49 protein-coding genes are annotated in these 46,661 nt (G+C 34.5%); 28 read left to right on the top strand and 21 right to left on the bottom strand.

All coding sequences use genetic code 11. From position 1 onward, the window contains the following. The first annotated feature begins 588 nt into the window (after positions 1–588). The 25 genes from HMPREF9075_RS01880 (at position 589) to HMPREF9075_RS01760 (ending at position 29,315) form a co-directional block, all read left to right on the top strand. Complete coding sequence (locus tag HMPREF9075_RS01880; protein WP_232305037.1) at positions 589–1,050, top strand: hypothetical protein; 462 nt, start codon at positions 589–591, stop codon at positions 1,048–1,050. Continuing rightward, a complete protein-coding gene (locus tag HMPREF9075_RS01875; protein WP_034556522.1) occupies positions 980–2,506 on the top strand; it encodes a relaxase/mobilization nuclease domain-containing protein in 1,527 nt (508 codons plus the stop codon). Before HMPREF9075_RS01880 ends, HMPREF9075_RS01875 begins: the two co-directional genes overlap by 71 nt. Positions 2,507–2,510: 4 nt before the next feature. Beyond that, positions 2,511–3,146 (top strand): ParA family protein, encoded by a 636-nt coding sequence (locus HMPREF9075_RS01870; RefSeq protein WP_009751297.1) that lies wholly within the window; start codon positions 2,511–2,513, stop codon positions 3,144–3,146. Further along, positions 3,130–3,429: a hypothetical protein gene (locus tag HMPREF9075_RS01865; RefSeq protein WP_009751296.1), complete on the top strand. Its 300-nt coding sequence runs from the start codon at positions 3,130–3,132 to the stop codon at positions 3,427–3,429. The genes HMPREF9075_RS01870 and HMPREF9075_RS01865 overlap by 17 nt, the downstream gene beginning before the upstream one ends. Before the next feature lie 20 nt (positions 3,430–3,449). After that, positions 3,450–3,956, top strand: coding sequence for a hypothetical protein (locus tag HMPREF9075_RS01860; RefSeq protein ID WP_034556520.1), 507 nt, complete (start codon positions 3,450–3,452; stop codon positions 3,954–3,956). A gap of 18 nt (positions 3,957–3,974) precedes the next feature. Beyond that, positions 3,975–4,307, top strand: a complete 333-nt coding sequence (locus tag HMPREF9075_RS01855; RefSeq protein ID WP_009751294.1) for a DUF4134 domain-containing protein — start codon at positions 3,975–3,977, stop codon at positions 4,305–4,307. Between the two features lie 16 nt (positions 4,308–4,323). After that, positions 4,324–4,623 (top strand): hypothetical protein, encoded by a 300-nt coding sequence (locus tag HMPREF9075_RS01850; RefSeq protein WP_009751293.1) that lies wholly within the window; start codon positions 4,324–4,326, stop codon positions 4,621–4,623. Continuing rightward, on the top strand, positions 4,604–7,615 hold the full coding sequence (locus HMPREF9075_RS01845) for a TraG family conjugative transposon ATPase (protein WP_009751292.1): 3,012 nt from the start codon (positions 4,604–4,606) through the stop codon (positions 7,613–7,615). Before HMPREF9075_RS01850 ends, HMPREF9075_RS01845 begins: the two co-directional genes overlap by 20 nt. A gap of 15 nt (positions 7,616–7,630) precedes the next feature. Then, entirely contained in the window at positions 7,631–8,287 is a 657-nt protein-coding gene (locus HMPREF9075_RS01840; protein ID WP_009751291.1) for a hypothetical protein, read from the top strand. 10 nt (positions 8,288–8,297) lie between these two features. Next, on the top strand, positions 8,298–9,002 hold the full coding sequence (locus tag HMPREF9075_RS01835; RefSeq protein WP_009751290.1) for a hypothetical protein: 705 nt from the start codon (positions 8,298–8,300) through the stop codon (positions 9,000–9,002). Next, positions 8,999–9,661 carry a hypothetical protein gene (locus tag HMPREF9075_RS01830; protein WP_009751289.1) on the top strand — a complete coding sequence of 221 codons (663 nt, stop codon included), beginning with the start codon at positions 8,999–9,001 and terminating at the stop codon, positions 9,659–9,661. The genes HMPREF9075_RS01835 and HMPREF9075_RS01830 overlap by 4 nt, the downstream gene beginning before the upstream one ends. 8 nt (positions 9,662–9,669) lie before the next feature. After that, on the top strand, positions 9,670–10,545 hold the full coding sequence (locus HMPREF9075_RS01825) for a hypothetical protein (RefSeq protein WP_009751288.1): 876 nt from the start codon (positions 9,670–9,672) through the stop codon (positions 10,543–10,545). 10 nt (positions 10,546–10,555) lie between these two features. Continuing rightward, positions 10,556–11,854: a hypothetical protein gene (locus HMPREF9075_RS01820; RefSeq protein WP_157049194.1), complete on the top strand. Its 1,299-nt coding sequence runs from the start codon at positions 10,556–10,558 to the stop codon at positions 11,852–11,854. A 6-nt stretch (positions 11,855–11,860) separates the two neighbouring features. Beyond that, positions 11,861–12,472 (top strand): conjugative transposon protein TraK, encoded by a 612-nt coding sequence (gene traK, locus HMPREF9075_RS01815; protein WP_009751286.1) that lies wholly within the window; start codon positions 11,861–11,863, stop codon positions 12,470–12,472. A gap of 8 nt (positions 12,473–12,480) precedes the next feature. Continuing rightward, positions 12,481–12,948, top strand: a complete 468-nt coding sequence (locus HMPREF9075_RS01810; protein WP_009751285.1) for a hypothetical protein — start codon at positions 12,481–12,483, stop codon at positions 12,946–12,948. Then, positions 12,935–14,197: a conjugative transposon protein TraM gene (traM, locus tag HMPREF9075_RS01805; RefSeq protein ID WP_009751284.1), complete on the top strand. Its 1,263-nt coding sequence runs from the start codon at positions 12,935–12,937 to the stop codon at positions 14,195–14,197. The genes HMPREF9075_RS01810 and traM overlap by 14 nt, the downstream gene beginning before the upstream one ends. Beyond that, the gene (locus HMPREF9075_RS01800) at positions 14,187–15,089 is read left to right on the top strand and encodes a DUF4138 domain-containing protein (protein WP_009751283.1); all 903 of its coding nucleotides are present in this window, start codon (positions 14,187–14,189) and stop codon (positions 15,087–15,089) included. The genes traM and HMPREF9075_RS01800 overlap by 11 nt, the downstream gene beginning before the upstream one ends. A gap of 27 nt (positions 15,090–15,116) precedes the next feature. After that, positions 15,117–17,117, top strand: coding sequence for a type IV secretion system DNA-binding domain-containing protein (locus HMPREF9075_RS01795; protein ID WP_009751282.1), 2,001 nt, complete (start codon positions 15,117–15,119; stop codon positions 17,115–17,117). Further along, positions 17,117–17,926: a M23 family metallopeptidase gene (locus HMPREF9075_RS14045; RefSeq protein WP_009751281.1), complete on the top strand. Its 810-nt coding sequence runs from the start codon at positions 17,117–17,119 to the stop codon at positions 17,924–17,926. Before HMPREF9075_RS01795 ends, HMPREF9075_RS14045 begins: the two co-directional genes overlap by 1 nt. 163 nt (positions 17,927–18,089) lie before the next feature. After that, positions 18,090–20,240 (top strand): type IA DNA topoisomerase, encoded by a 2,151-nt coding sequence (locus tag HMPREF9075_RS01785; RefSeq protein ID WP_009751280.1) that lies wholly within the window; start codon positions 18,090–18,092, stop codon positions 20,238–20,240. Position 20,241: 1 nt separating this feature from the next. Further along, positions 20,242–20,553 (top strand): hypothetical protein, encoded by a 312-nt coding sequence (locus tag HMPREF9075_RS01780; protein WP_062079391.1) that lies wholly within the window; start codon positions 20,242–20,244, stop codon positions 20,551–20,553. Continuing rightward, positions 20,550–21,251, top strand: a complete 702-nt coding sequence (locus tag HMPREF9075_RS01775) for a hypothetical protein (protein WP_009751278.1) — start codon at positions 20,550–20,552, stop codon at positions 21,249–21,251. The genes HMPREF9075_RS01780 and HMPREF9075_RS01775 overlap by 4 nt, the downstream gene beginning before the upstream one ends. Positions 21,252–21,292: 41 nt before the next feature. Then, positions 21,293–22,612 (top strand): hypothetical protein, encoded by a 1,320-nt coding sequence (locus tag HMPREF9075_RS01770; protein ID WP_009751277.1) that lies wholly within the window; start codon positions 21,293–21,295, stop codon positions 22,610–22,612. A 17-nt stretch (positions 22,613–22,629) separates the two neighbouring features. Next, the gene (locus tag HMPREF9075_RS01765; RefSeq protein WP_009751276.1) at positions 22,630–23,307 is read left to right on the top strand and encodes a hypothetical protein; all 678 of its coding nucleotides are present in this window, start codon (positions 22,630–22,632) and stop codon (positions 23,305–23,307) included. 11 nt (positions 23,308–23,318) lie between these two features. After that, positions 23,319–29,315 (top strand): SNF2-related protein, encoded by a 5,997-nt coding sequence (locus HMPREF9075_RS01760; RefSeq protein ID WP_009751275.1) that lies wholly within the window; start codon positions 23,319–23,321, stop codon positions 29,313–29,315. 63 nt (positions 29,316–29,378) lie between these two features. Here HMPREF9075_RS01760 and HMPREF9075_RS01755 read toward each other — a convergent pair whose 3' ends face one another. The 19 genes from HMPREF9075_RS01755 to HMPREF9075_RS01665 form a co-directional block, all read right to left on the bottom strand. Next, positions 29,379–29,993: a hypothetical protein gene (locus tag HMPREF9075_RS01755; RefSeq protein ID WP_009751274.1), complete on the bottom strand. Its 615-nt coding sequence runs from the start codon at positions 29,991–29,993 to the stop codon at positions 29,379–29,381. Positions 29,994–30,090: 97 nt separating this feature from the next. Next, positions 30,091–31,314, bottom strand: a complete 1,224-nt coding sequence (locus HMPREF9075_RS01750; protein ID WP_009751273.1) for a hypothetical protein — start codon at positions 31,312–31,314, stop codon at positions 30,091–30,093. Between the two features lie 202 nt (positions 31,315–31,516). Further along, positions 31,517–31,954, bottom strand: a complete 438-nt coding sequence (locus tag HMPREF9075_RS01745; protein ID WP_009751272.1) for a hypothetical protein — start codon at positions 31,952–31,954, stop codon at positions 31,517–31,519. Then, entirely contained in the window at positions 31,944–32,192 is a 249-nt protein-coding gene (locus tag HMPREF9075_RS01740; protein ID WP_009751271.1) for a hypothetical protein, read from the bottom strand. The genes HMPREF9075_RS01745 and HMPREF9075_RS01740 overlap by 11 nt, the downstream gene beginning before the upstream one ends. After that, positions 32,182–32,709, bottom strand: coding sequence for a MazG-like family protein (locus HMPREF9075_RS12500; protein ID WP_009751270.1), 528 nt, complete (start codon positions 32,707–32,709; stop codon positions 32,182–32,184). Before HMPREF9075_RS12500 ends, HMPREF9075_RS01740 begins: the two co-directional genes overlap by 11 nt. A 28-nt stretch (positions 32,710–32,737) precedes the next feature. After that, complete coding sequence (locus tag HMPREF9075_RS01730; protein WP_009751269.1) at positions 32,738–33,037, bottom strand: hypothetical protein; 300 nt, start codon at positions 33,035–33,037, stop codon at positions 32,738–32,740. A gap of 30 nt (positions 33,038–33,067) precedes the next feature. Beyond that, positions 33,068–33,883 carry a phosphoadenosine phosphosulfate reductase gene (locus HMPREF9075_RS01725; protein ID WP_034556514.1) on the bottom strand — a complete coding sequence of 272 codons (816 nt, stop codon included), beginning with the start codon at positions 33,881–33,883 and terminating at the stop codon, positions 33,068–33,070. Beyond that, complete coding sequence (locus HMPREF9075_RS01720; RefSeq protein ID WP_009751267.1) at positions 33,846–34,346, bottom strand: hypothetical protein; 501 nt, start codon at positions 34,344–34,346, stop codon at positions 33,846–33,848. The genes HMPREF9075_RS01725 and HMPREF9075_RS01720 overlap by 38 nt, the downstream gene beginning before the upstream one ends. A gap of 24 nt (positions 34,347–34,370) precedes the next feature. Beyond that, positions 34,371–34,580, bottom strand: coding sequence for a hypothetical protein (locus tag HMPREF9075_RS01715; RefSeq protein WP_009751266.1), 210 nt, complete (start codon positions 34,578–34,580; stop codon positions 34,371–34,373). Positions 34,581–34,602: 22 nt separating this feature from the next. After that, complete coding sequence (locus HMPREF9075_RS01710) at positions 34,603–35,199, bottom strand: hypothetical protein (RefSeq protein ID WP_009751265.1); 597 nt, start codon at positions 35,197–35,199, stop codon at positions 34,603–34,605. Between the two features lie 13 nt (positions 35,200–35,212). Further along, positions 35,213–35,653, bottom strand: coding sequence for a hypothetical protein (locus HMPREF9075_RS01705; protein WP_009751264.1), 441 nt, complete (start codon positions 35,651–35,653; stop codon positions 35,213–35,215). Next, entirely contained in the window at positions 35,628–36,752 is a 1,125-nt protein-coding gene (locus tag HMPREF9075_RS01700; RefSeq protein ID WP_009751263.1) for a DNA cytosine methyltransferase, read from the bottom strand. The genes HMPREF9075_RS01705 and HMPREF9075_RS01700 overlap by 26 nt, the downstream gene beginning before the upstream one ends. Before the next feature lie 124 nt (positions 36,753–36,876). Further along, positions 36,877–38,199, bottom strand: coding sequence for a replicative DNA helicase (locus HMPREF9075_RS01695; protein ID WP_009751262.1), 1,323 nt, complete (start codon positions 38,197–38,199; stop codon positions 36,877–36,879). Continuing rightward, positions 38,192–38,947, bottom strand: coding sequence for a hypothetical protein (locus tag HMPREF9075_RS01690; RefSeq protein WP_009751261.1), 756 nt, complete (start codon positions 38,945–38,947; stop codon positions 38,192–38,194). The genes HMPREF9075_RS01695 and HMPREF9075_RS01690 overlap by 8 nt, the downstream gene beginning before the upstream one ends. Next, the gene (locus HMPREF9075_RS01685) at positions 38,934–39,242 is read right to left on the bottom strand and encodes a DUF3853 family protein (protein ID WP_009751260.1); all 309 of its coding nucleotides are present in this window, start codon (positions 39,240–39,242) and stop codon (positions 38,934–38,936) included. Before HMPREF9075_RS01685 ends, HMPREF9075_RS01690 begins: the two co-directional genes overlap by 14 nt. Positions 39,243–39,249: 7 nt before the next feature. Beyond that, positions 39,250–39,501, bottom strand: a complete 252-nt coding sequence (locus tag HMPREF9075_RS01680) for a hypothetical protein (RefSeq protein ID WP_009751259.1) — start codon at positions 39,499–39,501, stop codon at positions 39,250–39,252. 8 nt (positions 39,502–39,509) lie between these two features. Next, positions 39,510–40,076, bottom strand: a complete 567-nt coding sequence (locus HMPREF9075_RS01675) for an antA/AntB antirepressor family protein (protein ID WP_009751258.1) — start codon at positions 40,074–40,076, stop codon at positions 39,510–39,512. Positions 40,077–40,082: 6 nt separating this feature from the next. Then, a complete protein-coding gene (locus tag HMPREF9075_RS01670) occupies positions 40,083–40,325 on the bottom strand; it encodes a hypothetical protein (protein ID WP_009751257.1) in 243 nt (80 codons plus the stop codon). Then, positions 40,322–40,585, bottom strand: coding sequence for a hypothetical protein (locus HMPREF9075_RS01665; RefSeq protein ID WP_009751256.1), 264 nt, complete (start codon positions 40,583–40,585; stop codon positions 40,322–40,324). The genes HMPREF9075_RS01670 and HMPREF9075_RS01665 overlap by 4 nt, the downstream gene beginning before the upstream one ends. A 160-nt stretch (positions 40,586–40,745) precedes the next feature. Here HMPREF9075_RS01665 and HMPREF9075_RS01660 point away from each other — a divergent pair, with 160 nt between their 5' ends. The 3 genes from HMPREF9075_RS01660 to HMPREF9075_RS01650 all read left to right on the top strand — a co-directional run bounded on the left by HMPREF9075_RS01660 (position 40,746) and on the right by HMPREF9075_RS01650 (position 43,677). Then, the gene (locus HMPREF9075_RS01660; RefSeq protein WP_009751255.1) at positions 40,746–41,156 is read left to right on the top strand and encodes a hypothetical protein; all 411 of its coding nucleotides are present in this window, start codon (positions 40,746–40,748) and stop codon (positions 41,154–41,156) included. After that, a complete protein-coding gene (locus tag HMPREF9075_RS01655) occupies positions 41,153–41,737 on the top strand; it encodes a hypothetical protein (RefSeq protein WP_009751254.1) in 585 nt (194 codons plus the stop codon). The genes HMPREF9075_RS01660 and HMPREF9075_RS01655 overlap by 4 nt, the downstream gene beginning before the upstream one ends. Before the next feature lie 440 nt (positions 41,738–42,177). Next, positions 42,178–43,677: an NAD(P)/FAD-dependent oxidoreductase gene (locus tag HMPREF9075_RS01650; protein WP_009751253.1), complete on the top strand. Its 1,500-nt coding sequence runs from the start codon at positions 42,178–42,180 to the stop codon at positions 43,675–43,677. Here the strand turns inward: HMPREF9075_RS01650 and HMPREF9075_RS01645 are convergent. Next, positions 43,641–45,701, bottom strand: a complete 2,061-nt coding sequence (locus HMPREF9075_RS01645; protein WP_009751252.1) for a M13 family metallopeptidase — start codon at positions 45,699–45,701, stop codon at positions 43,641–43,643. The genes HMPREF9075_RS01650 and HMPREF9075_RS01645 overlap by 37 nt on opposite strands. 261 nt (positions 45,702–45,962) lie before the next feature. Further along, positions 45,963–46,541: a flavin reductase family protein gene (locus HMPREF9075_RS01640; RefSeq protein WP_009751251.1), complete on the bottom strand. Its 579-nt coding sequence runs from the start codon at positions 46,539–46,541 to the stop codon at positions 45,963–45,965. Between the last annotated feature and the right edge of the window lie 120 nt (positions 46,542–46,661).

The raw sequence follows: 46,661 nt of genomic DNA, 5'->3' as shown, positions 1-46,661 counted from the left end.
CACAAGGGGGGTGCGGAAAATACACCTACCCTATTTTTTAATAATAATTTGATAATCAAGTAATTAAAAATAAAATCTAATTTTTAAGCTCTTTTCTTCCTAATTATATATTATTATATATATAAATAAAAATAAGCACACACATTTTTTTCTTTCTGCATTTTTACCCAATCTGAGAGTATGATTTACCTTATTTTTAGTAACTATTTGTAAATTTGTTTTTAGGGGCAAGATGTGCCTTTGTATATACACAGTTTTTGCAAAACGGTATACAAAGGCGCATCTTGCTTTTTAGTCTTCTATCTCAAAAACTTGCCTGCGGCTGTATTTTTGTGAAAGAAAACTAAAAAGGGGAAAAAACTTCGGAACTCGTTTTTTCTTTCTATAGGAAATTTAGTTTTAGTTTTTGAGTTCCCAAAAGAACTCAAAAAAGCAAATAGGCTGATAAAAAACAGAAAAAAAGCACTGTACTATATCGTTCAAATTTGTTCAATATAGTACACTACTTTCAAATATGCTTTACTATATCGTTCAAATATGTTCAGTATAATAAACCCCTATTGCACAGCAAAAAAAACCTTTTTTACTTTGCCTCGAAAAACAGATAAAACCTTGAAAGAAAACTACTCTACACATAAGAACAAACATATTATTCTCCGAGTGAGTGAATCCCAAAAACAACACTGGAAAAAACTATGTGCAGAAAGAAAGATTACCCTTACTGATTTGCTAACAAGTGCTGTCGAGGGTAAGATGAGTTCTCAGGAACAACGCGAGGTTTTAAAGTTCATTGAAAAACAGGATAATATCTTTGCTAAGATTGAAAACAATATCAACCAGTTTGCCTATTTAGCTAATGCCAAAAAAGAAGTCTACCGAGATGAACTGATAGCCTTCACAGAACGTTTAGACCAGATTGTTAAACTTAAAGCAGAGCAAAACAAAATCTTTATACAGATTTATAAACTCATAGCTGCCAATGATAGTCAAAATACTAAACTCAGCAAGCAAAGACTTTCACGGGGTGAAGTACAACGACAAGAAGATTAACAACGAAAAGGGCGAGCTGATGCTAATGAAAAACTTTCCGTCTTTCATCAATGCCCAAAGCTCACAAGAGGAGGTTCGTAATTATCTTAAAAGTATTTCACAAAGCAACCGAAGCAAAAAACCTCAGTTTCACACTGTCATTTCTACTAAATATCAGGAACACTCTAAAGAGCAGCTTACAGCTATAGCCGATGAGTTTATGAAAAATATGGGATATGAAAGTCAGCCTTATATAGTGGTTTTTCATAAGGATACCGAAAATAACCACGTGCATATTGTCTCCTCAAGGGTAGATAAAGAGACGGGTAAAAAGATTAATGATAGCTTTGAGAAACTTAAATCACAGCAAGCATTAACATTAGCTATTGAAAAAGTTTTAGGTGTCAACCGTATTGCTAAACTAGATAAACTACTACAGTATCGCTTTAGCAACTTACAGCAGCTTGATAAATTATTAGAACGACACGGTTTTAAACTTTCACAAAGTGAACAGAATTCTAATCAATTACAAATACTACATAACGGAGTAGTACAAAAAACTTTATTAGCAGACCAACTACCAATGCAGGATAAACCTAAAGCTGATAAGCGAGCTCAACAGATAAAGTCCTTTATTGAAAAGTATCAACAGATGTACAGCAATAAAGTTTTTAAAGTAGTAGATGATAGAGCTGAAAAAGGGCTATATCCCAAAGAACATCAAGGAGTACCTAAGATAGAATTTACTAGTGAGCTCCAAGAAAAATTAAAAAATATATTTGGAATAGATATAATATTCCATCATAAAGATGATAAATTACCTTTTGGATATACACTTATTGATAATAAAACACAGCAAGTGTATAAAGGTAGCGAAATTATGAAGCTCAAAGAAGCTTTTGAATTAACCAATAGTAATATTGATAAAAAGAGCTTTGAACGATTAAAGGATTATAATTTAAGTTCTTACAAAGAAAAGCAAATCTTATCACAGCATTTGAATAAAAAAGGAGTACAAGCTGAACCTTTTATGTTCTTTGAAAATAAGCGACTTAAAAACAATAAATCCGATTTTCAACAGATTAAAGCAGATGTAATCCAACATCTTAAGGCTCTTAAAAACGACAGCTTTGTAGTCTTAGAAAAAGATAAAAATGGTGATTACTATGCTATTCATCAACGATTTCATCAAATACATAGCTTACAAAGCCTTATAGGTAGTGAAGCCTACCAAAATTTTATAAGCCAACAAGAGAAATCAACTAATGAAGCAAAAGTTATAACTATTAATGATAATACCTCTGGAACAGGAAGCGATACTGACATCAATCACAGAGAAAGGGTAAATGTTTCAGAGGTTTTAAAAGTCGCTTTAAAAAGCACTGAACATGCTCTTAAAACGCTATTAAGCTCTGGGGCCCCCGTAGGGCGAGATAATACCGAAAACGAACTGAAAAAACGCCGTAAAAAAAGATAATAAAATGATCATCACATTTGCAACCCAAAAAGGAGGGGTAGGTAAAACAACTTTAGCAGTTGCTTTTGCTAACTACCTAACAATAACAAAGAAAGAAAAGGTAAAAGTTTTTGATTTTGATTATCAAAAATCCTTTTACCAAAAATGGGAAGAAGATAAATTCTTACAATTTCCTGAACTCTATGAAGTAGAAATTATAGATGGAGAGCAAAATACCATTGACGGACAAGATATTGCCGATATGAAGCAAAGCGAAACATACTATATATTTGACCTAGCAGGTACATTAGACGGAAGATATATGGAGTTACTTATCTATAGCGACTTTATAGTTATACCTTTTGAATATTCTGATGTATCAACTAAATCTACAATGGTATTTATCAATTTATTAGGAATGATAGAAAGCCAAGCTAATAGAGTGTTTTTACGTTCTAAATACGACAAAGGCTATACATACAAAAACCAACCAGCAATGGACGAAGAAATAAGTCAATACGGATACCTATTACCAACTCCTGTGTATAAACGCAATGATTTACAAAGTATCAATACCCGTAGGCTCTCTTACGAGCAACGCTCAGCCGTAAAGCAAACATTTGAAGAACTAATACAATACATCAATGACAACAACATCTAAAGCTAATAACAAACCTATTAAACTACCTTTTGAAATTCAATTGAATAGAAAGTACAACGAAATAAATGCTGATTATTTTGTCAGTGATTGGACAGAACACCAGGACGAAAGAAGAGAGCGAACTATAAGTATGTGTAATGACCTACATATTGAGCTCGGAAAATTTAGCACCTTTGAAATTAAACTTGATGAAATTATAGATTTAGGATTGCGTTACGCACTTTCTAAACGCGAATTTCGTAGTATGATAGCTAAAGTTATCATTTCAAAAGGTATTGTTTAAATATATAAATCAGAACAAAAATGGTAACACGTTTCTTTATCATAACATTTTTTGTCTATGTAATTTATTACTTGGCAATGTTAATTTATGATGTGTATTTGCGAAAAGAAAAATCAGTGCCAGATGAAGAAGATAAACAAGAGTTTTCTTTGGCAGAAATGGCAGATAATACTATTACTAATGTTGATTTTGACGAAGTAGAACAAATGACTACTAGCTCAAAGATAGAAGTAAATGAAAATGACATTTTTTCTTCTGCAACTGATAGTGAAAATACAGATGAGCCTTCATCTGAAAATTTAGAAGCTTTAAAGAGAAAATTTGAGGAAGAAGAACACTTAGATGATAATGAGGGAGGGCAAACAGAAGTATTCACTCCTATCAATAAGGAAGAAATCTTAAAAAGAGATAATGAACGTTTTAAAAATTTACTGAGCTTAGCTGAAACTAATGTACAAGTGATATTTAATGAAAGTGAAAATGGAGGGTATAAAACTTTTAAAGCTCAGCCTAAAACTAATGTGTAATTTTAATTTTTTTTCAATATGATTAATATTAATACTAATCGACCGTTAGTAACAAGAAAACGGCTACTACTCTTGTTACTATTAACATTGTTTGTAGCCAACACCGATATGTATGCGCAAGGTGCAAGTGCTATCACACAAGCCACGAATACAATCAAAAGCTATTGGACTCCTTTAAAGACACTTATTTGGATGATTGGTGCCATAGTAGGACTCATAGGTGGTTTACGTATCTACAATAAGTGGACTAATGGAGACCAAGATATCAACAAAGAAATTCTTGGTTGGGGTGGGGCTTGTTTATTCCTCATTTTAGTACCTGTGTTTGTAGGAGCATTCTTTGGTTTATAAACTAATTACCTAACCTATGGAATTTTACCTGTACAAGGGGCTTAAAAAACCCCTTGTCCTTTTTGGACTGAAAGATAAGTATATTTATCAAGCTTTAGCTTGTGCAGCATTTGGTATTATTTGTTTAGCAGCTTTACCAAGCCTTATAGGATGGATAGGCTTTCTTATAGGAGCTGCCATTGCAGGTGGAGGAGTGTGGTACATTTTCTATCGTCAAGATAATGTAGGGCTCTATACTAAACAGAAAAACAATGAGGAATTACATATTTTTCCTAAACGCTTTAAAGTAAAAAGAAATGAAAACAAAAACGTTTAATTTTCCCTTTATTGGTTATGATTACGGGCAAGAACACGGATGGAAGTTCGATTGCCTTATAGGGCAGTATGGCAATCCTGTAATAGGTATTCGCATCAAAAATATTGTAGAACAATATTCTGCCGACCCCGATCGTTACGAGCAGTTTCATACCGTTTTAAACCAAGTCATTGCTATTATAGGTGAAAATCACATCGTACAGAAGACTGATATTTTTGCTAAAAAGATATATGTAGCCGAAAAAGAAAATACCTATCTGCAACAAAAATACTCTGAACATTTTAGTGGGCGTACTTACAAAACTATTGATACCGTCTTGTTATTTACGGACTTGCTTGATAACAAAAAAAGTAAATATAAGTTTTCTGAAAAAAACTATAAAGAGCTTCGTGATAAATGTGAAAAAGTATTTATGCTTTTAGAGCAAAATGAATGTACTCCTGAATGGTTGTTAGAAAAAGATTTTGAGTATTACATTGGGGGAATGCTCACTATGCAATTTTCCTCTATGCCTATATTTGACAATATTAAGTCTACTAATGAGTATTTACGTATCGGTAACTCTTTTGTAAAGACTATTAGCTTTGTCGATGTAGAGAATATAGAGTTACCTTCTCAAATAGGTACCTATACAGCAATGGGAGGAAATGGTACTGTATCTGATTTAGCTGTAGATAATTTTTCATTCTTAAATGAGTTAGAAAACTATCAAAGTATTGTTTATAACCAAGTTATTGCAATACCACCCCAAGTACAACGCCAACGAGAGCTTGAAAAGAAAAAGAAAAAACACGAAGGGGTGGCTAAAAGTGCTCCTTCTAATGCTATAGTAGCCGAAGAAATAGACACTCTATTACAAAACATAGCTGTAGATGGACAATTGATAGTAGACGCCCATTTTTCTTTAGTAATAGCTTGTGAAACTTTAGAAAAAATGGAAAAAACACAATCTACTATTGAAAACAAACTATTTACTAAAGGTATCATTATATCTAAAAATGCCTACAACCAAATGGAACTTTTTCGTGCTGCTATTATAGGTAATGCTGTAGAACTTAAAGATTATGATTTATTCACCACTACTAGCGAAGCAGGCTTGTGTTTTTTTTTTAAAGAGAGTTACCCCGTAAGTGAGAAGTCTAATTTCTATTTGCGTTTTGCAGATCGTCAAGGGGTTCCTTTAAAAGTAGATACTGCTGACTTACCTTATCAAACAGGACGTATAAATAACCGTAATAAGTTTGTTTTAGGTCCCTCCGGAAGTGGTAAATCATTCCTGATGAATAATATTGTAGAACAATACCTCACTTATAATTACGATGTAGTAATTGTTGATACAGGCGACTCCTATTCGGGAACTTGCTCTTACAAAGGAGGACGATACATACAATATACTGAAGAAAAACCAATCACTATGAACCCCTTTGCGGTAAGTAAAGAAGAGTTTAATATTGAAAAAACTGAATTTCTTACCAATCTTATATTCCTAATATGGCAAGGAGCGGATGCAACAGTGTCCCCTACACAAAAATCTGTTTTAGATAATGCCCTCCTTGCCTATTACCAACAACACTTTGAAGGACATACAGACTGGCATAAAGATAAAAATGATGAAGATTTATTGCTTTATCTAAATAAGTATAATGTATATGACGAAGATTTAAATTACGATGAAGAACAGACTTATTATGATGTATTAGGGCTTCCTTACAATGCTACTACTGATGAAATAAAAAAACGAGCACGTAAATTAATACAAGAATACCATCCCGATAAAAATCGTAATAAACAAGATTATAATCCTGAAAACTATTTTAAAATATATGAAGCTTATGATACACTTGCCGATGAGGAAAGGCGCAAAGCTTATAATGAAAGTGCCGCACTTATTATGGTACGCAACGAAAGAGAAGTAGCTATTATAGAAGAAGACGAATTAGGTAATGGTGATAGCCATAGAAGGCAGATTATTAAACAAATAAAAAAGATTGAAGATGATTTTAATGTACCTGCATTATCCTTTAATTCCTTTTATGAGTTTTGCGAAAAGTTCCTACCCGTGTATCTAAACAATCGACATCATAAAATCACAGAAGAAGAGTTTAATCTTCGCACATTTTTATTTGTGTTAAAAGACTTTTATAAAGGTGGGCGTTATGGTACTACACTCAATCAAAATGCAGATAACTCATTGTTTTATGAGCCTTTTATTGTTTTTGAGATTGATAATGTTAAGGATAACCCTAAACTATTCCCTATTGTTACCCTTATTATTATGGATACATTCATTCAGAAAATGAGATTAAGGAGTGATAGGCGCAAAGCACTAATTATTGAGGAAGCTTGGAAAGCAATCGCTTCTAAGTTAATGGGAGGATACATTTTGTATTTGTACAAAACAGTACGTAAGTTTTGGGGCGAAGCGGTAGTAGTTACCCAAGAGTTAGATGATATAATTGGTAATGCCGTAGTTAAAGACTCTATCATCAATAATTCAGATACTTTTATTCTGCTAGACCAAACCAAGTTTAAAGATAATTTTGACCGGATAGCAGCTTTGCTATCTCTTAACAAAGTAGAACAAAATAAGATATTTACTATCAATAATTTAGATAATAAAACAGGCAGAGGGCGCTTCAAAGAGTTTTATCTAAAACGTGGCCCACGAGGCGAAGTTTATGGTAATGAGGTATCAATGGAGCAGTATCTTACTTATACCACCGAAAAACCCGAAAAGTCAGCTATATTACACTATGTAAATGCTTTAGGTTCTTATGATAAAGCCTTAGATGCTTTTGTAGCTGATGTAAAAAAATATAAGGAAAAAACAGACGCTATATTCACACTGGTAAACCTTTATAAAAAACCATTAGACGACAAAATTGTAAAATTCTTTAAGGACTTTAAAAAAGAAAATCCTAAAGACACTTTAAAGAAATTTGACTTATACGTGAAAGAGCAAGACAAACCTCTTGCGGAAATAATTCCATAAAAAAAACCATATACTATGAAAAATAAAATATTACTCTCAACCCTTGCAATATTACCTTTTACAACTATAGCTCAAAATGTTTATGTTGATGCTGCTACATCACTTACACTAGAAATTTACGCTAATAGTATAGAAAAAGGACAAGAAAAAATTGAAAAAGAGCAAAATAAGCTACAAAAAGCTCAAGCTTTTATTGCTACTCAGTTAGCTGCTGCTAACAAAATTCAAGATAAAATATATCACGGGCTCTCTGAAGTATCTGGCACACTCCAAAATGGTATGCAAATTAAGCGAATAATTGAAGAAACAAAAGAATGCTTAGAATACCATAAAGAGGTAAATGATATGATACGTAAACACCCCCAATATGCTCCTTTTGCCCATAAAGCAATAAAAGGAGCTTATGAGCAAGCTTTACAATTAGGAGCTGAAATAGCAAGTGTAAAAACAGGAGGAAAAGAACATTTAGCTACTGCAGGAGATAGGTATATGTTACTAAGTAGTATAGAAAGTAAAGTTATAGGACTAAAACTATGGCTTCTTTCTATAAAATTAGCAATGGAAAATGTAATCAGAATAGGTGTTATCAGAGCATTAAACCCTTTTCAAAGTTATATAGATACTGATAAGGATATTATACAAAATATTTTAGAGAGATATAAAAACTTCTAATTTCAAAACAATGAGAAAATATAGTTATATCATAGGAATTTTTCTTTTAGCTTGTGGTGTCTCTTCATTTGGGGGTAAAAAAAAACCTGAGCCAAAAACCGAATACGTTCAAAAAAAAGGAACTTCTATAAATAACATAAGTCAAGAAGTTAAAGCTACAATGGACGAACACGAGCGGCAAAAGCGAATGAATAATAAACAATCTGCCAATACCACTTCCGAAGCTGTAAATAACAAACAATGGAAAAAACTAAAAGAAACAACTACTAAAATACAAGACCGCCTACGAATAGTCGACTTTGCTCTACAAGCTATACCTACAGGCTATGTAGTGGGGACTAAGTCTAAAGAAATAAAGGAGACCCAACAGCGCATTTTGCAAGAGCTACAAACTACCCCTCAAGCTATTAAAAAAGTATTAAGTAGCCAAATTCAATTTGCAGACGACCTACAAATGGTTATGCGTTACCTTACAGGGCTTGTAGTGTCTTATGGGGCTATTAACCAAATGGAACGTAAAGAACGGCAAATACTACTCAATTATGCACTTGATGAGGTAAATAGACTAGCTAATGAATCATTTTATACTCTTATGCTTATCTACGATTACAAAGCACGTTTAGAATACCGAAAAAATATGTTTAAATACTATATAGAACGAGATAAGAACTTAGTAGAAGACTTGATGAAAAATATAAAATCACTTAACCTATGAGAATATTTGTTTTATTAATTATTTTTCTTTCTGCAGTACAGATAAAGGCACAAGATATCGCTGTAGCTATTAATCCTACATTAATGGCACAACTAGCTATAAATCAGTACGTAAGGGAGAGGGCAGTGGATAATGTTAAAGATATGTACGAAAAACAAAATGATTGGTATAAAAAAGCTGAAACTAAAATGGCTCAAGTTGTTTTAGTACACGAGCAAATATACCAAGCTTTATATAATATCAATTCATTATTTAAAAATGCCAAACAATTGGAGCAAATACATAGAGATTTAAACATTTGCAAAATTAATACATATAAAGCTGTAAGCTTAGGAATTAAAAAAACACCGTATTCCGTTTGGATGAAAAAATACTTTTTATATGACTTATCTTTAAGAATTAATGAGCTTAGAAAGATATTCAGTGATGCTTTAAATAAAAAACTACTTATGGATGCTTACGATAGGGAGATGTTATTAGATAATGTCAATTTTAAAATACAAATGATTAATATGTCAGCTTTAAATATTATAAACATTATTAAATACAATGAAAGTCGTGCATATATATACTCTATTCCAATCTTTGGCGACTATATAGAGCAAGATAAAATGATTGTAGAACAAATTATGCAACAATATGATAACCTTTATAAATAAATTTGCTTATGAAACTATATATACTTTGTTTTTTCATCTTTTTTACTGCTACTACCTTAGCACAAATAAAATATGTTACTATACTCAAGGATGAAGGCTTAAATTATCAAGAAAAACGAATGGTAACAGGGGTTGGATGGCGTGCAGAAGATTTTAAACCAGAACCTAATTACATTAAAATTTTTGGCTGGAAAGCCAACATTAGTACGCAGCACGCTGCTGTATGGGGTGATATTTTAGGAATGGACTTAGGTACATTGTCCGGCGATATACGAAGAAATCAAAGGTATAAAAATGGACGTGATATTCGCCCTTTAGGTCCCTACGGACAAGAGACACAACGACACGCTAAATTACTTCTTATGAAAAAAGAAGCCGAGTTAGCTAAAAAACATATAGATAGTATTTATAGCCGCAGTATGGCTGATTTAGCTCATTATACCTCACTTACAGCTAAGGCAGACCCTATGTATTTATTGTATTACAAACGTATGCTTACACCATTGGCTAACTTTCCTGATAACCCTCAAAGCTATCAAGATTGGGGCTTTAAAAATCCTAAAGCCTTTGCTAATGCAAAAGCGACAGGGCAAATAAAATCTTTAGAAAAAAAATTATATACAATAAAAACTATATATGAAAAAGCATTAAAGTTAGATATGCCTCGTGGTAAAAGGTTCTTAATGTATCATAAGGCTATGATAGGTTGGAAAGAATTTTTGACAATGTTAGAAATTTATGATAAAAGTAATAATATTTTGATTGAAGGTAATAGAAAACGACAAGAAGCCCAACGTGCTTTAGACGGGTTAAATAAATACAATGACGATGTACAGATAATGCAAGAAATACTACAAGAATATAAAAACAAATATGGTTTATAAAATTACAGCTATGAATAAGACACTTTTATTTACACTACTTTTGGCTTTGACCTCTTTATTTAGCTATGGTCAGCTTCCCCCTTATAAACCTGGGAATCCTCCTATGATTGGACCTCAGTTGCCTCCTCCAAATCTACAACAGGGTGCACAAATGGTTAAATACCAAAAAGGAAGTGGAGCTTTTGAAGAATGGTTTATGGAGGTATTTGTAAACTTAGAAAAAGATGTTGAAAATATGGCATTTCAGGGGGGACGCTTAGGTTTGGCTATAGGAGTTCTCGGAGGGCTTATCTATTTTTCTGTAATAGGTTTTAGAATGCTCAGCGGTAGTGCCGAATGGGATGTAGAGCCTATGATTAGACCTACTATTATTCTCATAATACTTACTAATTGGTATCCCTTCACTCAATTGATAGAAGCTCCTTTTAATAAGCTCTCCGAAATGCCCGCAAATTATTTCAAACAAATTGAAAAAGATGCTGAAGCTAAAAGAGAATTACGTTATACTAAACAAATGCAGGTATTAGACGCTACTATTAAATACAAAACTCAAAATCAAAATACATTAGTTAAACTCACTAAAAATTTGCCAGGCCCTATAGGTACAATAGCTAGTGCCGTAGAAATTACAGATATGCTTCTTCCTATCCAAGAAACAATAGAGCGTCTTAACTATAGAGAGCAAAAATTATTTGGCGAAACAATCGAACTTATATCGCTATTTATCCTTAGAGTTTGTGTGTATTTAATTTTCTTTATCCAAAAGATTTGGACTTATATGCTTATCGTACTAGGCCCTGTTGCTGTAGGTATGTCTCTTTTCCCTGGTTTTGAAAGTTCTTTCAATAATTGGATTGCCAAGTTTATAAATATAAACCTATATACTTTTATAGCATATACCATTATTAATTTAGGACAGAAAATTATAATGGCAGGCTATGAAATGGATATAAAGCGGCTTTCAGCCATAGTAGACGCTCAAGGAAATGTACTCAATTATGGGCTGTTAGAAAATTATCTTACTTATAGTGGTATGCTCAACTCAGTAATTTTTCCTTGTGTAGGCTATGTAGTAACAGGTATAGCTGTACTAATGACACCCACTATTGCCGATGCCATTGTATCTGCTGGAGGAGCGGGGGTAATGACTAAAGGGAAACAAGCCGCTGCCAAAATAGGAGGTGCTGGAAAAGAAGTGACTACCAAAGTAGCTCCAAAAGTAGCTACTACAGCAGCTTCAGCTGGTGTAGGAGCAGTTTCAACAGCTATTGGAGCAGGTAAATCTGCTATAAACAAACTCGTAAAATAAAGTAATATGATAGTAAAAAACATAGAAAAACGTATCAAAATCAATAAAAATATAGCTATAGCCACTGTTATATTTGCTATGGTTATCGTCATCGTAGGTTTTACTTACTCCTACAAAATAGTGCAAGACTCCCGTCGCTCTATTTATATACTCGATAATGGCATACCTGTATTGGTAAAACAAACGGATGAACTATTAAACCGCCCTGTAGAGTATAAGGCGCAAATAGACCTTTTTCACAAATTATTCTTTACTCTTATGCCCGATGATGAGTATATAAAAAAGAATGTAGATAAGTCTCTGTATCTGATTGATGATACAGCTAAAAGAGAACGTGAAAATCTACTCGAAAAAGGATTTTACAACCAAATAATATCATCAAATGCTACCGTATCTATACAAACTGACTCTATTAACCTCGATCTTAATACTAAAAAGTTTGTCTATTATGGTACCCAAATGATTAACCGTAAAACAAGCCTTATTATACGAAAACTCATTACACAAGGATATTTTAAAGACATAGCACGTACTCCTAATAATGCACACGGAGTACTACTTGAAAACTGGAATATTGTTGATAATAGTGAGGTAGCCGTAAAACAAAAATTCAATTAATATTAAATATGGAAACAACAAAAAATACAACAGAAGAAACAGTTGTAACAGAAGAAATAGTACAGAATACAGAAGTAGTTGTCCCCCCCGATAACCCCAAAAAAGCTCTCAAAGAGAAACTAAAACAGAGCTTTAAAAACTCTGCTGCAGGCAAGTGGATGTATGCTAACCCTAAGAAGTTCTATTTTTATGCAGCTGCATTTATTCTCCTATCGCTTATTATCAACTCTTTTTTAGCTTATTACAATTATGATAGTAAGTCTAAATCGAATACAAACATACCTGTAATGTATCAAAATAGTGAGCAATACATAAACCAAGACCAAAATAGACGTGAACAATTAGACAATATCCGAAAGGAAATAGAGACTTTTCGGCAAAAGCGAAACGCAGGCATAGCTTTCACACAAGCCGATAGCCTACGCATTGAATACTTGTATAACCAATATCAAACACTCGAAAATGCAAAAAAATAAAGTCAATTTTAAGCAGCCTAAGTACATTATACCTCTTATTGCACTACCCTTTGTACTCTTTATGGGATACCAAATAGTGAGTATTTTTGATGATGATGGAAAACAAACACAAGAACAAAAAGATCTCAATACTTCTATGGGTAATATCGAGTCTGATGTACTTTCTAAAAATGATGCCTATGACCAGCTGTTTGAAAGCACCTCCGATAACCGCTCTATGATTCAAAGTTTCGATAAAGAGAACGACAGCCTCTTTAATTATACCGATAACCTTGATGATAAACAAAAACGTTATCTAGACTCATTGGAGTATGCCCAACACCAAAACCTTGGTAAAAATAATGATAGAAATATCTATGAACAAAAAAACTATTACAATCCCAATGAAGCTAAACAACAGCAACAAAGGCAACAGCAATTATTGCAACAAGAGCAAGACGATGATAGAGACTATCAGCGCTCTAAAGAAATAATGCGTATGCTCAATGAAACACAACAACCACAGCAAGACACTGCTCCCAAACAAAAAGAAGACGATAAAGAGAATTACGATCCAGTAAAAACCTTGCGTCAGCAAATGTTTTTCTTAGACTCACTCGAAAAAGCCAAAGACCCCGAAGCGCAGCGTCAAATGGCAGCCTCCGAACGTATAAGAGCTAACAAAGAAAAACGAGAAAAGTTCCTAAATCGCAGCCTACAAGTTACAAAAGCTAATAACCTTGGTAACTTCAATCACATAGCTAAAGAGCAAGAAAACAACACTATTAAAGCCGTGATTGATGAGAATATAAAAGGATTCTTAGGCAGCCGCATACGTATACGCTTGTTAGATAATATCTATGTAGGTAAAGGAAAAAATAAAAAGTTAGTACCAAAAGGCACCTTCCTATATGCTGAAATAGCAGGCTTTTCGCAGCAGCGCGTCTATTTAGGTATTGTCTCTGTTTTAACTAAAAACGAAATACTACCTATCAACCTATCTATATTCGATACCGATGGAGGTAAAGGTCTCTATGTACCCTCAAGTACCTTCCGTGAAATGACACGCGAATTAGGAGCAAACTCAGTACAAGGCGTAAATGTAGAATCAGGACAAGGCTTCTTTACAAGTTTAGCCTCCAACCTATTCCGCTCCACATCCGAAGCCGTAGCCGCTATTATTCGAAAGAATAAAGTCAAACTAAAATACAACTCATATATCTTTTTAATAAACGAAGAAGAACTAAAAAACAATAACGATGAACAATAAAACCATATCCCAACTAACAGCCGCTTTGCTCACTTGTCTTTCTTTTCTGCAATTACAAGCGCAAACACTTATTCATAAAACCGAAGTAGATGACCTACCCATCATATTTATGGGTAAAGAAGTCAATATACATATTGTGTCACCCGAACCCATCCAGTTTGTCGACCTATCTACCAACGACCTCGTAGGCGACTTGCCTGCCGAAAACATAGCAAGAATAAAAATACAACAAGAAAACCCCGATGAAGAAACTACCGAAACCGACCAAACCAATGCAACCCAAAAAAAAGAGTTGCGTTCAGGAAACGATGTCGGTATTATTACAGTAGTAGGGCAATCATTCATAGCACAGTACCGCGTTATCTATCAAGAGGAGCAGCACACGTGGCTTATATCACACTTACACATAAAACCCGATGATATGCAACCCTTAGAATACCCCAAATATAAGTATTCTAATTACGAACTAAAACGCTTCGCCCTAGATATTCAAGCAAAGAAAATTAAAAAACCAATACGAAAAAAAGAAGATTTAAAGCTCAAAATGCAACTTAATAATGTATATGTAATGGATGATTATATCTTCTTAGATATTAGTATTGAAAACCTTACTAACTTATCTTGCAATATAGATACCATTAAATTTAGTATTGAAGACAAGAAAATATACAAAGCTACCAATAATCAAAGTATACTACTTACACCTCTTTTTGCCCTCAATTCCGAGCAACATAAAATACGAAAAAGCTATCGCAACATCTTTGTATTTGAAAGATTCTCATTCCCCAATAGCAAAGTACTAATGATACGCCTCATCGAAGAACAAATATCAGGACGCGTAATTGATATGAAAGTCAATTACTCCGATGTACTCGAAGCCGATACTTTCTAAATTTACTAATATACTAATTTGTCTATTATGAGTATGCAAGAACAACAAAACCAGATTAAGATATACGACTTCTTCCAAAAAATGGTCTACGGAGTCGTTACCTTGGACTGTCTTACGCTTTTCTTTGTCAATGCCAAAGTACCTGTAATATCCAATATACTGCAAAGTTTCTCAAAAATGGGAGTGTTTTATCCCCCTATCAATGCCAAGCTTACTACCTTAGTACTTATTGCCTTGGTAGCCATAGGTACAAAAGCAAAGAAAAAACGAGACCTCAATCCCACCAAAGAAATATTTGTACCCATAGCTATAGGGCTAATAATGATTATTATTTCATTAGTCTTAGCCACAGGAGCTGCCGATACTTCTTTACCTACACCTATACCCTATTTCAATACCTATCAAATAGGCTATATGATACTTTCCTATGCAGGAGCAATGATTACCCAAAAAGGAGCCGACAGCATATCAAAACTAATGCAAACCAAAATGGATAAAGACCGCTGGAATACCGAAGAAGAAAGTTTTGACCAAAACCGCGAATTGATAGAAACCCCAACCTCTGTCAATATACCTTATAAGTTCCGTTACAAGAAACAAACTCATAATGGCTGGATAAATATAGATCCCTTTCGTGGCTCTATGGTCATTGGAGTCCCTGGTTCAGGTAAGTCATTTGGCGTTATCAACCCCGCCATTCGACAGTTAGTAGGCAAAGGATTTTGCTTGTGTATATACGACTTCAAGTTTCCCGATTTAGCACAAATAGCTTATTACCACTATCTACTGAAGAAGAAAAACGATCCCAACTATCATCACAAATTCCACGTAGTAAACCTCGACCAAGTAGAACACTCACGCCGCGTCAATCCATTCAAAAAAGAATACATAAACACCTTAGCACAAGCACAAGAAATGGCAGAGTCTATGGTAACAGCCCTACAAAAAGGAGCAGGCTCCGGAGGAAGTGGCTCTGAAGCATTCTTTACCCAATCAGGGGTAAACTTCCTTGCCTCTACTATCTATTATTTTGCTACTTATGAGAATGGTAAGTACTCCGACCTGCCTCATATACTCGCCTTTATGAACCGTAGCTACCAAGAGATATTCGATACCCTCTTTACCAATGAAGAGCTTACATCGCTAATGTCCCCCTTTAAGTCCGCTTACGAAAATAAAGCATTCGACCAGCTCGAAGGACAAGTAGGTACTGTTAAAATATTCCTATCACGATTAGCCACCAAAGAGAGCTTTTGGGTATTTAGTGGTGACGAAGTGCAACTTAAAATATCCGACCGTACCGACCCCTCAATACTCATTTTAGCCTCCAATCCACGCACTCAGGATATTAACTCCGCTTTATATTCAGCCGTGCTTAATAGGGTAATAAGCCAAATCAATGAGAAAGGCAACCATTATAGCGGACTTATAGCCGATGAGTTCCCCACTATCTACATTCATAAAGTAGATAACCTAGTAGCTACAGCCCGAAGCAACAAAGTAGCCGTAATGCTCGGTCTGCAAGAGCAACCACAGCTCCGTCAGTTCTATAAGAAAGAAGTAGCCGATACCATTTCAGCAATTATGGGGAATATCCTATCAGGAGCCGTGCGCGATAAAGGCACCCTCGATTGGCTCGAAAAGATGTTCGGTAAAATCAAACAAAAAAGTTACTCAGAGTCTATCTCCAATCAAGGCAGTAATATGACCATAAGCGAAAAAATGGATGTAATGATACCAGCAGGTAAAATAGCAGGCTTACGCACAGGTGAAATGGCTGGTATGGTAGTACAAGGCAACGACAATGCAACCGAAGAATTTAAAACATCAGCCATTTTCGGCAAAATAAACCTCGATATGAAAGCTATTAAAGAAGAAGAAGATAACTACGTGAAAATGCCTCTGTATTACTCATTCAAAGACAGTGCAGGCAACGACCGCAAAAACGAAATACTAATGGCAAACTTCCGCCGTATCAATAAGGAAGTAGAAATGATGATTAACGAAATAAAAGAAGCTGTAGCCTAATGCAACCTAAAAATACATATACCCTCCCGCTCCTCCTATTACTTTTTCTTTCTGCAATAAGAACTGTACACGCGCAGTTTAATACACTTACCCAAAAGGTAACCCCCGAAAAAGAGTACCAAAAATTCAGAGTAGTAGAAAATGCACCTATGGTTATCAATGCAGAAAAAAAAAGCAGTGGCGTGTGGTGGCGCAAGCTCTTTCGCAATGAAAAAGCAGCGCTTCGCCGTGAGGTAGACTCCCTAAAAAGCCTTCTTACAAAACAACAAATGCCCACCTCCACCCCCAATACCCTGAAGCAGCTGCAAGACTCTATTATACTTTCCTTAGCTAAAAAAGCTGTATTAGAAAATTATAATACGAAAGTCAAAACCGAAGAACCAAAAAATAAAACTCAAAATCCAAAATTTACAATGCCTATAAAGGGTCATTTACAAGTTACATCACACTTTGGCGAACGTTTCCACCCAATTCTAAAGCAAGAGCGTATGCATAATGGCATAGACTTCAGAGCCTATTACCAACCTGTGTATGCAGTTTTAGACGGAGTGATTAGCGGGGTAGGTTGGGATACCAAAGGAGGAGGTATATATATCAAAGTTAAACATCAAAACTTTGAAACCACCTACTGCCACCTCTCCGAAGTGTATTATAGGCAAGGCGAAGCAGTCAAAGCAGGTTATGCTATCGGAAAAAGTGGGAATACAGGGCTATCCACTGCCCCACACTTACACTTCTCTGTGAAACAGTATAACCAATACATCAACCCAGTAGCTTTCCTAAACGACCTAACAATCTTAAGTAGATAACTATTGAATTAACAAATTAGCAACGTTTTTACGAAATCATTGAATATTCTTTAGTAATAGCTTAGTCGGATAATACTCGGACACTAGTCGGAGCTATGTCGGAGCTATACAACAAAAAATCAATTATCATATTAGCAATAAAAGCTAAAAAATATTACGAATAATGCAAAAGACCCTAATTTTAGCCGAAAAACCCTCCCAGCTACGTGAATACGTGAAAGCATTGGGAGGGTTCACCCAAAAGGGTGATTATTACGAAAGCGACCGCTATATCGCCTCATCAGCACTTGGTCATCTTATAGAGCTAGCAGAAGATACCGCTTACCGCCCCGAAGGCAAGTGGGATAAATCTTATCTACCCCTTGTGCCACCGCTTAATAGCTATATATACGAGCCTAAACGCAACGATAGTGGCAGACAAGCCCATCTAAAGAAGTTAGCCACTCTCTTTAAAAATCCTGAAATAGGGATGATTTATGTAGCAACTGACTCCGATCGAGAGGGTGAACTTATATTCCGTTACATCTATAACTACTTTGGGTGCAAGTTGCCCTATAAGAGGATATGGCTTTCCGCCTTGGTTGATGGTGAGATACGACAAGCCTTTGCTGCCCCCAAATATACAAAAGGCGACCCTTTCTTAGAAAATCTTTCCGAAAGTGCCTATGCCCGCGCCATTACCGACTGGCTTATAGGGGCTAATGCTACCCAAGCAGCTACACTACAGCTTGGAGGAGGTAAACTCCTATCTATAGGACGCGTGCAAACGGCTATTTTGAAGATTGTAGCCGACCGCTACCTGAAGAACAAAAGTCACCAAAAAAGCTATACCTACAAGCTCCTCACTCACCATAGCTATAACGGAGTGTCCTATACTGCCGAGAGCCCTATTTACAAAAGCAAAGCACAAGCCGAGCAACTGCTTAGTAACCTTGCCCCTGCGCATAACTTTGTATCTTTCCAGAGGAAGACAGAACGCAAGACCCCACCGCTATTGCACACTCTCGACAGCCTTACTATCGTAGCTAATAAACTCTATAAGTACACTGCTGCCGAAGTATTAGCTTCTGCTCAGCGGCTGTATGAAGGAAAACTAACCTCCTACCCACGTACCGAAGACGCTTATATCACCGAAGAAGGCTATAACAAGCTAAAAGGCTTCCTGCCTAATTTGGTCAATCAGTGCCTTAATATTACCGATTTTGTCTTTCCTGCAAGCCTGCCTGCTTCTGTCAATGGAGCTAAAATAACAGGCTCTCACGATGCCTTGGTACCTACAGGGCAGACTAATGGTATAGAAAATCTTAGTCAGCAAGACCAACGCATATATGCCCTAATCCTGTATCGTTGCTTAGAGAGCTTTTCAGAAGCAGCTGTATATGAAAAAGGAGTGTATGAGTTCGAAAATCAAGGTACCCCTTTCAAAACATATACAAGCAACCTGGTACAAGAAGGATGGAAGAAATACAGTCCTAAAGTAAAGGTAGCAACAGCATACGAAGACGATGAAGACGATAGTGAAGAGGATACTAACTTTATACTGCAACTACCTCACAAGCAAGGTGATAAGGTAACTATTGAAAAGAAAAACTTAAAGGAAATAGAAAGCAAACCACCAGCCATATATACCCCTGCCTCCCTTACTGCCGACTTGTGCAACCTTAGCAAGTTCCTACAAGAACAATCTCCTGAAGTATATGCTGAGCTGCAAAGTGAGTTCGACTTGAAAGGTTTAACAGTAGGAACAGATGGTACACGACCTAATATTATTGAACAGCTTGTAACAATTCGTAAGTACATCGCTTTCGAGAAGAATAAATATATTCCTACCGAACTCGGTTTGCAGTTTTACAACGCTATCAAAGATTTAGAAGTGGTGAATGTAGCCCAAACCGCACGCCTTGAATATCAGCTAAAGCAAGTTGCAGACGGAAAGGTATCTATAGCCGAGTATTACAATCGTCTTAGCGACTATGTTAAGAGCACAGTAGCGCAAATTTTCTCTCTGCAGTCAGCTATTACTGCCAGCACCCACAAGGGCTTAGGTACTTGTCCCCTATGTAAGAAAGGACAAATCGTAGAGTATCCTAAAAGTTATGGTTGTACCGAATTTAAGAACGGCTGCAAGTACACTATTTGGAAAGAGGTAGCCCATAAGAAGCTCACCCCAAAAAATGTAGAAGACTTATTGCAGAAAGGAAAAACCTCACTCATCAAAGGCTTTAAGAGTAAAACAGGCAGCGACTTTGAAGCATACCTGGTACTCGATAAAGAGCTAAAAATTGGTTTTGAATTTAACAACAAAAAGAAATAATATGAAAAAGAGTATACAAATACAACATACTATCTTATTGATAGTTATAATATCAACGTTTATAATCGTTATAGGAGCTTCATACGTTACAAATAAACAAATGATAACAGAACTATGCAACATTGATGATTCACCACTTATTACACCCCTCCAAACAGGTGGCGAGCTAATAAAGCTACTTAAAATTAACACAATATTTAACTTAGTAGTAGGTTTTATATTAGGAATTACAATCACACAAACAGCTATTTATTTAAAAGAAGTAGCTAAAAACAATAATAACCATAAAAATAAAGCAAAAACAATCGTATGAATGAAAATTTACCCACATCCGAACTAAAAGAGTACGGTATTATGAGTGATGATAATACTTTCTCTAAGAAATTGTCAGAAAAGGATATAGAAAACTTCCTTAAAGGACACGCTATGATTGCCGATAATGGCAAAGACCGACTTATTTTCCTCCTAACGGACAATAATACACGCCTGAATGTCAATGTCTATCAACGTGACCGTACTATAGACGAGTTGGTAAAGCAAAGTCAAAAAGAAATTGTATATAGCAATCTTACTGAACTTACTAATAGCAAGGCGTTAGATATAGAAAAAAAAGCCTTTATCTACGACCAAAAAACAAAACAAGTTACAGAACTCGACCTGCTCAAAGATACCGAAAAAATAGCGGCTATAGTTGCAGAAAAAAAAGATATACAAGAGAGCAACCGCTTCAAAAATGAGCTGCTAAAACTCAAAGGTTATCTACAAGACAAGATTGACAAGTTCCCTGAAATTGGCAAAGAGATTACTAATAATCTAAACATCGTTTCAAAAACCATTAACACCATAGACGATGCTACCCCCAACGAAAGCCAATCGCAAAAACAACAGCAATCCAAGCTCCGCTTAGATGTTAATGATGATGACCTCTACCAAGATGCCAACCGTCATAGAGAGGAGCAAGCCCAAGAGCAAGAACAAGAACAACAACGCCATCGAGGCTTCCGTAGGTAAGAGGATAACCGAAAGATTAATAACTTTTAAAACATACAACAATGAGTACAACAGAACAAGAAGTAGCTACTGAAGCTATAATCGAACAGAAATTAAAGGAAATGCCTAAAGAACAGTATCCTTTAGCAAAAGCCTATGCCCTTTCTGAAGGACAAGAATTTGATAATTATAATGCCGATTGGGGAAATAGCGAGTATGACAAGATAAAGGCATACAAGGATTTAAAACAGAACTTCTCAGAAGAGGTTATTAAAGCCGTTGAAAAAATGGTAGATGACAATACTTACACACAAAGTAAGGATGAAAATAAAGTGTATGTAACGAATATTGCAGCTATTATTGACAAGATTGAACAGCAACGAAGTCAAAACAATGATGTAAAAGTAGGTCAAAAATTTCAATTTAAAGAGGATAATTCAGTATTAGAAATTGTTCGAATAGATAAAAATGCCCACCGAGATGGAAGTGATGAACTAACAATGAAACCTGTAGGAGTGAATGTAGGTAACCAAGAGTTCAACTGGAGTAAGTTAGCTTTAGATAGTGCTATCAAAGAGGGTAGAGTAACCAATGTTACTGATGTACAACAACTTTCTGAAAAGCAAATTACACAGCTAAACTACCTCAAAAACCAAGTGAAATATCTCGGTTTAGGCGAAGACCCCAAGTTGCATAAAGACTTAGAAAACGCTGTACTATCACCAGAAAACAAAACTAGTGTACGTGTTGAGTACAACCACCCCGACAAGCTGATGAAAGGCAATACCGCTACCTTCGACCTAAATATTGCTAAAACCGAACAAGGAGGTGTATTCCTAAACTCTTATCGAGCTAACCTCACCACCAAAAATGGTGAAGAACGTTCTCAGGCTTTCAAAGTGCAGAAAGAAAATAATATTACTGCCAAAGAGGCTATCAATCTGCTCGAAGGTCGCTCAGTAAAGATTGAACACGATATGGTCAATAAGGAAACAGGAGAACTATCACGTACCGAAAGTTTTATCAAGCTCAATATGAAAGAGCCTAAAACTGAGTATGGTAACTACAAATACGAATGGTATAACAAAGGCTATGGTGTAGATGTAGACAATATTATGCAAAAGTCTAACTTGGTATTTGCCGATGATATTCAGCGAGAGCGTACAAAGAAACACTTAGAAAAAGGCAATATCACACAAGCTACCTTTATGCACGAAAACCGCCAAGTGCAAGGATTTGCTATACTAAATCCTCAATGGAAAAGTCTTAACCTTTACGACAGTTCAATGAATAGACTCACCACGCAAAATCAGTTAGTAAAACCAGAAGTGAGAGAGGATATTCAGAAAAACAATGTACCCCAACAGAGTATTTCACGATAATACCCATTTCTAACACTATGAAAAAAGCCATTTTTCTCTTTTCTGCACTCGTTTTCTTTTCTTGTGGTAAAAAAGAAAAGGTAAAAGTAAAAGCCGAAAAAGGAGGTATTGATATAGTCTCTAATGTCTATTTCAATGCCTCTAAAGGCTTGAATGATATGAAAACAGTAGTAGTATCTAAATTGAACTACAAGGGTGATACTATTGTAGAGCTTGTTCCTAATATAGATGTTTCAGATTTTATCGACCATATCTATATCATTAAAGACAGTCTTGCCTTTAGCATTAACGAAGAAAATACACAACAAATTATGTTTTCCAATTTACCTAATATGCCCTCTATACCCGTCAATAAAAAAGAACAAGGAGCTATATTTAGGCTAAATTATATACCTCATTTTAATGAACGATACGATATCAACGATACTATCTTATTTAAAAAAGAATACAAAAGGTTTAGTGTAACTGATAATGAAAATCTTACAATGTATTACGTACACCCTACTGATACCATACTACCTTATGCCATATACCCCTATGCTGGTGATGTATATGGAGGAAGAGTTGAAAGAGTAGATATGTACAATCGTAAGAAAGATATATTTATATCCGTACAATTACTTATGCGTAATACGTGGGATAAAGAAGCCCAAGACATCTTTGATTTTAATAATTTCCTTGAAAAACGAAAATAAACCTTACCATTATGGCAAAACAACAATTATTATCCCCACAAGATATTGAAAATATAGTTAATAATACCTCCATAGTAGAGTACTTTCACTACCTTGCTCAAAAAGGACACTTAAAATTTGACCGACAGCGAGGGCACGATTACTATTTTCTTAGCAACAACGAAAAATATTCAGTAAGCGATACCCCTAGAAAAGGTTATTACGACTTTAAAGCGGGGGAAGGCGGACAAATTATTAAAGCAGTAATGAAATTTGAGAACAAGTCTTGGAAAGAAGCAGTAGATTTTCTTAAAGATTTTTCTAACACCTATATTCCTGAAAAACAAAACACTCAAAATAAAATATCTACACCTGTACAAGAAGCCGATTTCACTCCTAAAAACGTTCTTGTTCGTACATCTGTACCCAATAATGACAAACTATTAGCTTATTTTGCTGGTCGTGGTATCTCAAAAGAGATACTACAACAATATGCCCAACAAGTGCAGTATCATAATAAAACATCAGGTAAAGATTATTTTGGTATAGGTATACCTAATCAATCAGGAGGCTATGATGTCAAAAGTCTTCTAAACAAGCCCTATGATAAAGCTAAGGTTGGAGCAAGTGATATATCTATTATTCCTGGTACTCGCAACGAAGCCGTAGTCTTTGAAGGAATGACTGATATGTTTTCTTATTTACAAATGGCTAAAGATAATGGGAAACCTAATGATCGTACATTAGTCGTACTAAACTCTGTAACCAATACAGGCACTTTCATTCAGCAATTTCAGAACTACGCAGGTAAAATACATCTTTTTTTAGATGGTGATAAAGCAGGCAATGACGCAACCCAATCTATACTTAACAATCTGAAAAACAGTATAGACCAACGAGGGGCTTATGGTATAGGTAAAGGAGAAGTAAATGACCTTAATGACTTTTTATTAAAAGTGTTCAAACCCTTGCAAAATCAAAATAAAAGTCGTACATTTGCCAATGAAAATAACATACAAATTAACTCACAAAATGGAAGCTTTACAACTGAATCCAATAGAGTATCCTCACCTAAGTCAGTGGGAGAACAAACACCTGGACCAAACCTTAGAGAAACTATCACACCAAGCCAACCCCAGCAAGACGGAAATAACACAAGCCGACAAGCTATGGGCAGCAACAATGTTGGAAATGGACTTAGCAGCACAGAGCGGAGCGATTTGGGAGGACGAGGAGGAAACTCCGAAATGGGCAGCGATAATGGAACACAACAGGAAGTACTATCAGCAGTTGGAAGTACAAGGAAAGACCCTAATGCCAGCCGAACCCGAAGTACCGGAGGAAGTACTTCAGGAAGCCCTCAGACAACAAGAGAAGGGAAGGAAAATGAAAGAGATATTCAATCTTCACAAGCAGAAGGACGAAGCGAAACTCAGCAGAATACTTCTCAAGGAGACAGACCCCGAAGTGAAAGAGATAGTAAGACAGCTATTACTGGATTTGAACGATTTACCCTTATAAACAAAGTCGCTTCCCTCTCCAAAATAGCAAAAGGCAACAAAGTCAGCAATGAACAAATAAAAGATTTGGTAAATTTGCTGACTTTTGTCGATAAAGACAATACTATAAAGATCAAAGAGGGTGTAACCATTACTGACAATATCAAAGATATAGTCAATCATTACAAAAGTGGTGGTATTACCAAAGATAATCGAGGGGTATTAGACGAGTATTACACTGATGAAAAGCTGGTAAATGCCGTTCGCAATCTTATCAAAGATAATTTTAAAGGCAAAACTGCTATCAATATATTAGAACCCAGCGTAGGTATGGGCAATTTCCTACACGCTACCACCGATTTAGGGGTAAAAACGAATGTAACCGCCTTTGAAATCAATGATACTACTGCTAAAATAACTAAACTTCTACATCCTGATACGCAAGTAAACCTACGTTCGTTTGAAACGGAATTTGTTACTGATAATGGTACCAAAAAAGATTTTACCCCCCAATATGATTTGGTAGTGGGTAACCCTCCTTATGGTAGCCACAGAGGGCTTTATTTAGGTTTAGGTGAAGAAACAAAACTAACTCGCTACGAAGATTATTTTGTAAAACGTTCCCTCGATGTAATGAATGAAGGAGGTACCTTGGCAATGGTACTCCCTTCTAGTTGGCTTAATAGAGCCGACAAGCTTTCAGGTGCAGAGCTAACAGATGCCTACCGATTGCCAAATGGAGCTTTTAAAGCTACTGATATAGGCACTGATATTATTATCCTTAAAAAGAATAGCCAACGGCAATCACACGATATAACAACCTATTTCCAACAGAACCCCGAAAAGGTATTGGGTGAGACAGTGTTGAAAAAAAATAGATTTGGGCGTGAAGAAGACTATATCAAAGGAAATCTGGACGAAGCTCTTACTCGCTTGCAAGAATTTACTTCACAGAAAACACAGCAAGTTCCACAGAAAGCACAACAAGTTTCACAAGGTGTACAACTTGATATGTTTGCAGCGTTTGATAATGCCCCCACGCTTCCAGCGACTAAAGTTTCTATTGCAGAAAAAAAAGAAAAAGTTCCTAATGATGAATACAATACTTTGCTTACAGAAGCTCAAGAAAAAGTAAAACAGACAATTATTGTTTTTCAAAATATTAAATTCAAATCATTAGCTATTCTTACTGAATGGGATAATTATGCTGCTTTATTGAAGAAACTTGAAAGAAAAGGTGCAAAATTTACTAAGGAAGAGCTTACTGATATAACCAAGAAAGCTAATAATATAATAAAGTCATACAGCCCTAAACCTGAGAAAGAAGAAAAATCACAAGATGTTACAATCCCTACTAAAAGTGCCAGGCACAAACAATCTGAAGAAAATACAGGTGAATACAAGGTACAATCAACTCCTGATATTAGTAAAAAAGTACTTAAATACCAATTTGTTAAGAATGATACAGTGGTTGATACGGCTTTGCAAAACAGCCTTAACATTACTCCAAAGCAAGTAAAAGCCTTTGCTGATACTAATTATGATGGTGAGTTAAATAATTACCAAAAGCACCAGCAATATGCAAATTATTATAAGGGTAAATATATACACGACTTTTACTATGCAGAGGGGGATATATACGAAAAATTAGAACGTTTGACTATTGATTTTGCAGGCAGATTAGACGATGAGGAAGTGAAATCACAGTATAACAAGCAAAAGGCTTTACTTGAAAGCGTTTTGCCACCTAAGAAGCAGTTAGAAGATATTGTTATATCACCTAACCACGAATTTGTGCATAATTTTGATTTGGGTAAAGTTGAAAAAGAAGTTTATAACCAATATATGAGGCGTTATGATATGGTTAAAGTAAATTATAATTTAGCCGAAAGTTTTAAAGACTTTGTTTCAAAGTTACCTTCACAAGCTCTTGAACCTTCTTCTTCTTGGGAAGTGAAAGAATTTGTAGACAATCAAACTGTAACAGGGAGTGATAAAGAGCGTAATGCCTTGATACGTGAACGCCGTAAAGAGGTAGCCAATAACCTCTTTCAGAAGTTCCTTCGTGAGGAGCTCCCAAATGATATTAAAGAACGTTTTGTAAATGAGTTCAACCGTAAGTATAATAACCTCCACATTCCTGACTACTCACAGTTTCCTTTATTTTCTAAGATAAACCAAAACTTTAAAGGCAAGCCTTTAGAATTGACAGAAGTACAGCGTGCAGGTATTGGACGATTGACAACAAAAGGGGTAGGGTTATTAGCTCACGAAGTTGGATTTGGTAAAACCCTATCAGGAATACTTGCTATGCACGAAGCTATGGAGCGGGGCAATGCCAAACGCCCCCTTATAGTTGTACCTAATGACAGCATTTTAAAGCAATGGGTAGAGACTATCTATGAGGCTATTCCTAATGCTAAAGTGAATGTATTAGGTAACCTTGGTAAAGATTACGACCTATCTCACTTTGATAATAAAGACGGTGAAATAACCTTAGTTACTTACGAAGGTTTTCAGAACATTGGTTTTAGAGATGAAATTACGCAAAAATTAGCTGAGAAATTTTCTTATATAAACAAAAAAGATGTGGATAGCTTAGAAAATCCTATTACAGGAGGTGTTTCTGATGAAACAATGCGTGAAATAGAAATAGCCATTGCAAAAGAAAAGAAAATACAAGGAATAATGAAAAGAGGGAAGGTCTATGACTGGGAAGATTTTGGGTTTGACCACCTCACTTTTGACGAAGCACATAATGCCAACCATATTGTAGACAAAGTACGTATCGAAGACAGGCGTTTTAACTCTGATTTTCGAAGCCAAAACCAACGCCCCTCAAAATTAGGACTCAATACGTGGGTAGCCTCGCAATATATACAAGATAAGTACGATGGGCGCAATGTTACTTTACTTTCTGCAACCCCTTTCACTAATAAACCATTGGAGTATTATTCTGTGTTATCTCTAATTGCTAATCAGCGATTAGAAAAATCAGGCTATTTCAATGTAAACAATTTCTTTGAAACCTTTATGGAGGCTGACAACGATATGGAGATTGACGCTAAAGGTGATATCAAGTTTAAAACTAATGTACGTAGATTTAAGAATAACGCCCTATTTCAGCAGCTCCTATCCGAGTTTATCGACATCAAAGGCGAAGAGGATAATCCTAAGTTAGTACGCCCTAATCGTATCAATAAAGAATATAAGATAGAGCAGAATAAATTAACTGAAAGTATGTATAACACTCTTAACCTACTTTTAGATGATACTAAAGATGGTGCTATCTTAACTCATATTCTTAATGCCCGCAAAATTGCTATTTCACCCTATCTGTATGAAGAATATGAAGGAGAAAAACCTTCTACTAAAGAATTTGTAGAAAACTCACCTAAAATTAAACTCACTATGGACTTAATACGGCAGAATAAAGCTGATAAACCCGAAGCAGGACAAATTATTTATTCAGAATTGGGTGTTTCAGAGTTTCCAAGACTCAAAGAATACTTAATAAATGAAGTAGGCTATAAAGCTGATGAAATAGGTATTATTACGGGGGGTATAAGCAAAAATCAACGTTTGGATATACAAGAGAAGTTTAATGCAGGAAAAGTGAAGGTAATCATTGGTTCAGAGGCTATACAAGAGGGTATGAATTTGCAAGAAAAAACCTCTGATATGTATCTTTTAACTGTTCCTTATAACTTCACCTCATTACGGCAAATAGAAGGACGTTATTGGCGACAAGGTAATCAATGGGAAAATGTACGTGTGAACTATATGCTTACTAATGATAGCATAGATGTATTTATGCTACAAAAGCTGCAAGCTAAACAGTCACGCTATATGGAGGCAATGAAAAAAGGGGCTAATATTATTGATGTATCAGATATAGATACACAAGAGCTTAAAACAGCTATTATTACCGACCCTGAAACACGTGCTAATATTGAAATAGAGTTATTGAAGAAACGCTATGAAAATGAGAAAACCAAACACGCTGCCGATTTAGGTTTTATCTCTCGTAAGTTTGAAGATTATACCAAAGTATATGCTGAATATTTAAAAGAGAAAAAAGACTATGAAAATATGCAAAAATGGGCTGAAAAAGATGATTATTGGAAAAAAAATCTACCCTTTAGAGCGCAGCAAGTAGAAAAGGCTCAAAAATCAGTTGAGCAGGTAATTGAAAAATTGGCAAAGAAAGGTGTTAATATAGCCGATTTTCAGCACCAACAAGAGACTGCAGAAAGAAAAATAGCTGCTTTAGATAAGGCTATCGAAGAGGAGCTGCCTATTATCCGAGAAAGGCTCATAACTCAGTACAAACAAGAGAAGCAGGAACGGCTAAACGCTCCGCAGATAGACTATGTACAAGAGCGTGCTGCAGAGAATAAAACGTTTTTCAAAATACGCCCTCCAAAAAACGAAGTGTCAAAAGAGGCAGCAAAAACAATTGAAAATACTGCAGAAAAGGAAATGCCCCAAGAGCAGGAAAAGCACGTTTATAAAGCATTTAAACGCTAAAAAAATACCCCTAATAGGCTTGTGCTTATCAGGGGTGCTTTTTTATATACGAAAGATATTTTTTTATTGACGAACTAAATGCCATTTAAGTTTATATTTCAATGTATGCTTTTGCTGAAATATTGTTGTTAATTCTGATATTTTTTGTATATCAGTAGGTTTGGTAATATCTAAGTTTAATTTTTTTATTTCAGCTGAAAGCTCTTTACTTGAATTTTCTGTATCTATGGTAAATAAGAAATAATCAAGCATTTCAGCACTTAGTTTATTATCTCCATCAAATAAATAAGTACTTGCGGGATTATTAGTTTCAATGTCTATCATTTTATTCTCTTTAATTGTGTAGTTTATCCCTCCATATTCAATCTTTCCTGTTTCATCAAAGTATTTGAAAGAGTAATTTCCATTATTGTTATTACTAAATACAGCACGTGTCTTTTTGAACTCAGAATTTATATTAAAAGTTCTTTCCATTAAATTGTGTTGTGCTTTTAATAATTCTACAAGTCTAACTTGTTGCTCAGGTTTTTCTGCGATAATATCGTATGTACCTACCCAAGTTCCTAAAAGTTTGTCGTTACCCCTGTTTCCGTTGTCTACAGGAGCGTCTTTGTCTGATTTTGAACAAGCAACAAATGATACAGCAGCGATAGTGAGTAATAAGATTTTCTTTATCATAGCGTTATATGTTTAGTTATTAATTGTGCAAAAGTATGCATTTTATTGATAAAATCCAAAAAAAATATTTATCATTGTTTTAATTGTGCTATAAAATTCAATCTATGGGTATAAGTTGTTTTGTTAATACCTCTCTATAGTATTTTTCAAAGTCTCTTTCAATTTTCTCTTCAAAAGTTTTTTTCAATAGTGTATTTCTTTTTCCGTAAATTTGTTTAAACCAATAATGGTCTTCAAATTTTTTAGCTTTATAATCCCATTTAAATACAACTTCTAATGTAGCTTCAGGAAGTGTCGCTTCCCTATATGAAAAGAAAAATGAAATGTCTTCTTTACTTCTCTTTTTACTTTTTTCTAAAGGAGGATATTTAACAGATTGATAGTAGCTATAAATACAATTTTTTTGTAATTTCCCCTCTCTAAAAAAATCTAATTCTGTTTGTAACAAATAAATATTGTGTTTGATAGGAATATTTTCAGCTAATTGATATATGTTTTTATTCTCTATTTTAGAGAATTGTATTTGTACTTCCAATATTCTGTTACTCATCTCTGAATGTATTTCATTTAAAGATTTGTGGCTTCTATTGTAATTTATTTTTTCTTTCAAATAATGAGCTTCTAAACTTAAATCTTCTATATGTGGATATTTAAGAATAGTATTGTAATTGTTTATGGTAATATGAGGATTTTTAGAAGTCCTTAGTATCCTAAAGAATAAGTTGCTATCTTCTCTTTTTATTATTTCTTTTGCTTTGCTTAGAGGTAATTTGTCTATATTGTTGTTGAACCTTGATTTAAAATATGCTTTGAATAGATTTTTTTCATTTGTGATTTTCTTTAGCATTAAGTTTTTTAGTATAGTCTCATTAGAGATATAGCTAAACACTTCACTATAGTTTTTTTTGTCTTTTTGAGCTAAAAAATCTATTTCTAATAAATCAAGTATTCTATCGTTCCTTTTGTCATCTTTAATTAGAATTTTAATTTCATATAGTACATCAAGCCATTTTTTGGTTGTAACTTTTTTTTCCTTATTGTTTATTTTTATGTATGCCTCACAATTTTTCTTTATAAATTCTGAATTTTGAAATACATTTATCTTTTCCCTTATAAGAGAAATTACAGTTATCTCATCTTCTTCCTTTACCCTAATATATTCTACTTTGCAATAGTTATATTTGCCCGAATAACATAATATTCTTTTGGAAATACTATCATATTTTTCCCACTCATCAAATAAATACTTGTCTTTTTTATATTTTTCTCTAATAAATATGTATTCTTTTTTTGATTTTGATTTTGATTTTACTTTTGCCATTTTAAAATGTATTTTTATTAGTTTCCCTGCTACTACCCAACGTTCTCCTCGCCACGAGGTGAAGCCGTATTTTTCGGTTAATGCTTTTTGGTTTTCAAAGCAAACATCTAATTTGTCGGCTATCTTCTGAAACTTTTTGCCAGTTTCACTGTTTTTTGGTGTAATAAATTTTTAATTATTTTATAGTTTAACAATTCGGTGTTCATTGGTTTGCGGTTTTATAAAGGTCTATCAGTTTAAGGAAAAGGGCTTCACGAGCTTCTTCATAGCAATTAAACTTATCAGTACTATTCTCTTCCGAGCCGTATATGAGTTTGCGATTAATTTTTCTAATCTCAAAAGAAAAAGTTTCACTTTCTGAATTAGGATAAGTGTTATCAAAAGTAATGAAACCATATAACCCCCTTTTTCTAAACCAAGTAAATACTTCTGTCCAAACAGGAAGAGAAGTCTGATGAGAAAGTAAGTTTCGATTCTCATATGATAAATTTTCTTCTTCAAAATTAGGTGTTACAACAACAGGTGATGTTGTATTATTCTCATCGTGATAAAACACACAAGGCTCTTCAAAACCTATTTCTTTGAGTTTTTTGCCCACCTCTAATGGTACAAGCCAAGTGGGGTAGTTGTTATTTCTCATCTTTATTCTCTTCTATATTTTTTAAATATCTTAATACTTCTTCTTCTGTCATTGAATCAAAACATTCATCTGCTTCTTCCTCTTTTATATAACCAAAAGAAAAACAGCTTAATATTTCTCCATTAAAGGTAGATACTTTAATTTTGTAACAATCTTCCTCACAATAATCTTTTCGAATAAGAATTTGCTTATCCTCAAGGTCTAATATTTTGCAAAAGGTGTATTTTTTATTTTTCATCTTTGATAAATTTTCTGTTAATCATTTTGCCTTTTCTGTTTTTGATTTCGTTGTAAGCGATGTTTAGGCACTCCTCAATGGTGGTGCTTTCTAAGAAAGCTATATCATCTAAATAACCAATCATAGTAATGATTTCATAAAAATACAAAAAGGGCGTTTCTCCTCCTATCCCTAACAATCTAAAATTAGCATTCATTAGACGAGTTAAACTATCTTGAATGCTTAATGCTAATACTACTTTGCTATTCTCTCGCTTTCTTTCAAAAGTCAAAACATCATTGATTTGCTCTAATACGTCTATTCTTTTCTTATAGCAGTAGTTAATAAGTGTTACCATTACATCGCCTATGGCGTCCTGAATAGCGGGTTTGTCGTTGTCATAACACGCCTTGATGAGTTCACCAACTTCCTCGTGGGTTTTAAGGAGTTGGTCAAATGGGGTGCTTTTGTCAAATATACCCCTTTCTTTTGCCCACTCTTGGATAAGAGGGACAAGTTCTTGGATTGTTTTATTCATTTTTTATTACATTTAATAAATATGATATTTATATCAATTTGCCTAAAAATATATTAGTATTTATTTTTTCCATATCACAGAAATCAATAGTCTTAAATTCTAATTTAAAATTCAAGTTCTTAAACGCTGTCTCTCTTTTCTCAATAAGAGATACAGTTACATCATAAGTTTCTCTAAATTCATACTTTACTCCCTCAAAAACGAAGCAATCTCTTATCAATTTCAAAAATATGTTTAGCCCATCTTCTGTAATAACTCCTATGAGTTTATATGGCATATTATCCTTAGAGCAATAAATAAACGCTCCCTCTTTAATTTCTGTTATCATTTGTTGATATTTTTAGTGTTAAATTATTTGTTAAAAGGTACATACGCAGCCGTCTTCGTACTCAAATGAGAGGCTTAGCTGATTGGATTGGGCTGCCATACGCACTAAATCGTCAATACTTAAGTGGTTACGAAACATTGTGCCTTGATAGGTGCTTTCTTGTGTTTTACACCAGTCAATAAAGCGGGTGCCGTGTTTGATATTCTCAATTAGATTGGTAGTGCTTTTCTTCCAACACAATTCACAATTACCAAGTTTGTTGTGTATGCCAAGTTTGAAAGGTTGGGCACTCCAAAAAGCATTGAGTTCTTGTTGTCCTATAGGTGCTTCAAAGTCTGTTAGCAAGGGGAATATGCGCTTAGTATCGGCTTTTATCTCTGCCCAGCTGATGCGCTTAGGCATATCCTCTTTGCGATAACCAATAGCTATTTGATAGTTACCCTTTTCAAAAATATTATCAGCAAACTTCTTACTGGGGAGGCTTTTAAGGTTCTCGGAGCAGTAAGGGGCTTTCATATTGGGTAGTCCACTGAATATACCTTTGTTCTTGTGGGCTATCATATTAGCAAAGGTTTGAGCCTGCATATCCATTGTTTCAAAATCTACTACCTTATAGCCTACTCCTACCCCTTTCTCGGTGGAATACACGCCCTCGATAAGGGTTAGGGGTATTTGCCAATGTTTTACAATATCTTTGAGAAAGGCGATAGTTTCGGGGCGTTCCATACCTGTATTGCAGAAAACAAAAACTTTATTATAGTCTGCATACTTAGGGTGGGTTTGTATATGCTGTGCCATACGTGCCGAGCTACGCCCTCCTGATACGGTTACAAGTAGGTTTTTCATTCATTTTTTTATAAATTTTAATAAGCTCTAATACAAGTTCTTGTCGAGCATCTTCATAAAACCAAAAATAATATTCAGCGTTCAGCGGCTCTGCCTTTTTGTTTAGAATACCATAGTTATATGGAGGAGTTTCTTTTACTTCTCCGTCTTCTTCATAGTGTCCTATTTTATACCATATTTCACTATGTAAATTATGCTCTCTAAACCATTTAAAGACTTGTTCCCAAGTAGGAATAGATGTACAGCCTTTTTTCTTATTATAATTGAAATACTTCAATTCTCTCAGTTCTATAACATTGGGATCCTCATTATGTATTCTTTCTTCTATTTCTATACATTGATATCCCATACCACTTATTGCTTCAGAGTTATAATACAAGCAAGGTTCATTAAAACCTATTTTTTTGAGTTCTTTGGCAATGTCAATAGGCACAAGCCAAGTGGGGTAATTTTCTTTATTCATTTTTGCTTATGGTTTAAGGGGGTGTTACTCGGCACTCCACTCTTGGGTTAATTCATCAACTTGTGTTGTTATTTTATCAAATAAAGACTTTATATCTTTATCCTCTATGAGTGCTTGGGTAAGGTCTAAAGACAAATCGCTTAATATCTCTTTGAATAAGAGGGTATTCTTTTCTACTTTTTTAAGGGCTTTGATTACCTTTTCTAATTCTTTAATTATTTCTTGTTTATCCATTGTTTAAATAGTGTTTAAAAGGTTATTCTAAATATAGACCTGTGGTTACTTGTTGTGTGTATTTGCCGCCCTCAACTCCGTGAAGGATAGTTCGTCTTTTTATTTCTTCCTCACTAAGGCGACAAGAGCTATTTTGTGATGGGTGATAAATACCTGAACGAATTATGTATAACGAAAAAAAACTTGCTTGCATTTCCTGACGGCGTTTGTTTTTGGTTTTGGTAGTTCGGCAACGATTGACTATTGGCAAGCCGTGTTTGCGCCATTGTTGATTTAGATGTGCTTTGAAATAGCCGTAGGCACTATCTAATGTTACCCAATCTAAGTAGGGCATCTGTATTGAAAATTCTTTTACGCCACTACCTTTAATACGGTAAACTTTGTAGCTTTTATCCTTAAAGAAATAGTTAATGAGTTGCATAAATAGCCATTGGTCTAAATCAGAGGAGTACTTAAAGTAATACTCTTTTTCTGTGATATTATTAAGCTCTTCTTCTGAAATGTTGTATTTCTCAAGCAGTTTGTTTAGCATTTTCTCGGCTGATTTCTGCTCTCCTGCTACGCCTCGTTTTACGAGTTCATAGACTTTTGCGATTTTTTCCTTTACTTTGTCGTTCATATTGTAATTGCTTTTAGTAATTTACTTGTTTATGCCTAAAACTTGTTTTTTTGTTCTCATTATGATAGTATTTTTTAATTTTTGCCTTATATTTCAATAGTTCATATATATTAATTGCTCTCAAAAGAATTAAAACCACTATCGTTAATTTAAATATTATAAATAATATAGAATAAAAAATTCCATATTCATCTCCATATTCATCAATGCTACTAAAAGTATCTTTCGTAAACCTAAAAGAATAAAAAACAATCCCTATAATATTTGATTGAAAGATTATTTCTCTTATTAGAAAGATTTTTGCTTCTTTGTACTTTTTTTCAATTTCTTGAACATTTATTTTATTTATTTCTACAACAAATGCTCTATTTAAAAAATCAATTATTTCTTTTTTATTTATTTCTACAACAAATACTCTACTTAAAAAATCAATTATTTCTTTTCTTTTCTTCATATCTAAATTTTAATCGTTTTGCTATTAATTCTACTATATCTACGGTTACGGCGTTGCCGATGAGTTTGTAGCGTTTTGTCTTTGATATGCGCCTTTTTCTGCCGTTGTAGTTGCCGTATTGTGTCCAGTTATCTGGAAAACCTTGCAAGCGTTCGCATTCTATTTCTGTTAATCTGCGTATGCCACACAGTAGATTATTCTCTTGAAAGGCGTTGCTTGATATGGTAGGGCAGATTTTGAGATCTGCACCTTTATTTTTGCCTCGTGGGAGTTGGCGTATTACGGGCATACCGCTACCGTCTTCCCTCGCTCTTGCTGGAATAGTAGGGGCAATATTTTTTTTCACCTCTCTAAATCCCTTGCCATCGTTATGCGTGCGGTAAGTACCGACTTGTATTACCGTCATATCAGAGTGCAAGCCTCCAGAATGCCCGCCTCCTGTGAGGGTACTTGCAGTTTTAGGAATGATGTATGTATCATCAGCATTCATATTGCCATTGGCTTTGATTGTTCCACTAAGTTGGGTTTGAAATTGACTTTGCGTTTTTGTTGTAGGAAGGCAATCATCTTCTCGGATAGGAAATACTCCTGGCTGACTTCGTCCTGCAAGATGTCCAACAAGGTATATCCGCTCTCTATTTTGGGGGAGTACCCAGCTTGTATTAAGCAATTGCCATTCAAGTCTATAACCCCCAATGTTGGCAAAGGCTTGGAGAATTGCCCAAAAGTCTGCGCCAGCGTTTGAGGAGAATGCTCCTTTAACATTTTCCCAGATAAATACACTTGGTCGGACGCAAGTAATTAGGGCAATTGCGTACTCGATAAGGCTACTTTTTGCGCCTGCGAGACCGGCACGCCGTCCAGCCATTGAGAAATCTTGGCAAGGCGATCCGAATGTGATAATGTCAATTCCTGTAAAGTCTCCTCCGTGAACAGAGGTAATATCTCCGATGTAGTTTGCATTTGGAAAATTGTGTTTATAGTTTGCAATTGCGTGTTTGTCTATCTCTGAAAAATAGTGCTCTGTAAATTGGTAGCCTGCCCGCTGAAATCCTTTGGCAAAGCCACCTATGCCGCTAAATAGGTCTATGAGTTTCATTGTTCATAAAAGTTACTACTAAATAATAACAGAAGAATAAAAAGTGCTATATACGCTATAATAAAATAAATTGTCCTGATTAACCAATCTTCGTTATTTTCCATATTTGAATAAAATTTAAATTTTAAATTGTTACTAAATCAGTAAATTTTGAGGTTGCCATATTGACGCTACAACGCTCGGAGAGTATGCCTCCGTGTCGGTTCTTAGATATGATTATCTCTACTTCATTATTGGTATTTTCGTTATTGTATTCTTTACCCCATTGCTCAATGCCATAGTATTCTGGACGATATAGAAAAATTACCTCATCTGCATCTTGCTCTATGGCTCCTGAGTCTCGCAAATCAGAGAGCACAGGACGCTTATCATTGCGTTGCTCTACATTACGTGATAACTGTGAAAGAGCTATAATAGGGATATTGAGTTCTTTAGCTAAACCTTTTAAAGAACGTGAAATAAATGATATTTCTTGTTCACGATTACCTGCTTTAGGATGGCTAATAAGCTGGAGGTAATCTATAAATAGAATACCAATATTATGGCGTAGTTTCATTGCTTTAGCTTTGATTTTGAGGTTATCAATAGATAAGCTCGATGTTTCGTCTATGTGTATATTCATCTTTATTAGATTATCTTTGAGGGATAAGTATGTCATTATTTGTTCATCATTAAGTCCTTTACGAAGTATTGCTGAGTTGGGTATATTAGTATAGTTGGTAATGATTTTAGAGGTAATTTGTTCTGCAGACATTTCCAATGAGAATATACCTACTGAATAACCTTGTTTTACCATATCAATAATTTGTTGTACTAAAAAAGTAGTTTTGCCCATACCAGGACGACCTGCCACAATAGTAAGGTTTGAATTTTGCCAGCCTCCTAATACTTTATTAATTATATTTAGGGAGCTTTGCAACCCTGTAGGTTTGCCCTTAAGAATGCTTTCAAAATTTTCTTGTACAGCATTAACTAATTCAGGAAATTTACGTGTTTGACGATTATTTTCAATAAATTTATCTATAAATAGGTTATTAAAATAGTCAAAAGCTTTATCACGTATATCAAATATATCATTCTCTATTCCGTGTGCCATATTTAATAAAGTTGTAAATTTCAGCACAAAATCACGCCTTACAGAAGCCTGAACTAACAGCATTATGTGGAACTCTACATTAGCAGATGACACAGCAAAAACGGACAAATCAATACAATACTGTAAAAGCTCAGGTACATTTCTTTTTTCAAATGCTTTTCCAAGTAAAATTAAGTCTATTGTATTATACTTTTTCCATACTTCTACAATGCTATTATATATTATCTGATGTTCAGGAGCAGTGAACAAATTAGCACTTAGCATATTGTAATACTGGGCTATTACTTGAGGTTCAGAAACAAGATTGCCAAGTACATATTTTTCTATATCTATATCGATTAAACTATTCATCGTAAGTAGCTTTAGGTCGTGTTATATTAGGGATATTAAATATATTATTGTTTTGTGATTTTAAATAAGGTAAGGTATTTTTTAGGGTTTGCTTCCAATTAGTAATAGGTTTATCAAATCCATTTACCCAACCATTAGAATACCAAGTGTCGTATTTGTTTTTTATGTGTTCATCAAGTGAAGGATTATATATAGGAATTGTTTTTGCAAATTCCAAAAACTCATCGTAAGTAGGAATATCTTTAACTTTAGATTGTACTGTTTTAGTTTTCTTCTGTATAGAAGTTTCTTCTACCTCATTTTGAGTATTTATTGGAATATTTTCAGATAAATTCACTTTAGGAATTTCGGGTGCCTTCACTAATACTTCAATATTTGAGACTGATGGAACAAGTTCTTGCTGCACTACTTTTGCAGGTGTTTTTTCTTTTTCTGCAGTAGATGTTACTTCTTTACCTTTACGATTACGAATAACATAATCAGGAATTATTTTATAGACAGTAGGAAATCCCATTGTAACTTGGTAACTAATTAGTCCTAAGTTTCGTAATATCTCTTTATTTATTTTGATAGTTTTTCTATCTATTCTTATTTTTTTTTGAATAAGCTTATCTGGGTATTCAAAGTCTGTTTTACCCGATTTATCCCACCTTTCTAATAAAAGAAAATAAGTAGATACGACAGAGCTATTAATAGGAATTTCATCTGTAAGCTGCCAAAATTTTTCTATTAAATCAAGATAGTCCATTGTCTTTATTATTTTTGTTGCTATTGTTAAACAATTCGAGGGCTTTTTCTTTATCGATAATAATAGTTTTACCTACTTGAAATATAGCCTCATCTAACACACCCGAACTTTTAATTTTACTTGCAGTAGTACGAGAGCACCCAAGCAATTTAGCTAGACCGTTAATACCATATTCGTATTTTTTATTTTTAGCAGCAAACATAAGAGATAACTCTTTTATAAGTTCAGTTTTTTGAAACTCTAAAAATTCTCCAATTGTAAGTTGCCATATAGGGGTATTGTTGTTACATTCCATAATCTATTTATACTTTTATTCCGTTGTAGTATCCGTCCCAGTTTTTGGGTGGAAAGATTTGCTTTCGTTTTAGTAACTCTCTTAATACGGCTACTTCTTTTAATAGTTCATCAGGAACTTTTTTCAATTCTTCTTGAGCTTGTTTTAATTCTTGTTCTTGTTTAGTACCCTGTAACATATCAATAAGTGCTTGTTTGTCTGTATCTGACAAACCAAACTGCTTAATGGTGTTATATGCTATTTGTACTAAAGGGCTCATTGTAAGAATTATCTTTTCAGTTCATTAATCATTATTTGTAGTTCACTACGAAGTTTATTTTTATTAGACAAAGCCCTTTCATATAAGGCTTTAACTATCTCATCATTGTAATTACCATAGTAAAGGACACTTTTCAAGGTGTTTTTATTTAGTCCTTTCTCTTTGGCTATATCTACTATATCACCTTTAACGAGGTTGTTACGAATGAGTTCAAAAAGTTCAGCTTGTAGTTCTTTATTTTTATTGAATGGTAAAGTCTTTGCTTGAGTAGCAATTTTTTCCATTTCAATAAAGTATCTACGGGCTTGTTTTCCTTTTTCTGTTTTTTCGACCATAGAGAGTTCTTTTGCCATATCAAGGGTAAGGGCATATTCTTTTGCTGGTCGCCCTCCAATGGAGTTTTCACCAAATTGGGTGAAAACCTCAAAGTCCTGATGTTCTATAAATCCATATTCCTCTATACGTCCTTTTATCCAAGTAGAAAAATCTCTACCTATCTCTAAGAATTGATGTAGCTCACGAGCAGATACGGCTCTTTGTCCATTTTGTTCAGTTATTTTTACTAATTCGCTCATAGGTTATTATTGTTTGTTAAATACATATTCAGCTAATATATTAAGGTTATCTGTATCAAGACTACAGATGAAATTTATCCAGCTAAGTTCATTGTTATTGTACTGTGAATGGTATCTTTGTACTCTATCAGCTAAATGAGCTACTATAGTATTAGGTACTTTATTCATATAAATTTCAGCTACAATATTTACATTATTCCTACGCAAGAACTTAATAATCCTAAGTAATTCTTGAGCTTCTTTTTTCATTGTAATTCCTCTGTAAATTCAAACTTTAACTGGTTTGGATCTTCTTGGAGAATAGTATTAGTGTTTTTTTCGAAGATTTGCTCTTCAGTAAAACCTTTTTCTTTGTAAAACATAACCGCCTCCCATAAGGTAAGATTACGGCTGTTTCGTCTTGCCAATCCTAACACTGATTGCTGCTGATTTCCGAGCCTCTTAGCGAGCTCTATACTGAATTCGTTGTCGTTCAGTATTTTTTCGATGATAATTTTGCTAACTTTCATTTTAATTTTATATATTTGCCGATTATTTTACATTTGTATTTTAAATATGAATACATACGTATTTTAAATATGAATACATTTACATTTCGGTTGCAAATGTATAGATTAAAAACTAAACTAACAAATATTTTTAGATAAAAAACTAAAATATTTTTGTATTATGATTGAAAGGTTATTGCAATTTATTGATTATAAAGGGATTAGTAAACTTTCCTTTTATAAAGAAGTTGGTTTGTCAAATGGGTTTTTAGATAAAAATAAAAGCGTTGGCTCTGATAATTTAGTTAAAATACTAAAAAAATTTCCGGAGATTGAGCCTTTATGGTTATTATTCGGCGAAGGTGATATGATAAAAAAAGGAATAAACATAGATAATTCTCATTTAAAAACTAAAAATAGTGTAGTAGTAGGCAATAACATTACAGGTAGCACTGGTGATATATCAGTATCATTTTCAAATGAAGATATATCAAAAATCATTGAACAGCATAAAGAACTTACAGAAAGGCTTAAAACAAGCCAAGAGCAAATAACAACTTTATTAGAAATTTTGAAAAACAGTCAGAAATGAGAAAAGTAATTTTATTTTTAGCACTATTTTGTGCTACACTGAGTTATGGACAGACGGATTGTAATGATTTAAAAAAGGAAATTCTATCTGTTAGAGAAGAATTAGTAACTGTAAAAGCAGAAAGTAGCTCTTTAAAAGCTCAGAGAGTAGCTTTAGAAGAGCAAATAGAGTATCTCAAAAAGGTTTTAGAAGTAAATAAACCTGTAAAGGAGGTAGATGTAGATGGTATTAATGCAAAAATAACTAAAATAGAGGGTATTTTAGAAGAAAAAACCATTTATATAACCTTTTTGTTTGAGGCTAAAGTTAATGATAGAAATTTTTATATTAATGATGTAAATATTGTTGATTTAGAGGGAAATACTATTAATAGAAACTATGATAAATCAGAGTCACAAAAAGAACTCACATTTGAAGTGCCAACTAAAATGAAAATGGCTTTCACTTATAATGAGAACTTTGAAAATGGTACTCCTAGTACTATTAAGCTAATACGTATAAATGCTGATAATAGTGATAAAAATTATAAACAATTTAGGAGTGAAATGTTTTTCAGAAACTTAGATGTAAACTGGAGGTAATATTTTATTTCGAAAATAAAAAATACAAGCATATAAACTAATAGAACAATAGAATTAAATTAAAAATAAGTACATTATATTTTTTGTTAATATTCTAATAATTTTTGAGTTAATTACGAGTATATAACCGAGTATTTTTATTAGGTTTTACAATATTAGAAACTATTGTATATATAATATTTTATCTGCAAAGGGAAATTCATAACCCAAAGGTCACGGGTTCAAATCCCGTCTTCGCTACAAAATCGGCGTAACTAATTGTTTGACAATTAATTACGCCGTTTTTATTTTAATGCTGGGGCAAAATTGGGACAATTATACTTACAAGAGATACTAATAAAACTAGAAAACTTCTTACTATTTTTGGTACTCCGAAAATTAAATTATACTTTTGCTGCTATAATTTTCACTTAATTATCAGATAAACGACAGTTAAATATATGGCAAAATACGATGTTCTTATTATTGGTAGTGGTCTCTCTGGATTATTTTCAGCTTTACTCTTGGCAAAAGCAGGAAAAAGAGTGTGTGTATTAGAGAAAAACCAACAATATGGGGGCAATCTACAGACTTTTGAACGCAATCATATTCTCTTTGATACTGGAGTGCATTACATAGGTGGTTTGGCTGAAAAGCAGGTACTTTACGAATATTTCAATAAAGTAGGAATAGCTAACAAACTTTCTTTGGAACGTCTTGATATGAATGGTTACGATCGTATTTGCTTTGCTGATACTCCTTCACTTATGTATCCTCACGCTCAGGGGTATGAAAACTTCATTCAACAACTACTTTTGTATTTTCCTTCCGAAAAGAAAGCTTTAGAACAATATGCAGATACAATGCAATCTGTTTGTGCTCAATTTCCTCTTTATAACCTTAAACAAGGGGATGCTAAATATAATACTGAAACACTTTCTATAAAACTTTTAGATTTTTTGAATAGTATTACTACTGATGAGCGTCTAAAAGCAGTACTTTTAGGGTCTAACTTTCTTTATGGTGGCACTACTGAACAGACTCCTTTGTATGTGCACGCATTATCAGTCAATTCGTATATTGAAAGTGCGTGGCGACTTACACAAGGGGGTAGCCAAATTACTGATTTGCTCATTAAACAGCTACAATTACACGGTGCTGACTTATTCAACAATACTGAAGTAACAGCCTTTGAATATGATAGTTATAACGCCATCTCTTCTATACGTACTAAACAAGGCAGGACTTTTGAAGCTTCTTATATTATTTCGGCTATTGATATCAAACAACTACTCAATATCACAGGAAAAGCACCTTTTAAACCTTCTTTCTACAAACGCGTGCAGTGCTTAAAACCTACAGCTGCTGCCTTTTCATTGCATTTAGTACTCAAACCCAACATTTTTAGATATTTACCTTATAACATATATTGGTTTAAGGATAACAATAGCGTGTATCAGGCAGCTAATTACTCTATAAATGATTTTCCGTTATCATATATGATTTCTATGAATCCACCTAAAAATGGAGGTGAATTTACTGATAATATGACAATTCTCACCTATATGAATCCTACGGAATTACACCGCTGGGAAGAGAGTTTCTGTACCAATACAGAGGGGAAAAGTAGGGGTGAATTGTACGAGATTTTCAAACGTCAGCGGGCTATGGATTTATTAGATTGTGTTGCTCTGCAATTCCCTACTATAAAGAATATTATTACCGACTATTACACCTCTACTCCACTCACCTATCGCGATTATATAGGTAATTTTACAGGTGCTATGTATGGGTACAAAAAAAACGCTAACCATATAATGGAAAGCGTTTTTATGCCACAAACTCACATCAGTAATCTTTATGTTACAGGGCAAAGTGTTGCAATGCACGGACTTGTAGGGGTTACTATCAGTGCGGTGCTTACTTACCAAATCTTGATGCGATCTTCTGGTTTTTTATAGAGTTTATCTCCTTCTTTTACGTCAAAGGCTTTATACCAAGCGTCTACATTTACTAATGGTCCGAAAGAGCGGAAATAACCAGGACTATGAGGGTCTGTTTTTACTTGATTGGTGAGATATTGTTCTTTAGACAATGTACGCCATACAGTACCCCAAGAGATAAAGAAACGTTGTTCTTGGGTAAAGTTGCTAATCTTCTCTACTTGTCCTTTATCTTTTAAATACATTTGTAGTGCATCAAAAGCAATATTTACACCACCAAGGTCGGCGATATTTTCGCCACTGGTGAAAGTACCATTTACAAATACACCTTTTACAGGTTCGTATTTATCATACTGTGCTGCAAGAGCTTTGGTAGCGTTTTCAAAGTTCTTTTTGTCTTCAGGTGTCCACCAGTTTTGTAGGTTACCTTCGCCGTCAAACTCTGCACCGCTATCATCAAAACCGTGTGTCATTTCGTGTCCTATTACAGCTCCTATACCGCCAAAGTTCACTGCTGGGTCGGCTTCAAAGTTGAAGAAAGGAGGTTGCAAAATAGCTGCTGGGAATACGATTTCGTTATAAAGTGGGTTATAATATGCATTCACGGTTTGTGGTGACATTCCCCATTTAGTTTTATCAACTGGTTTGCCTACTTTCTCTAAACTCTTTTGGTAAGCCCATTCACTCACGCGTTGCAAGTTATTAAAATATACCGTTTTGGCAGCAGGTTCTATAGTCAGTTTAGAGTAATCTTCCCATTTATCTGGATACCCCACTTTTACAGTGAATTTATTGAGTTTTGCCAAAGCTTTTTCTTTGGTAGCATCAGACATCCAAGTAAGGTCTTTGATGTGTTGTGCAAAGCTTTTTTTGAGGTAATCTACTAAAGTAACCATTTCTTCTTTAGCTTTAGCAGGGAAATATTTTTCTACATAGAGCTTACCAAAGGCTTCTCCTAAAACACCATTGATAACGCTTAGAGCGCGTTTGTTCATTGGGCGTTGTTCTTGTTGTCCTTGTAATTCTTTATGATAGAAGTTGAAAGAAAGTTCGTCAAGTTCTTTGGTGAGGTTGCTTGCATTATCGGTTACTAATTGGTATTTGAGGTAATCCTTTAGCAGTGGCAAGTTCTTTTCGTTGATAAACTTGTCGTATTGTTTGTACAAGCGAATTTCTGAAACAACTACCTTATCAATATTAACTCCTACATTTTTAAGATATTGAGGCAGGTTGATATTTTTCACCAATTTGCTTAGCTCGTTCATTGTTTGAGGGTTGTAGCTAAGGTTAGGGTTTCGGTCTTCCTCATTGGTGAGCATTAGTTTGGCTACAGAACGTTCAAAATCTACGATTTGTTTAGCTTTTTCGGCTGCTTTGTTGTCTTTGAGTATTTTGAAGATAGCTTCTACGTAATTTTGGTATTTGTTTAAAGCCTCAGTATTTTCTTTGCTATCTTTTTGGTAGTAATCACGTCCCATACCGATACTAAAGTTACCGAGATAGACAGTATTGGTATTAGAGTCTTTCATATCGGCATATACGCCCCAGCCACAGATAGGGTTTTCGCCTTCGGGGGTAACTTCTTCTAAGTATTTTTGAAGGTCGGGGAGGGTTTTGATAGCATCAATTTTGTTTAAATAACCTTCTATAGGTTTGAGCCCTTCGGCATCGCGCTTGTTCCAATCGATGAAAGACTCATATAGGTCTTTTATCTTTTGTCCTTCAGTGCCTTGCTCAAAGTTTTCTTTTAGCAAGTTATCCAAGATAAGCAGACAGTTTTCATCGGTTTTTTCACGAAGGATATGAAAAGAACCCCACGTAGGCTTGTCGGCTGGTATTTGAGCTGTTTTAGCCCAAGTACCGTTTACGTAGTTATAAAAATCATCTTGCGGACGCACAGTAGTGTCCATTTCAGCAAGGGAAAGCCCTTTATCGGCATTCGTGTTCTCAGTCATTGTGTTTTCTGTTTTTTTGTTATTTTCGCAGGCTATCATTAGCCCTATTGATGAAAGTAACAATGCGGTTTTAGCTGTTTTCCTCATCGTATTATTAGTTTTTTGAATTGATACCACAAAGGTAATAATATTTTCTTAATTTGCAAGGGTATTATTAATTTTTTCTATAAATAATAAGGCTATCTGAAAAGTTTTATTTTATGAATGTATATTGCCTTTTACCCCTATAATATAATTGAATGTTATTGATTATCAGAGTAATTAACTTTTACAAACTCTTAGAGTTTGCCAAAGTGTATGGTGCAATTAAACCTTTTAAAACTTTTCGGACAGCCTTATTGTTAATGATTACTTAATTGTAAAATTAAGCCCTTTGTGCTCTCCTAAGCTGTAATAGTGCTTAAAGTTGTAAATGAGGGGATGCCACTCTAATGGGTTGATTTTGTTTTCTTCGATTACTAAATGGTCTTGTGCGTGCACTTGTACAAACTCCAACTCTATGAGGGCAAAGTTATCGCGGTCATTTACTTGTTTTACTTTGGCTTCGGCTTGTATGGGGCATTCGGCTATGCGAGGTGCTCGTACTTTATCGGAAGGTAGCTTGGTGAAGCCTGCTATGGCAAATTTGTCATCAGTATAGGTGTATTTGCCTTGCTTTTGAGGGGGTACGGGATTTTGTGCTGTATAGGGGGCTATCGCTTCTACTTTCTCCCACATTTCTGCCGAAGGTAAATTGAATACTACTTCGGGCACTTCCATTACATTGTGATAGGCTTTGTTGAGCTTTACAAGGGCTATCACGGCATTTGTACCTAAGGTGAAGGTACAAGAAATAGGTGTTACATCGGCGTTTCCGTCTTTATCGGTTGTAGTAAGGAGTACTACAGGAAACCCGTAATAAAACATACTTGGTAAAAAAGACTTCATACTATTTATTTTAAGATTTTTGCAAAGGTACAAAATAATGTTTAATTATCAATGTTTAATGGATTATTTTTTTAGTAGGTTCGTCTCATACTCGGCTGTGCCAGCTCGGTGCGAGCCGCA

Origin of the sequence: Capnocytophaga sp. oral taxon 332 str. F0381, assembly GCF_000318275.2 — a bacterium.
Taxonomy (GTDB): domain Bacteria; phylum Bacteroidota; class Bacteroidia; order Flavobacteriales; family Flavobacteriaceae; genus Capnocytophaga; species Capnocytophaga bilenii.
Note: the sequence above shows the minus strand (reverse complement) of the source record. Positions and strands in the feature narration are given on the sequence as shown.

Coding starts and splice junctions, on each gene's coding strand:
- HMPREF9075_RS01875 (WP_034556522.1), top strand. CDS start 980: ATGATAGTCAAAATACTAAACTCAGCAAGCAAAGACTTTCACGGGGTG.
- traM (WP_009751284.1), top strand. CDS start 12,935: ATGCAAAAAAATAAAGTCAATTTTAAGCAGCCTAAGTACATTATACCT.
- HMPREF9075_RS01845 (WP_009751292.1), top strand. CDS start 4,604: ATGAAAACAAAAACGTTTAATTTTCCCTTTATTGGTTATGATTACGGG.
- HMPREF9075_RS01720 (WP_009751267.1), bottom strand. CDS start 34,346: ATGAATAAAGAAAATTACCCCACTTGGCTTGTGCCTATTGACATTGCC.
- HMPREF9075_RS01700 (WP_009751263.1), bottom strand. CDS start 36,752: ATGAAACTCATAGACCTATTTAGCGGCATAGGTGGCTTTGCCAAAGGA.
- HMPREF9075_RS01850 (WP_009751293.1), top strand. CDS start 4,324: ATGGAATTTTACCTGTACAAGGGGCTTAAAAAACCCCTTGTCCTTTTT.
- HMPREF9075_RS12500 (WP_009751270.1), bottom strand. CDS start 32,709: ATGAATAAAACAATCCAAGAACTTGTCCCTCTTATCCAAGAGTGGGCA.
- HMPREF9075_RS01665 (WP_009751256.1), bottom strand. CDS start 40,585: ATGAAAGTTAGCAAAATTATCATCGAAAAAATACTGAACGACAACGAA.
- HMPREF9075_RS01715 (WP_009751266.1), bottom strand. CDS start 34,580: ATGGATAAACAAGAAATAATTAAAGAATTAGAAAAGGTAATCAAAGCC.
- HMPREF9075_RS01690 (WP_009751261.1), bottom strand. CDS start 38,947: ATGGACTATCTTGATTTAATAGAAAAATTTTGGCAGCTTACAGATGAA.
- HMPREF9075_RS01760 (WP_009751275.1), top strand. CDS start 23,319: ATGGCAAAACAACAATTATTATCCCCACAAGATATTGAAAATATAGTT.
- HMPREF9075_RS01705 (WP_009751264.1), bottom strand. CDS start 35,653: ATGAAGAAAAGAAAAGAAATAATTGATTTTTTAAGTAGAGTATTTGTT.
- HMPREF9075_RS01800 (WP_009751283.1), top strand. CDS start 14,187: ATGAACAATAAAACCATATCCCAACTAACAGCCGCTTTGCTCACTTGT.
- HMPREF9075_RS01865 (WP_009751296.1), top strand. CDS start 3,130: ATGACAACAACATCTAAAGCTAATAACAAACCTATTAAACTACCTTTT.
- HMPREF9075_RS01655 (WP_009751254.1), top strand. CDS start 41,153: ATGAGAAAAGTAATTTTATTTTTAGCACTATTTTGTGCTACACTGAGT.
- HMPREF9075_RS01755 (WP_009751274.1), bottom strand. CDS start 29,993: ATGATAAAGAAAATCTTATTACTCACTATCGCTGCTGTATCATTTGTT.
- HMPREF9075_RS01725 (WP_034556514.1), bottom strand. CDS start 33,883: ATGAAAAACCTACTTGTAACCGTATCAGGAGGGCGTAGCTCGGCACGT.
- HMPREF9075_RS01640 (WP_009751251.1), bottom strand. CDS start 46,541: ATGAAGTCTTTTTTACCAAGTATGTTTTATTACGGGTTTCCTGTAGTA.
- HMPREF9075_RS01750 (WP_009751273.1), bottom strand. CDS start 31,314: ATGGCAAAAGTAAAATCAAAATCAAAATCAAAAAAAGAATACATATTT.
- HMPREF9075_RS01770 (WP_009751277.1), top strand. CDS start 21,293: ATGAGTACAACAGAACAAGAAGTAGCTACTGAAGCTATAATCGAACAG.
- HMPREF9075_RS01840 (WP_009751291.1), top strand. CDS start 7,631: ATGAAAAATAAAATATTACTCTCAACCCTTGCAATATTACCTTTTACA.
- HMPREF9075_RS01795 (WP_009751282.1), top strand. CDS start 15,117: ATGAGTATGCAAGAACAACAAAACCAGATTAAGATATACGACTTCTTC.
- HMPREF9075_RS01830 (WP_009751289.1), top strand. CDS start 8,999: ATGAGAATATTTGTTTTATTAATTATTTTTCTTTCTGCAGTACAGATA.
- HMPREF9075_RS01785 (WP_009751280.1), top strand. CDS start 18,090: ATGCAAAAGACCCTAATTTTAGCCGAAAAACCCTCCCAGCTACGTGAA.
- HMPREF9075_RS01780 (WP_062079391.1), top strand. CDS start 20,242: ATGAAAAAGAGTATACAAATACAACATACTATCTTATTGATAGTTATA.
- HMPREF9075_RS01870 (WP_009751297.1), top strand. CDS start 2,511: ATGATCATCACATTTGCAACCCAAAAAGGAGGGGTAGGTAAAACAACT.
- HMPREF9075_RS01745 (WP_009751272.1), bottom strand. CDS start 31,954: ATGAGAAATAACAACTACCCCACTTGGCTTGTACCATTAGAGGTGGGC.
- HMPREF9075_RS01675 (WP_009751258.1), bottom strand. CDS start 40,076: ATGAGCGAATTAGTAAAAATAACTGAACAAAATGGACAAAGAGCCGTA.
- HMPREF9075_RS01825 (WP_009751288.1), top strand. CDS start 9,670: ATGAAACTATATATACTTTGTTTTTTCATCTTTTTTACTGCTACTACC.
- HMPREF9075_RS01645 (WP_009751252.1), bottom strand. CDS start 45,701: ATGAGGAAAACAGCTAAAACCGCATTGTTACTTTCATCAATAGGGCTA.
- HMPREF9075_RS01660 (WP_009751255.1), top strand. CDS start 40,746: ATGATTGAAAGGTTATTGCAATTTATTGATTATAAAGGGATTAGTAAA.
- HMPREF9075_RS01670 (WP_009751257.1), bottom strand. CDS start 40,325: ATGAAAAAAGAAGCTCAAGAATTACTTAGGATTATTAAGTTCTTGCGT.
- HMPREF9075_RS01695 (WP_009751262.1), bottom strand. CDS start 38,199: ATGAATAGTTTAATCGATATAGATATAGAAAAATATGTACTTGGCAAT.
- HMPREF9075_RS01730 (WP_009751269.1), bottom strand. CDS start 33,037: ATGATAACAGAAATTAAAGAGGGAGCGTTTATTTATTGCTCTAAGGAT.
- HMPREF9075_RS01685 (WP_009751260.1), bottom strand. CDS start 39,242: ATGGAATGTAACAACAATACCCCTATATGGCAACTTACAATTGGAGAA.
- HMPREF9075_RS01650 (WP_009751253.1), top strand. CDS start 42,178: ATGGCAAAATACGATGTTCTTATTATTGGTAGTGGTCTCTCTGGATTA.
- HMPREF9075_RS01810 (WP_009751285.1), top strand. CDS start 12,481: ATGGAAACAACAAAAAATACAACAGAAGAAACAGTTGTAACAGAAGAA.
- HMPREF9075_RS01775 (WP_009751278.1), top strand. CDS start 20,550: ATGAATGAAAATTTACCCACATCCGAACTAAAAGAGTACGGTATTATG.
- HMPREF9075_RS01855 (WP_009751294.1), top strand. CDS start 3,975: ATGATTAATATTAATACTAATCGACCGTTAGTAACAAGAAAACGGCTA.
- HMPREF9075_RS01740 (WP_009751271.1), bottom strand. CDS start 32,192: ATGAAAAATAAAAAATACACCTTTTGCAAAATATTAGACCTTGAGGAT.
- HMPREF9075_RS01765 (WP_009751276.1), top strand. CDS start 22,630: ATGAAAAAAGCCATTTTTCTCTTTTCTGCACTCGTTTTCTTTTCTTGT.
- HMPREF9075_RS01860 (WP_034556520.1), top strand. CDS start 3,450: ATGGTAACACGTTTCTTTATCATAACATTTTTTGTCTATGTAATTTAT.
- HMPREF9075_RS01680 (WP_009751259.1), bottom strand. CDS start 39,501: ATGAGCCCTTTAGTACAAATAGCATATAACACCATTAAGCAGTTTGGT.
- HMPREF9075_RS01710 (WP_009751265.1), bottom strand. CDS start 35,199: ATGAACGACAAAGTAAAGGAAAAAATCGCAAAAGTCTATGAACTCGTA.
- HMPREF9075_RS14045 (WP_009751281.1), top strand. CDS start 17,117: ATGCAACCTAAAAATACATATACCCTCCCGCTCCTCCTATTACTTTTT.
- HMPREF9075_RS01820 (WP_157049194.1), top strand. CDS start 10,556: ATGAATAAGACACTTTTATTTACACTACTTTTGGCTTTGACCTCTTTA.
- HMPREF9075_RS01835 (WP_009751290.1), top strand. CDS start 8,298: ATGAGAAAATATAGTTATATCATAGGAATTTTTCTTTTAGCTTGTGGT.
- traK (WP_009751286.1), top strand. CDS start 11,861: ATGATAGTAAAAAACATAGAAAAACGTATCAAAATCAATAAAAATATA.